Genomic DNA, 57671 nt, shown 5'->3' on the forward strand with positions numbered 1-57671 from the left:
AGCGGCAGCACGGTGCGGTCCTTGAAGAGATAGCCGTTGAAACGCTTCACCCGCTCTTCGATGGCATAGGCGAAGCCGCCGGTGTCCATCACTTCCCAGAGCTGGCCGACCAGTTCGGGGAACAAATCGGGCAGCATCCGGCAGCGCTCCAGCACCTGCTTGAAGCTGTCCTTGTGGATCAGCTCCACATCCTCGGCGAACATGGTGAACAGGCAGCGCATCAGGAAGGCGGCAATGGCGTGCCGGTCGTGGGCGAGGCGGCCATCATGCGTGGTGCGCCCCTCCAGGAATTTCGACACCGCGGCAAGCCGGGCGGCGATGTCGCGCGTCACCTTTGCGGCGCGGCGGGTGGGGTCGAGCGCGTGGGGAGCGGTCCAGACGAGACGCAGCCGCTCGCGTGCCTCGGGCGTGCGCAGATCGTCGAGAAAGATGCGGAAGCCCTGCCGGTCGGGGAACTGGGCGTAGTTCTTCCCCTGGCCTGAAAAGTCGGCATAGAGCTCGAAGCAGTGGCCGACATCGCAGACCACGAGGAAGGGCGGCCAGCCCTCCCCCGCCGGCAGGGCGCGGGCATAGTCCTCGGCCTGCCGCCGGGCGTTCATCATCAGCACGTCCCAGCGGCGGCTCTCGCGCCGGCCCTGCGGGGCCGACGGCGATGGCGGGGAGACCCTATCCAGCACGCGCGCCTTGGCACCGCTGCCCTGCCGGCTCTGCTTGGCCTCCAGCACGAAGCAGCCGCGCTTGTAGAGGTCGATGCGCCCGCGGGCGCTGGTCCCGTCCGGCTCGCGGAAGGTCACGGCGCGTTCGAACACATAGGCGTTGAGCTCGCTCGCCGGCCCGGCAGGCTCGGGCGGGTCGACGCCGATGAGCTGGCATAGCTCGGCCAGGAACAGCGCGTAATTCGCCCGTTCCTGGCCGCCCCCGCGAGCCGACCAGCGGGAGATGAAGGCTTCGGCATCGACCATGAGGCGCCCGGATGAACAGGGTGCGAAGGCCAATAACTACAATCAAAAGACGAGTGATTCTCAAAATACAATTTTCACGATTATCTTCACCACAACGCCCTGCACCTCGCGGCACAAGCCCGTGCTGAGCGGATGGCAAGAGCCGGCCCGTGGCGAAACCGGACGGCCCCGGCGGTGTGCGTGCCTGAAGCTTCAGGGCTCCGGCGTCACCGCGCCGACCGTGCTCGGCGGCAGCAGCGGGCGGGCGGCCCCGGAGCGGCGGATCATCGCCTGCGCGTCGGGCAGCAGATAGGGGCTGTCCCAACCGCCCTCGACGACGAAGGGCAGCTCGAAGGGCCCATCGTCGCCACGCGCCGCGCTCACCAGGCCGGCGGTGCCGCGCAGGTCCAGCGTGCGCTCGGCGAGGGAGACGTCGCCGGTCATGTCGATCTTCACCGTATTGCTGGCCGCGGTGAGCGTGTCGACCGCGACGATGCCCTGCCTCACCGTGCCGGCAGCATGCAGCTCGTCGAATTCCGTGGTGCCACCGCGCAGCGTCGCACCGCCCGAGAGCGGCCGGCGCTGCAGCCGGTTCAGCACCTGCCCGACATCGATGCCGAGAATGGCGCCATTCGCCGCGTCCAGCGAAACCGTGCCGCTCAGGTTGGCGAGGATGTCGGCGACGCTCATCCCCGTTCCGTTCACCGCCATGCGGAAGGAGCCCGTGCCCTCCAGCCGCTGCTGGCGGATCAGGCTGGCGAGCGCGGCGGCAAGGTCGACATCGGTGCCGGCAAGCTCCACCCGCACCTCGCTGCCGCCCTGCTGGGTGGGCGCGATATTGGCGCTGGCGCGCAGATCGCCTTTCCAGCCTTCCGCTTCGCCGATCGCGAGCGACAGCCGGCCGCCCTTGAGGAACGCGCTGGCGGCCACCCGGTCGAAGGGCGTGCCGCCGGCGATCACCTGCCCGGCCGAGACCCTGAGATCCAGGTCGAATCCGTGAAGCCGGCGCGCATCGATCGGATCGCGGTTCCAGTCACGACCCTCGGGATCGGACATGGAGAGCCGGCCATAGGGCGACAGATCCACGGTCTCGGCGGCGAAACTGCCCTGGATGACGGGACGGCCCTTGTCGATGCGCAGCGAAAGCCCGCCATCGGCGCGGTTGCCGTCGAGGTCGAGCCGCGCATTGGCGAGGGCGAGGCTGTCGCCGGCCACCATCGCCCGCCCGCGTAGGCGGAACGGGCCGAGCCCCTCCTCGGTGGGGGGGTCGATGCCGATCCAGCCCAGCATGTCGCGTAGCAGCGGGGACGCAATGTCGAGATCGCCGTCGGTGTTCATCGCGCCATCGGCGAGGCGGACATTGCCCTGATAGGCGAGAGAGAGCGGACTGCCGCTCACACTCAGCTTCCCATAGCCGGCGGCGCCCCGCGAGATGGCGGCGAGGTCGGACACCTCACCGTCATAATCCAGCGTCTCGCCACGCCACCCGGCCTGACCGGACAGCTTCAGCGAGCGGCCACCGCGCAGCACGATGTCGCCCTCCACCTCGTGCAGCAGCGGCGCGGTGATCCCGTCGCGGGTCAGCAGGACGGAGCCATCGCTGACCGTGAGATGAAGGCGCGGCGCCTGCCGGCCGAGCACCGCGGCAAGGTCGAACCAGGGCGCGAGGCTGTCGGCGATCGCGCCGCTCAGGATGATGCGCGGGCGATGGAGGTCGATGCGCGCGGCGCGCACGGCGCCCGTCAGCATGGGCAGCACGTCCAGCACCACCCGCACCGAAGGCACGTCCACTGAAGCGGAAGCCAGTCCGCCCACAGCCACATTGTCGATCTGCAGCGCCGGCCAGGGCAGGATGGAAAAGCTGGCCTCGCCGCGCACCCGGACAGGCCGGCCGATGGCCTCCTCGAGCGCCGCGACGGCCTCGTCCTTGAGCCGGTCGCCCGAGGCGAACATCGGTGCGATGACCGCGCCGCCAAGGGCGAGGAGGACCACCAGCAGAAGGAACGGGGCGAATCGCTTCATCCGAACAAGTCACGCCTTCATGCCGCCATGCGCAAGTGCCCCGCGAAACCGGCGGCTGCTCCGCTCCTCCGGCTTCGCGGGGCCCTCGCATGCCGGCCCCGTACCCCCACTCAATCGTGCGGCAAGATCACCATGCTCTGTGTCTGTTTCAAGGCCTGACAGCCGCGCGGCTCAACGCTATGAATCATGCAGTGCACAATCGGCGCGCGCGATCGCTGGCGTGCGGATTGTGGGGCGATCCGGCGGGACGGGACAAGAAAACAGCGCAAAACGCCAACCGGAAGCCTCCGGCGAGAGCGGATAACAAGGGTCCCGGAAGCCATTGGCGGGTTTGGGAGTGGACGCATGACGACGACGACCGGGACGACGACCGGGACACCGCTCTGGACCCCGAGCCCGGAGCGGGTGGCGCAAAGCGGCATCACCGCATTGATCGCCCGCGTGAATGCCGCCCACGGCACCGCCCTCTCGGATTATCGCGACCTCCACGCCTGGTCGGTCGCCGAGCCCGGAACCTTCTGGCAGGAAATCTGGCGGCTCGGCGCGGTGATCGGCGAACAGGGCAACGTGCTCCTCGCCGACGGCGAACGGATGCCCGGTGCCCGCTTCTTCCCGCAGGCCCGGCTGAACTATGCCGAGAACCTGCTGCGCCCGCGCGATCCGGCGAGCCTCGCCTTCGTGTTCCGCGGCGAGGACAAGGTGGAGCGCCACATCGCCTTCGGCGAACTCACCGCCCTCGTCTCGCGGCTCCAGCAGGCGCTGAAGGCGGCCGGCGTCGGGGTCGGCGACCGGGTCGCGGCGACCATGCCGAACCTGCCGGAGACCATCGCGGTGATGCTGGCGGCCTCATCGCTCGGCGCCGTGTTCTCCTCCTGCTCGCCGGATTTCGGCGAGCGCGGCATCCTCGACCGCTTCGGCCAGATCGAGCCCACGGTCTATGTCGCCTGCGACGGCTACTGGTACAACGGCAAGCGCGTGTCGATCGCCGACAAGCTGGCAGCCGTGGTGCCGCAGCTTGCGAGCGTCGCGAAGACCGTGATCGTCTCCTATCTCGGCGAGGCGGAGCAGGTGGCCGCCCAGCTGCCCGACGCCGTGTCGCTGGACGGCTTCATCGCGCCCTTCGCGCCGGCGCCGCTCGCCTTCGAGCCGTTGCCCTTCGATCACCCGCTCTTCATCCTGTTCTCCTCCGGCACCACCGGCGTGCCGAAATGCATCGTGCACGGGGCCGGCGGCACGCTGCTCCAGCACATCAAGGAGCATCGCCTGCATTGCGACCTCGTGCCCGGCGAGCGGCTGTTTTACTTCACCACCTGCGGCTGGATGATGTGGAACTGGCTCGTCACCGGCCTCGCCAGCGGGTTGACGCTGTGCCTGTTCGACGGCTCGCCCTTCGCGCCTTCGCCTTCCGTGCTGTTCGACTATGCGCAGACCGAGCGCTTCGCGCTGTTCGGCACCTCGGCGAAATACATCGATTCCGTGCACAAGGAGGGCCTGCGCCCGATCGAGACGCACGACCTCTCCGCGCTGAAGGCGATCACCTCCACCGGCTCGCCACTTGCCCCGGAGAGCTTTTCCTTCGTCTATGAGGGCATCAAGGCCGACGTGCACCTCGCCTCCATCTCGGGCGGCACCGACATCGTGTCCTGCTTCGTGCTCGGCGACCCGACCGCGCCGGTCTACAAGGGCGAGATCCAGTGCGCCGGCCTCGGTATGGCGGTGGATGTGTGGTCGGATGACGGCGTCCCGCTCGCCGAAGGACGCGGCGAGCTGGTCTGCACCCGGCCCTTCCCCTGCATGCCGGTGATGTTCTGGAACGACCCGGACGGCGCCCGCTACCGCGCGGCCTATTTCGACCGCTTTCCCGGCATCTGGTGCCATGGCGATTTCGCCGAATGGACATGCCATGGCGGGCTCATCATCCATGGCCGCTCCGACGCCACGCTGAACCCGCAGGGCGTGCGCATCGGCACGGCGGAGATCTACGCCCAGGCCGAGCAGGTGCCGGAGATCGTCGAGGCCCTCGCCATCGACCAGGACTGGGACAATGACGTGCGCGTGGTGCTGTTCGTGCGGCTGAGGGAGGGCGTCGCGCTCGACGACGCGCTGGAAAAGCGCATCCGCACCCAGATCCGCACCGGCGCCTCCCCGCGGCATGTGCCGGCGAAGATCCTCGCGGTGAACGACATTCCCCGCACCCGCTCCGGCAAGATCACCGAGCTTGCGGTGCGCGACGTGGTGCATGGGCGGCCGGTGAAGAACACCGAGGCGCTGGCCAACCCGGAATCGCTCGAACTGTTCCGCAACCGGCCAGAACTGGCGAACTGAACGTCGAGAGCACGTTCTCGGCGATCAGGCGATTCCACCTGATCGGAAGGGCTCTGGCGGCGTGCGACGACATCGCTCGCGGCGCGGGAGAACCACGCCAGCCGGTCTTGCGCGCGCCCTGCATCCAAGAGAGCCCTCCCCGCACAACAAAAAGGGGCGGCCCGACGGCCGCCCCTTGCAGACACGAGGATATGCCGCCTCAATCGTCGAGGCTGCCGATGTGGTGCTGGGCGTAGAGCTGGACGCCGAGCTGGCCGATCAGGTCGAGCTGGGTCTCGAGGAAGTCGATGTGGCCTTCCTCGTCGGCCATCAGCTCCTTGAAGAGATCGCGGCTCGGATAGTCGCGGACCTCGGCGCAATAGGCGGCGGCTTCCTGATAGAGCGCGCGGGCGTCGATTTCCGCGGCGAGATCGCACTCGATCACTTCCTTCACGTTCTGGCCGATCCGCAGCGGATCGAGAACCTGAAGGTTGGGGAAGCCGTGGAGGAACAGGATGCGATCGACGAAGCGATCCGCATGCTGCATTTCCTCGATCGATTCGGCGCGCCACTTCTTGCCGAGATTCTTGTAGCCCCAGTTGTCCAGCATGCGGAAATGCAGCCAGTACTGGTTGATGGCCGTCAGCTCCGAACGCAGACCGCGGTTGAGATAGTCGATGACCTTCGGATCGCCCTTCATGGTGGCGGCCTCCCTCGCAGGTGAATCTCTGTGGCCACTCTTTAGAACGATTAAAAGAAGTGAGCAAGCCACAAAAACACGATCCTACCTGCCAGGATCGAAGCATCCCAATCTGATGACGTGAAGACGGCCCCTATTCGGCCGGAAGCGCATGGGCGTGCAGGGTCGGCGGGACGTGCGCATGCTCATGATGCGTGAGATCGCGATGGGCCCGGGCGTGGTGCGCGTGGGCGGAACGACCATGATGCCCATGGTCGTGCCCTTCCGCCAGCACAGCCTCACGATCATGGGCATGGCCGTGCGGGTGCGCGTGGTCGTGCGAGTGCGGATGCTGGTGGTCGTGATTGTGATCGTGCGCCGCATGGGCGGCGGGGCATTCCAGCGGACAGGCGCCGCAGGCGGTGCTGCCGAGGGCGGTGTCTATGATCGAGCGAATGGTGCGCGCGCAGCGCCCGCATTGCGGGCTACAGCCGAGGCAGCGATAGACCTGCCCCGCCGTGCGGGGCGTCGCCTCATGTTCGGCCACGGCATCACGAATTTGCCGGTCCGACAGCACATTGCAAGAACACACGATCATCGCGCGAGCGGAGCCTGAAACATCTCACTCATTAGAATTATTCTAAAAAGTGCCTTGATCTTCATTTCTCGCGCTAAAGGGCGGAGGCGTCAACTGGCAAAAGGTGATCTGGCGATAGCGTGAGCGAATAATGACTGTGCAGACCGCACTCCTTCATTTTAGTTCTTCTAGAGTAAAGCAGCGAATCCACATCCCGACACTAGCGCGGCCGGTTTTCTGTCTCGCCGGGGTGGCCGATCGGATCGCTGCCGAGCCGCGCGAACAGCAAATGGTCCTGCCACACGCCGTTGATGCAGAGGAACTCGCGGCCATAACCCTCGCGGCGGAAGCCGACGCCCTGCAGCAGGCGGATCGAAGGTTCGTTGTGCGGCAGGCACGCCGCCTCCACCCGGCGCAGGCCGAGGCTTCCATGGGCGAAGGGCAACAGCGCCCGCACCGCCGCGCTCATATACCCCTTGCCGGCATGCGGAGCGCCCATCCAGTAGCCGAGGCTCGCGGTCTGGGCGACGCCGCGCCGCACATTCGACAGCGTCACCCCACCCAGCAGCGAAAGATCGCCCTGCCGGAACACCAGAAAGGGATAGGCCTGGTCCTCCCGCACGTCGCGTGCATAACGCCGCATCCGCCGGCGGAAGGCGCCGCGCGTCAGGTCGTAGGCCGGCCAGAGCGGTTCCCAGGGCGTGAGGAAGGCCCGGCTCTGCTCGCGCAACGCCGCCCATGCGGCGAAGTCCGCCATGACCGGCGCCCGCAGCAGCACTCCCCTTCCCTCGATGATGGGAGGGGAATCCGGCCATGCGACGACGCGGAAGAGAGCCATGAGTGCCGCCCGGGGGTGCAGGCCGACGCTCGCGCGTCAGGCTGCCTTCACATCCAGACGTTCGGCGATACGGGCGGCGCTTTCAAGTGTCTTGCCCGGCCCCAACGCGACGAAGGTGGGCCGGCCGCGCCCCATCAACGCCCGGCCCGCCGCCTTGGCGTCGGCCAGCGTCACCGCCTCGAGCCGGGCGACGATTTCCTCCAGCGGGATCGGTCGACCGAAGGCGAGCATCTGCCGGGCAAGCTGGTCGGCCCGCGCACCGGAGCTCTCCAGCGCCGCGAGCAGCCCGACCTTGGCCTGCGCCTTGGAGCGGGCCAGCTCGGCTTCGGTCATGGTCTCACTGCACTCATTGATCTGATCGATCACCACACTGGTCAGATCGGTCACGTCACCGGCATCGGTTCCGGCGTAGATTCCGAACAGCCCGGTGTCGCTATAGGCCCAGTGGAAGGAATAGACCGCGTAGCATAGCCCCCGCGCCTCCCGTACCTCCTGGAACAGCCGTGACGACATGCCTCCGCCCAGCACGTTGGTGAAGACCTGCAGGGCGTGGAAACCCGGATCCCGATAAGACAGACCCGGCAGGCCCAGCAGAAGATGAGCCTGCTCGAGATCGCGCCCGCCGCCCAGCTTCACCCCGCCCTCATAGCGGGCCGCGGCCGGCGCCTCCTTGGCGTCCGCTCCGAAGGGCGCGAGCCGCGCGGCGACATCCGCCACCACCGAATCATGGTCTACCGCCCCGGCAACCGCCACGATGGCGCGGGGGCCGCGGTAGTTGCGCGAAAGGTAGCCTTCCAGTTGCGAAGGTCCGAAGGACCGCACCGTCTCGGGCGTTCCGAGAATGGACCGGCCGATCGACTGGTCGGGAAAAGCCTGCTCCTGGAACAGATCGAAGACGAGGTCGTCCGGCGTGTCGAGCGCCGCGCCGATCTCCTGGATGATGACATTGTGCTCGCGCCCCAGTTCCTCTGGGTCGAACATCGGCTCGGTGAGAATGTCCGACAGCACGTCGATCGCGAGCGGCACATCCTCGCCCAACACCCGCGCATGGTAGGCGGTGTGCTCGACGCTGGTCGCCGCATTGATATCGCCGCCGACCGCCTCGATCTCCTCGGCGATGGCGCGGGCGCTGCGCCGGCGCGTGCCCTTGAAGGCCATGTGCTCCAGGAGATGCGAGATTCCGTGCTCATCCGCCCGCTCGTCGCGCGCACCCGCTCCGATCCAGATGCCCAGCGAGGTCGTGGCGAGATGAGGCATCGCGTCGGTGACGACGGTCGCGCCGTTATCGAGCCGGGTGATGCGCGGGGACGCCTTGTCAGCCGCAGTCATGCCGCGTTCTCCGTGCCGGCGCGGGCATGGCGCGCGATATAGGCCTCGATCGCCGCCAGATCGTTCGGCAGGCTCGGCGTGCGCTCCGGTCGTTCGTAGAGGTCGGCGAGATGCGCAGGAAGTTCCGGACGCTCCCCGCAGGCCTTCTCGACGGCATCTGGAAACTTCGCCGGATGGGCGGTGGAGAGCACGACCTGCGGCACATGCGGGTCGTGCTTCACCCGCTCCGCCACGCTCACGGCGACGGCGGTGTGCGGATCGATCAGATAACCGGTCTCGCGCCGTATGCGCGCAATGGTCGCCGCGGTCTCGGCTTCATCGGTGCGGAGGGCGTCGAACTCGGCCCGGATTGCCGCCATTGCCTCATTGGGCGGGGCAAAGGCACCGGATTGTGTGAGCGAGGCCATCAGACCGCGAATCGCCCCGGCATCGCGGTCCACCGCCTCGAACAGCAGCCGTTCGAAATTGGAGGAGACCTGAATGTCCATCGAGGGCGAGGACGAGGGCACCACGCCCGTGACGTCATAGCGGCCGGTGGCGAGGGTGCGTGCCAGGATGTCGTTCACATTGGTCGCGATGACCAGCCGCTCGACCGGCAAGCCCATGCATTTGGCGACGTAGCCCGCGAAAATATCGCCGAAATTCCCCGTCGGCACCACGAAGGAGACCGACCGATGCGGAGCGCCGAGCGCAACGCCGGCAACGAAGTAATAGACCACCTGCGCGACGATGCGCGCCCAGTTGATGGAATTGACGCCCGCCAGCCGCAGCCGGTCGCGGAAGGCGTGGTGATTGAACATCGCCTTCACATGGGCCTGACAGTCGTCGAACGTGCCCTCGACCGCGATGGCATGGACATTGGGGCTGTCCACCGTCGTCATCTGGCGGCGCTGGACCTCCGAGACGCGGCCGGCCGGATATAGGATGAAGACATCTGCGCGGGCGCTGGTGCGGAACGCCTCGATCGCCGCGCTGCCGGTGTCGCCGGAGGTTGCGCCGACGATGGTGGCGCGCTCGTCCTTCGCGGCGAGAGCATGATCCATCATGCGCCCGAGCAACTGCATCGCCACGTCCTTGAAGGCGAGCGTGGGGCCGTGGAACAGTTCAAGCACGAAGCGGTTCGGCGCGATCTGGACGAGGGGTGTCACCGCCGGGTGCCGGAAGCTGGCATACGCTTCCGCGAGCATTGGACGCAGCACATCGGCCGGGAAAAGCGGATCGCTGAAGGGCGCGATCACCCGGTCCGCTGCCGCCGCATAGTCAAGACCGGCGAGCTTGCCGATCTGCAGGGGCGTCAGCGCCGGAAACGCCTCCGGGACATAAAGGCCGCCATCGCGGGCGAGGCCCGCCAGAAGAGCATCGGAAAAAGGAAGAACGGGAGCTTCGCCCCGGGTGGAAACGTAACGCACGGGCGCCTCCGAGAAATGCGCGCGCAAACTAGTGGCGGGCCGGGCGCGGCGCAAGTCAGCCAAAATGCACCTCAGGCACCATGCGCCCTCACGACCGCTCGCGCAGTCGCATCATCGCGAAGACGGCGAAGAAGACGAGCAGCGTCGCGGCCAGTCCGAACCAGGTCAGAGCGTATTCCATGTGCCGGTTCGGAAAGGTGATGCGTGTCAGACCGCCGACCGGCAGGCCGCCGGGATTCGGCGTAGCGTCGGCATCGATGAGAAACGGCGCGACCCGGGAAAGCCCGCGCACAGCCGCGATCGCTTTGGGATCGCGCGTGTACCAGGCATCCCGCGCGGGGTCGTTGTCCGGGGTGAACAGGGTCGCGGTCTCCGGCATCCGCAGCAGGCCGGTGACGGCGACCGGCCCTTCGACGTCGCCCTGCGGCCGACTGGATGCGGCCTTGCGCTCGAGCGGGACGAAGCCACGATTGACGAGGATCGCCGTACCGTCGGACATCACCAGCGGCGTCACCACCCAGTAGCCGGGACCGCCGCCGCCATCCGGCGTTTCGTCAACCAGAGCATAAGCCTGCACTTCGAGATCATTGCGGAAGTGGCCGGTGGCAGTGACGCGACGATATTCGTCGTTCTGGAAAGTCACGCCGCCCCAAGCGCTTTCCGCCGGCACCGGCACCGCGGGCTCGTGGATCCGCGCTTCCACCTTGGCGATGAGATCTTCTTTCCAGCGCAACCGGTCGAGCTGCCACCAGCCGAGGCCTACGAGGATGGGAAAGAGCAGGAGCGTCGCGATGCCGGGACCAAGCAGCGAGCGCAGCAACGATCTGCGCCGGTGGGATGACGCTGAATCCGCCGGCGCCAATCCCGCCTTTTCCTGAAGCGTCACGAAGGGCCTCGGTCGATCCGCCCTTCGGACGCACGCTTCGCATATTGCTGCGCCACGAGCAGAGCCTTGAGAGGGCGCATCAGCCCGATCGTGGAGATGAGGACCAGCGGCGTCCATAGCAAGGCGTGCACCCAGAGCGGCGGCGACCAGGTGAGCTCGACCCAGAGCGCCAGCCCGACCACCAGCGTGCCTGCCAGCAGGATGATGAAGACGACCGGGCCATCGCCGGAATCGGCAAAATCATAGCTCAGCCCGCATTGGTCGCAGGCCGGTGCGATCTCGAGAAAGCCCTTGAAGAGGCGTCCTCGGCCACAGCGCGGACAGCGGCAGGCAAGGCCGGCGGCAAGGGGGGAAACGTCACTATGGAAGGGCTGGAGATCCATGCCGCTGTTCTACTCTCCTCGCCCGGGCCCCGCAAAATGCAAAAAGGGGCGGCCAATGGCCGCCCCCGAAAATCTGCAACACATCGAGCCTCAATGAGGCGCACCTGAGCCGCCCCACACATAGATGAAGGTGAAGAGGAACAACCAAACCACGTCGACGAAGTGCCAGTACCAGGCCGCAGCCTCGAAGCCGAAATGGTGGGTCGGGGTGAAGTGACCGGCATACAGCCGGCCGAGGCACACGGCGAGGAAGATGGTGCCGACGATCACATGGAAGCCATGGAACCCAGTCGCCATGAAGAAGGTGGCGCCGTAGATGTTGCCCGAGAAAGCGAACTCGGCATGGCTGTATTCGAAGCCCTGGCAGAGCGAGAAGATCACCCCCAGGATGACGGTGAGCCAAAGGCCCCACTTGGCGGACTGACGGTCGCCATGGACAAGAGCGTGGTGCGCCCAGGTCAGCGTCGTGCCGGAGGTTAGCAGGATCAGCGTGTTCAACAACGGCAGATGCCAGGGATTGAAGGTCTCGATCCCCTTGGGCGGCCACTGACCGCCCGTAAACTCACTCCGGGTGAAGTTGATGGCCTCGCCGGCATAGAGGGAGGCATCGAAGAAGGCCCAGAACCACGCCACGAAGAACATCACCTCGGAGGCGATGAACAGGATCATGCCGTAGCGCAGGTGAAGCTGGACGACCTGTGTGTGGAGGTGCTGGTGCTCGGCCTCTCGGATGATGTCGCGCCACCAGACGACCATCGTGTAGATGACGCCGAGGAGGCCCGCGATCATGACGAGCATGGTCAGTTGGCCGTGCATCCAGAACACGGCGCCGACGGCGAGGATGAACGCGGACACCGAGATGACGAACGGCCACGGACTCGGTTCGACGAGGTGGTAGTCGTGATGCTTGACGTGTGCCTCGGCCATTGGCGCGCCCTCCGTTCGTTTCTTTCCTAGCGGGCCGTTATTGTGGCCGCAATATTCCTAGCGCTGCGTCACAACGGCGCTTTAGTCGCCGATTGACCGCTCGCAACCGTCGGTGCCTTGCTCGGTGCCTTCGGGAAGAAGGTATAGGACAAGGTGATCGTCTTGATCTGCGCGGCGTCCTCGTCCTTCAGCATGTCGGGATCGACGAAGAACACCACCGGCATCTCCATCATCTCGCCCGGCTGCAGGGTCTGGTCGGAAAAGCAGAAGCACTGAATCTTGCTGAAATGACTGCCCGCCGAGCCGGGCGTGACGTTATAGGTCGCCGCCGCGGTGGTGGGCGTCTTGGCGTGGCTGGTCACCCGGTAATGAATGAGCTTCGTCTCGCCGAGCTTGACGGTGACCGAGCGCACGTCAGGCTCAAAGCTCCAGGCGAGCCCCGGCGCCACGTTCGAATCGAACCGCACCTCGACCGTCTGGCTGGAAACGTGGTCCGGGGCGACTTCGGCCACGCGGGTGGACCCGGCGAAACCCGTGACTTGGCAGAACAGCCGGTAGAGCGGCACCGCGGCATAGGCCGCACCGACCATCGCGACGACAAAGACCGCACAGGCGATCGCCACCACCGCGTGGCGCTGGCCGGAACCCTTCGGTGCGGAAGACGGCATGCGGTCGCTCATCGCTACCTCACAGGGGTCGGTTCAGAACGTTCGGACCCAGCTTCACGATCGTCACGATGTAGAAAAGTAGGCACAGCCCGCCCAGTACCAGCGCGATCGCTACGGAGCGCGACCGGCGTCGGCGCTTCTGCTCCGGCGTCAGCACGATTCCCGTGGGCTCTCGGCCCTTCTCGCTTTCCTTGTCCGGCATAGTCCTGCCCTCGCTCACAAGCCGAGCCATGTCGGGCTCTGCACGGTTTCGATCAGCAGGACAGCGAACAGCAGGAAAAGATAAAGGATGGAGAAGGCGAAGAGGCGCTTCGCTGCGGCATCCGCCATCGCCCCCTCGCGCCGGCGATAGACCTGGACGGCCAGCGCCAGCATGATGCTGCCGCTGAGTATCGACACGGTGCCGTAGGCAAGACCGGCCATGCCCAGCGCAAAGGGCGAAATCGCGAGCGGGACGAGGATCAGCGTGTAAAGCAGGATCTGCCGGCGCGTCTCCGACGCACCCGCAACGACCGGCAGCATCGGCACACCGGCCCGCGCATAATCGCCGGACTTGTAGAGCGCGAGCGCCCAGAAATGCGGCGGCGTCCAGAAGAAGATGATGAGGAAGAGCAGCACGCTTTCCAGCCCGATGCCGCCAGAGGCCGCGGCCCAGCCGACCATGGGAGGGAAAGCACCCGCCGCGCCGCCGATCACGATGTTCTGCGGCGTCGAGCGCTTCAGCCACATCGTATAGACGACCGCATAGAAAAAGATGGTGAAGGCAAGCAACGCCGCCGCCAGCACGTTGACCAGAAGGCCGAGCACGATCACCGAGCCGACCGAGAGCGTCATGCCGAAGGCGAGCGCCTCGCGCGGGGTGACGCGGCCGGCCGGCACGGGCCGGGCACGCGTGCGCGTCATGAGCGCGTCGATATCGGCGTCCCACCACATGTTGAGGGCACCCGATGCCCCCGCCCCGATCGCGATGCAAAGCAGCGCGGTGAAGGCGATGACCGGATGCACGTCCGCGGGCGCGCGCACGATGCCTACCAGCGCGGTGAAGACGACAAGCGACATCACCCGGGGCTTCAAAAGGGCAATGTAGTCCGAGACCGAGGCGAAGGACACCGCCTCGGCGGCACCGGTCTCGGCACCCGTCAATTCATACTCGCGCGAGGCGACGTCACTCATCATGCGCTCCGGTCTCGCACATCCCGTCCCGCGCCGGCGCTGAGGGCATGGATGTGCGGCGTGTTCGGGCAGCAGCGGCGCGCCGTGGCGCGCCGGTCACTTTCATGGCTCCGGCAATGCCGGAGGCGAAGCTCATCACTTGATGCGCGGCAGCGTGTCGAAGTGATGGAAGGGCGGCGGCGAAGACAGCGTCCACTCCAGCGTTGTGGCACCCACGCCCCAGGGATTGTCGCCGGCCGGCACCTTGGCGGCGAACATGCGGTAGACGCCGAACAGGAACACCAAAACCGCGACGCCCGAAATATACGAACCGATCGAGGAGATGAAGTTCCAGTGTGCAAAGGCGTCCGGATAGTCCGCATAACGGCGCGGCATGCCAGCGAGGCCGAGGAAGTGCTGCGGAAAGAAGACCAGGTTCACGCCGACGAAGGTCAGCCAGAAATGGATCTTACCGATCGTCTCGGAATACATGTAGCCGAACATCTTGGGCGACCAGTAGTACCAGCCGGCGAAGATGGCGAACACGGCACCCAACGAGAGCACGTAGTGGAAGTGAGCCACCACATAGTAGGTGTCGTGCAGCGAGCGGTCGATGCCCGCATTGGAGAGCACGACGCCGGTGACGCCGCCCACCGTGAACAGGAAGATGAAGCCGATCGACCACAGCATCGGCACGCGGAAGGAGATGGAGCCGCCCCACATGGTGGCGATCCACGAGAAGATCTTAACGCCCGTCGGCACCGCGATGATCATGGTGGCGGCCACGAAATAGGCCTGCGTCGAAGCGGAGAGGCCGACCGTGTACATGTGGTGCGCCCACACCACGAAACCCACCACGCCGATCGCCACCATCGCATAGGCCATGCCGAGATAGCCGAAGATCGGCTTCTTCGAGAAGGTGGAGACGATGTGGCTCACAATGCCGAAGCCCGGCAGGATGAGGATGTACACCTCCGGATGACCGAAGAACCAGAACAGGTGCTGGAACAGGATCGGATCGCCGCCACCGGCCGGATCGAAGAAGGTGGTGCCGAAGTTGCGGTCCGTCAGCAGCATGGTGATGGCACCGGCGAGGACCGGCAGCGACAGCAGCAGCAGGAACGCGGTGACCAGCTGCGCCCAGGCGAACAGCGGCATCTTGTGCAGCGTCATGCCGGGGGCGCGCATGTTCAGGATGGTGGTGATCAGGTTGATCGCGCCGAGGATCGAGGACGCGCCCGCAATGTGCAGCGAGAGGATCAACAGGTCCATCGCCGGGCCGGGATGGCCGAGCTTGGTGGAAAGCGGCGGATAGATCGTCCAGCCGCCGCCGAACCCCTTCGAACCCGCGGCACCCTCGACGAAAAGCGAGAGGATGGCGAGGGCGAAGGATGGCGGCAGCAGCCAGAACGCCACGTTGTTGATGCGCGGGAACGCGGTATCCGGCGCACCGATCATCAGGGGGATGAAGTAATTGCCGTAGCCGCCGATCATCGCCGGCATGACCATGAAGAAGATCATGATCAGGCCGTGACCGGTCGTGAACACGTTGAAGGTCTGCGGATCGGAGAAGATCTGCAGGCCCGGCTGCTGCAATTCGGCACGGATGCCGATCGACAGGATGCCGCCCACGACCCCCGCCACGATGGCGAAGATCAGGTACATCACGCCGATGTCCTTGTTGTTGGTCGAATAGACCCAGCGCTTCCAACCCGTCGGGTCGCCCGCATGACTGGCTGCATTCGTGGCCATGAACTCAGTCCCTCATCCGCGCTTGCGCGCTTCACACCCTGATGGAGCGGCGGCGCTCAGCGCGTCGCCGACAGCGCGATACCAGCCCCGGCCACCGCATCGTTCACGGCATAGGTCGGGCGCGGAGCCTCGTTCGCGGCAAATTTCTTCTTCGCTTCCTCGATCCACGACGCAAAATCCTGCTCGCTCACCACCCGGATGGCGATCGGCATGAAGGCGTGGTCCTTGCCGCAGAGCTCGGAGCACTGGCCGTAGAACATGCCTTCTCTGGTCGCCTGGAACCAGCTTTCGTTGAGGCGGCCCGGCAGGGCGTCGATCTTCACGCCGAAGGACGGCATGGCGAAGGAGTGGATCACATCGCCCGACGTGACCTGGATACGCACCACCTTGCCGACCGGCACGACGACCTCATTGTCGACCGCCAGCAGACGCGGCTGGTCCGGCTTGCGCTCCTCGTCCGTCAGCATCAGGCTGTCGAAGGTGAAGGCACCATTATCCGGATACTCATACGACCAGTACCATTGGTGACCGGTAATCTTCACCGTCAGGTCCGCCTTGGGAATGTTCAGCTCGAGGAACAACAGGCGGAAGGACGGGATCGCGATGGCGACGAGGATGAGGACCGGAACCACCGTCCACAGCACCTCGATCAAGGTGTGATGGGTGGTCTTGGAGGGAACCGGATTGGCCTTCTCGTTGAACCGCACCATCACGACGATGAGCAGGACAAGCACCAGCAGCACGACGCTGATGATGATGACGAGCAGGAAATTGTGGAAGGAATGGATGCTCTCCGCTACCGGAGAGGCTGCCCCCTGGAAATTCACCTGCCAGTCCGAAGGCTGGCCCATGCCGGCAAAGGCAGCGCCTGCCGCCCCCAGCAGCAGAACGATGCCCGCGGCGAGGCTCCCGGCATATCGTGCACAAGAGCGCGCGATGTTGCTGATCCACGACTGCATCGCGATCGTCACTCCCTACTACTTAGCTGCATGCCGTTACCGTTGCGTCACGCGAGTGAGGGAACCGTCGGCAATTGGTATCCATCAAACACAAATCTGGAAGGCGAGCAACGCGACAGGGACGCCTGCCTGTGCGACATGACGTCGGGTGTCTGGGAGATTTCAAAAAAACGCTTTGGCTACCATTCCGCCAGCGAAGCCCCTTCGGGCCGCGCCGCATTCTTGACATAGCGCGCGTGCGCTGTAGGGCTCCCACCCACGGGCGGCTGCGACCGACCGAAGCAGCCGATTCGGCGCCGTGCCCGCCGGCGCGCGCCGTCCAGAGACACGATCCTCGGGAGAGCAGACGATGCGCGGGTTTTTCTCGCTCCATATGGTGGCGGCCCTTTTTCTCGGCCTTGCCACGCTTGTTGCCGGTGCGGGAGGCGCCAGCGCACAGGGCGTCGTACGCTCGGTACATGGCGACTGGCAGATTCGTTGCGACACGCCCCCCGGCGCACAGTCCGAGCAGTGCGTCCTGCTGCAGAGCGTGCAGGCCGACGACCGCCCGAATGTCGGGCTCACCGTCATCATCCTGAAGACCGCCGACCAGCAGAGTCGTCTGCTGCGCGTGCTGGCGCCGCTCGGCGTGCTGCTGCCCTCCGGCCTCGGGCTGAAGATCGACCAGACCGATGTGGGTCGCGCCGGTTTCGTGCGCTGCGTGCCCAATGGCTGCGTGGCCGAGGTGGTGCTGGACGACAAGCTGGTGGGCCAGCTCCGCACCGGGCAGAACGCCACCTTCATCATCTTCCAGACACCTGAGGAGGGTATCGGCATCCCCCTCAGCCTGAAGGGCTTCGGCGAGGGCTACGACGCCCTTCCCTGAGGAGTTCCACCGTGAGCCTGCCAGCCGACGACGCCTCCGCTTTCGAGCCGACCGGACCCGAGTCCCCTCCCCGTCTCGTGATCTTCGATATGGACGACGTGTTGGTGGACTACGACGTCGGAGCCCGGCAGGCGGCGATGGGCGCGCTCGCAGGCCTCTACGCCGCCGAGGTCGACCGGCGGATCTGGCAGAGCGGGATCGAGGATGCCGGCGACATGGGAGCGCTGGACGCCGATCGCTATCTGGAGGCCGTGGGCGAGGCGCTCGGCATTCGCTTCGACCGCGCGGAATGGCTGGCGACACGCGCGCTCGCTACCCGGCCGCGCCCGAAGATGACCGCGCTGGCGCAGCGGGTCGGCCAGCGCGCCACGCTGGCGCTGCTCACCAATAACGGGCTGGTCATGAAGGAGCATTTCGACCGGCTCGTGCCGCATCTGCGTCCGCTCTTCGGAGAGCGGATGCATGCGGCGGCCGAATTCCGGACCAAGAAACCGGACCCGACCATCTTTGCGCGCCTCGCCGCGCTCCATGGCTTCGCGCCGGGTGAAGCCATGATGATCGACGACAAGGCCGGACACATTGCCGGCGCCCGTCGCGCCGGGCTGCGGGGCCACCACTTCACCGGCATCGACGGACTCGCACAGGCGCTGGCGCGGCTTCACCTTATATAAGGTGTGCGCCGAGACACCGATCCAGCCTGCGAGACGATTGCTATGCCCGAATTGCCCGAGGTCGAAACCGTGCGCCGCGGCCTGGCGCCGGCCATGGAGGGCGCGCGTCTCACGATGGTCCAGGCGCGGCGTCCCGATCTGCGCTGGCCCTTTCCCGAGCGTTTCGCCGAGCGACTGACCGGCCGGCGCATCGTCGGTCTGGGGCGCCGGGCGAAATATCTGCTGGCCGATATCGAGCCCGGAGACGGCAACCCGGAAGCCGATGTCCTCGTCATGCATCTCGGCATGTCGGGCTCCTTTCGTATCGAGCCGCCGGACAGCGATCCCGGCCTGCCCGGCGCCTTCGCCCATCCGCGCTCCCGGGCCGAGGTGCATGACCACGTCGTCTTCACGCTCGAGAGCGGCACTCGGGTCATCTATAATGACCCACGCCGTTTCGGGGCGATGCTGCTGGTGCCGCGCTCCGGCCTTGAGGCCCACCCCCTGTTCCGCGATCTGGGTCCGGAGCCGCTCGGCAACAGCTTCGACGCCGGCTACCTCGCTCGCGCCTGCGCCCGCCGCTTCACTTCGCTGAAGGCCGCGCTGCTCGACCAGAAGATCGTTGCCGGGCTTGGCAACATCTATGTGAGCGAAGCCCTGCATCGGGCCGGCCTTTCGCCCCACGGCGAGGCGGCGTCCCTCGCCACCGCCACCGGCCGGCCGAACGCGGGAGCGCGACGTCTGGTCGAGGCGATCCGCACCGTTCTCAGCGAGGCGATCGCCGCCGGCGGGTCCACGCTGCGCGACCATGCGCAGGTCGACGGCACGCTCGGCTATTTCCAGCACACCTTTCGCGTCTATGACCGAGAAGGCGAGGCTTGCCCCTCTCCCGGCTGCCGGGGCACGGTGAGCCGGACCGTGCAGAACGGACGCGCCACCTTCTTCTGTGCGGCGTGCCAGACATAGCGAGGCTTCCGATGTCGTACGAGACGCTGCTCGTCGAAACCAATGGCCGGGTGGGCGTCGTCACGCTCCATAGGCCCAAGGCGCTGAATGCGCTCAACAGTCAGTTGATCGAAGAGCTGAATCGGGCGCTCGATGCGCTCGAAGCCGATCCCGGCATCGGCTGCATCGTGCTCGCCGGCTCGGAGCGCGCCTTCGCCGCCGGGGCCGACGTAAAGGAGATGCAGTTCCTGACCTTTCCGGCGACCTATCGCGACGACTTCATCACGAGCTGGGAGCGGCTGTCGCGCTGCCGCAAGCCGGTGATCGCCGCGGTCGCCGGCTATGCTCTGGGCGGAGGCTGCGAGATGGCGATGATGTGCGACATCATCCTCGCAGCCGACACGGCCCGTTTCGGCCAGCCGGAAATCCAGCTCGGCATCATGCCCGGCGCCGGCGGCTCGCAGCGCCTGACGCGCGCGGTGGGCAAGGCCAAGGCGATGGAGATGTGCCTCACGGGCCGCACGATGGACGCCGCGGAGGCGGAACGCGCGGGCCTCGTCGCGCGGGTCGTGCCTGCGGCCGACCTCATGGCGGAGGCTATGAAGACCGCTGATCGAATCGCCGACATGCCGCTGGCGGCCGCCATGATGGTGAAGGAGAGCGTCAACCGCGCCTTCGAGACCACCCTCGCCGAAGGGATTCGATTCGAGCGCCGACTGTTCCAGGCGCTCTTTGCCACGGCCGACCAGAAGGAAGGGATGGGCGCCTTCGTGGAGAAGCGACAGCCGGGCTTTGCGCGGGAATGAGCCGTGCCGGAGGAGGTTCGGCCGCCGCACTGGTTGACGCCCCGCTCATCCGCGACTATAAGGCCGCCCACTCGCGTTGGCCTCCTCACGGAGCGCCTCGCACCCTCATTGCCACACGATAGCGACAACGGGCAGGCTAGTCCTGACCCTTGCGACGATGAAAAGGACGGCCGATGGCCAATACGCCTTCCGCCAAGAAGGCGGCGCGCAAGATCGAGCGCCGCACTGCGATCAACAAGGACCGCCGCTCGCGCATGCGCACCTTCGTGCGCAAGGTCGAGGAGGCCCTCGACTCCGGTGACCGCGACGCTGCGAGCGTTGCGTTTAAGGCCGCCGAGCCCGAGATCATGCGCGCTGCCCAGAAGGGCGTGATCCACAAGAGCACCGCCTCGCGGAAGGTGTCTCGCCTGGCGCATCGCCTCGCCAAGCTGGCGTGATCCTCCCCCTGTCCGCAAGGACAGCGACGGATCGACCTGATCGATTGCAGAACCCGGCCTCGCGGCCGGGTTTTGTCATTTCAGACAACTGGCGGCTGCTCTTGGCAGAACGGCAAAACCTGAACCAGCATGCCGCGCTCCGCGTTGCAAATTCGTCACAATCTGGTCGACCACGCCACAATTGACCACGCTTTAGGCTTGACACGCCGCCCTGGGTTCTTCCTCGAAATCACCCATGCAACGGAGTTGGGCAGCCCACGGGCTGTCAGAAAATCCTTTTTTTATTCATGTACTTATGACCCATGGCTGAGAAAACCGAACGAATCTGTGATGCGATCGCCGAAACCCTCGACAGCATCAAAAATCACGTCGGGGAAGGATGATTCTGGTGAGCCGGGGAATCTCGCAAAGGAGTCAGAGATTTGCCGACTGAGAGTCCTGTCGCCTCGCTCTTTCGCGGGCCAGCGATGCGCGTCGCGGGCGCCAAGAGCGTTGCACCGCGGGGGGGCGCTGTGTATGGTCACCCCATCTTCGGCGCGACCGAAGATGGCTCAGCGGAAAGTTGAGACGTCATTCACCACTCATACGCGTGAGGGGGTTCGGACTTGTTTTGTCTCTGTAGAACCCGCCCTGCGCGGAAATCGATCCTGATGCGTTTCAAGATGTCCGGGACTTATTCACCTGGCACCGGCGTTTGACGTTTGTTGCGTTGTCGTAAGTGTACTCCAGAACAATGAAGAATCTTTGGGCAAGCAGACATCTCTTGTCTGCGAAGGGGTATGTATGACTGTTCGAGCCTGTGACGCATCCATTGTGCATCGCGGTGTCGGTGCCACCTCGCCGCCTTCCGGTCTGCGGAGGCCCCGAGGCTCAGGAATGGACGGCGTTCGGACCGTGTGATGGTCCGCCAGTTGCGCATAGGCCCCTAGTAGAAGGCGCATAAGCGCCGCGTCACACCAATTCACGAACGAAGCCAGATCCGACGACATAGCGCTCCTCGGCGCGCCGTTGCTGCGTGCAACCGGTGCCCCGGTTCGAGTCCATGACGCGTGCCGGAACGGCTTCGTTTCTCACAACAAGACTTCATTCAAGGCGGAGCCCCATCATGTTCAAGGCAGAAGATCAAGACCTCTCGGATCGCGTTGCGGTCATGAAGGCCGATGGTCGTACCGCGGGTGCCGTGAACATGAACGACAACCGCCAGGTCTGGGAGCGCGTGCGCGCCTGCCTGCGCGCCAAGATTGGCGAGGAGGTCTATTCGAGCTGGTTCACCCGGATCGAACTCGACGGTATCGATGGGGACGTCGTCTATCTTTCCGTTCCGACGCTGTTCCTCAAGAACTGGATTCAGCAGCATTATGCGGAGCGCATCGCGGAACTCTGGCGCGACGATCTCCCCAATGCCCGCGTCGAGCTGATGGTGCGTTCCGCCGCGGTGCGCGGCGTCCATTCCGCCGCCGTCGCCGCGCGCCGGATCGTGCGGACTGTCGAGCCGCGCCGCGAGGAGCCGGCCCCCCTGCGCGACAGCCACGCCCCGATGCCGCCGGCGACCACGCCCGAAATCCGCGCCGTCGCCAGCGACATGGCCGGCGCCTCCCCGCTCGATCCGCGCTTCACTTTCGAGAGCTATCGCCTCGGCAGCTCCAACCGTCTCGCCCACGCCGCTGCCCTCAAGGTAGCCGAGGCTCCGGCGGGCTCGACCTCCGTCTTCAACCCGCTCTATCTCCATGCCGATGTCGGCCTCGGCAAGACCCACCTCCTGCAGGCGATCGCCGCCGCCGGTGCGGTGCGTGGGCGCAAGGTGGTCTATCTCACCGCCGAGCGATTCATGTATGGCTTCGTGAACGCGCTGAAGACCCAGTCCGCTCTCGCCTTCAAGGAACAACTGCGCGGCATCGACGTGCTGGTGATCGACGACCTGCAGTTTCTGCAGGGCAAAAGCGTGCAGCAGGAGTTCTGCCACACCCTGAACGCGCTGATGGATGCGGGCCGCCAGGTGGTGATCGCGGCCGATCGCGCGCCCGCCGAGCTCGACGCGCTCGAGGAGCGCGTACGCTCGCGTCTCGCCGGCGGTCTCGTGGTCGAGATCGCCCCGCTCGACGAGGAACTGCGGATGCAGATCCTGACCGCGCGGGTCAGCACGCTCGCCCAGCAGCATGTCGGCTTCAAGGTGCCCGACGACGTGCTGAGCTTCATTGCCCGCAATTGCGGACAGAATGGCCGCGATCTCGACGGTGCGCTCAACCGGCTGCTGGCCCACAACCAGTTCAACAGCAGCACCATCTCGCTGGAGATGGCCGAGACCGTGGTGCGCGACCTGGTGCGTTCGTCCGAGCCCAAGCGGGTCAAGATCGACGACATCCTGCGCATCGTCGCCAAGCACTACAACGTCACCCGTGCGGACATCCTCTCCCAGCGCCGCACCGCCAATGTGGTGAAGCCGCGCCAGGTGGCGATGTATCTCGCCAAGATGCTCACCCTGCGTTCCCTGCCCGATATCGGCCGTCGCTTCGGTGGCCGCGATCACACCACGGTGCTTCACGCCGTGCGCAAGATCGAGGGTCTTGCCGGCACCGACCGCGCGCTGGCCGACGAACTTGAGACGTTGAAGCGCCTCGTCAACGAGTGAGCGAAGCGGCGCCGGTGATCCTCGGCCTATTTTTCTCCACAATCCGGCGCTCCGTTCCGCGCCGCGGCCTTGCGCTGCGGTGAAACGGGCGGCAATGTCGTCGGCCCGGCGGCGCACCCCGCGCCGCCTGCCGGGGCGAAGCGGGGCAGCGTCCGGTGCTTGGCGCCTCCCGTGCGTCCTCCCTGTCCCGAGTTGGAAGTCGCGGCCATGAAGGTCACCGTCGAGCGGGCCGAACTGCTCAAGTCTCTCGCCCATGTCCATCGCGTCGTCGAGCGACGCAACACCATTCCGATCCTCGCCAATGTGCTGATGCGCACCGATGCGCGCGGTTTGGCGCTGAAGGCGACCGACCTCGACATCGAGATCGTCGAGGTGATTCCGGCCGAGGTGGGCGAAGAGGGCGCGACCACGGTACCGGCGCACACGATCTACGACATCGTGCGCAAGCTACCCGACGGCTCGCAGGTGCAGATCGAGACCTCGGGTGATCGCGGCACGCTCACCGTCCGCGCCGGCCGCTCGCGTTTCCAGCTCCAGACCCTCCCGGAAACCGATTTCCCGGACCTTGCCGCCGGCGAGATGAGCCATCGCTTCACCCTCAATGCGGGCGAACTGAAGCGGCTGGTGGACAAGACCCAGTTTGCGATCTCGACCGAAGAGACCCGCTATTATCTCAACGGCATCTATCTCCACGTCACAGAGGCCGCCGGCCAGCCTGTGCTGCGCGCGGTAGCTACCGACGGACACCGCCTCGCCCAGGCCCAGACCGCGGCACCGGCCGGGGCCTCCGGCATGCCAGGCGTGATCGTGCCGCGCAAGGCGGTCACCGAGATCCAGCGCCTCGTCGAAAATGGGGAAAGCGAACTCACGGTCGAACTCTCCACTGCCAAGATCCGCGTCCTGCTCGATCGGGTCGTGCTCACCTCCAAGCTGATCGACGGCACCTTCCCCGATTACGGCCGCGTCATTCCGCTCGGCAACGACAAGACGCTCGTTGTCCGCAAGGCCGAATTCGCGGCGGCCGTCGACCGTGTCTCGACCGTCGCCTCCGAGCGCGGCCGCGCCGTCAAGCTCTCGCTCGCCGATGGTCACCTCACGCTCACCGTCACCAATCCGGATTCTGGCAGCGCGGTAGAAGAGATCGAGGTCGAATATGCCGCGGAACCGCTCGATATCGGCTTCAACAGCCGTTACCTGCTCGACATCACCGCGCAGATCGAGGGCGATGAAGCCGAGCTGAAGCTGGCCGATCCCGGCTCGCCGACGCTGGTTCAGGAGCCGAACGCCACCAGTTCGCTCTATGTCCTGATGCCGATGCGCGTGTGATCCCCGCAGCTCGCATCATCCGCCTGCGCCTTACCGCCTTTCGCAGCTACGCCGGCGCGGACATCGCCGCCGGTGCAGGGCCGGTCGTGCTGACCGGGCCGAACGGGGCGGGCAAGACCAATCTCCTCGAGGCCATTTCCCTCCTCTCGCCCGGCCGTGGCCTGCGCCGGGCGGCGCTGGACACCGTGGGACGACGCTCGCCCGAAGGCGTCGCGGCGACGTCATGGTCCGTTGCCGCGACGGTGGAAGGGGCCTATGGCGAGGTGCAACTCGGCACGGGCATCGAAACGGCAGGTGCGGACGCTGGCGGCCGCCAGCGCCGCTCGCGGATCGATCGCGAGCCGGTCGGCTCGGTCGGCGCGTTTTCCGATCATCTGCGTGTCGTCTGGCTGACGCCGGAGATGGACGGCCTGTTCCTCGGCCCGCCCGGCGAGCGCCGCCGCTTTCTCGATCGCCTCGTCCTCGCTGTCGATGCCGAGCACGGCACGCGGGTCGGCGCACTGGAACGAGCCCTGCGCTCGCGAAACCGGCTGCTGGAAGAAACCTCCACCGATCCGCGCTATCTCGATGCCGTTGAACATGAACTCGCCGCGCTCGCCGTCGCGGTCGCTGCGGCGCGGGTCGAAACCGTGCGGCGGCTCGCTGCCGGGATCGCTGCCAGCCGGGACGATGCTTCGCCGTTTCCCTGGGCCAGCGTCGCGCTTGAGGGCGCGCTGGAGCAGGCGCTAGCCAACGAGCCCGCGGTGAATGTCGAGGACCGCTACCGCGCGGCGCTGCGCAACGGCCGAGCTCGCGATCGCGCCGCCGGCCGCACGCTCGAGGGCCCGCACCTCACCGACCTCGTCGTCGGCCATGGCCCGAAGGCGATCCCCGCCGCGCAGGGCTCGACCGGCGAACAGAAATCGCTGCTGATCGGCCTGTCGCTCGCCCATGCCCGTCTTGTCGGCGAAATGGCGGGCATTGCGCCGGTGATGCTGCTGGACGATGTGGTGGCCTATCTCGATCCCGATCGCCGTGCCGCGCTGTTCCGCGCGCTGGCGCAGATCGGGGGACAAGTGTGGATGACGGGCGCCGACCCCTCCGCCTTCGAAGCGCTGGCCGACAAGGCCGAGCGCTTCAGCGTAAGCCCAGGCCGTGTCGCGGCAGACCGGGACGGCTGACCATGCTCGACCATGTTTCCATTACCGTCACGGACCCGGCCCGCGCTCTTCCATTCTGGGATGCGGTGATGCAGACGCTCGGCGTGCCCCGCGTCTGGCGGCGGGACGATGGGGCAGGCTATGGCCTGCGCAACGGTCCGGACGAGGACGAGCGCTCTTATCTCACCGTTCTCGCCAGCCGCGGCGCCTTCGCCGCCGACAACCGGCATTGGTGCTTCCGCGCCGCAAGCCGCGATGCCGTGGATGCCTTCCATGCCGCCGCGCTGGCCCATGGCGGGACATGCGACGGGCCACCCGGGCTGCGCCCTCACTACCACATCGCCTATTATGCCGCCTTCGTCCGCGATCCGGACGGCAACCGCATCGAGGCCGTGCATCACCGCGCGCCGGCAATGGAGCAAGCCTGACCGGCCGCGTGGTCATTTAGGGGTTGACCTCACGCGTACGCGCGCGCACGAAGAACCCATGGACATTCTCGCCCTGCTCGTCTTCGCTGCGGCGCTTGCTCTGGCTGCGGCATCGCCGGGACCGAGCGTGATCGCGCTCGTTGCCCGGACCCTGGTGCACGGGCGCGACGGCGCGGCGCCGCTTGTCGCCGGCATCATTCTCGGCGACATGGTGTGGCTGACGGGAGCGGCGCTCGGCCTGGCGGCTCTCGCGGCCATGCTCGGCTCCTTCTTCCTCGTCATCCGGCTGGCCGCCGCCTGCTATCTCGTCTTCCTCGCGTGGAAGCTGTGGACCAGCAGTTCGAAGACGGTCGATGCCGCGCAGATCCGCGAGAGCGACAATCCATTTGGCCTGTTCCTCACCGGCCTTGGCATGACGCTCGGCAACCCAAAGGCCATGGCCTTCTACCTCGCCCTGCTGCCCAGCATCGTCGACCTGAACCATCTCAGCCTGCTTGGTTTTGCGGAATTGTGCGGCATCATCGTCTGCGTGCTGGCGGGGGTGCTCACCGCCTATGTCACGCTTGCCCACCGGGCCCGGCATCTCGTCGGCCGGCCGCGGGCGGTCCGTCTCATCAACCGGACCTGCGGCGCCGCCATGGCCGGCGCCGCCCTACTCGTCGCCACGAAATAAACGCGCGAATGCGCTACGTTTTCGCCTTCTGCCTCAACGATTCGAAGAGTTCCGCACATGGCCGATTCCGCGCCCGCCCCCTCCTCGCAGGAATATGGGGCCCAGTCGATCCAGGTCCTCAAGGGCCTCGACGCGGTGCGCAAGCGCCCGGGCATGTATATCGGCGATACCGATGATGGTTCCGGCCTCCACCACATGGTCTATGAGGTGGTGGACAACGCCATCGACGAGGCGCTCGCCGGTTATGCCGACGAGGTGACGGTGACGCTGAACGCCGAGGGTTCCTGCACCGTGACCGACAATGGCCGCGGCATTCCGACCGATATGCACCTGGAAGAAGGCGTCTCCGCTGCTCAGGTCATCATGACCCAGCTGCACGCCGGCGGAAAGTTCAACCAGAATTCCTACAAGGTTTCCGGCGGCCTTCATGGCGTCGGCGTGTCGGTGGTGAACGCGCTCTCCACCTTTCTCGACCTCACCATCTGGCGCAACGGATATGAATACTTCATGCGCTTCGAGCATGGAGACGCAAAGGAAGACCTCGTCAGAAAGGGCCCGGCGCCCGAAGGGCGTCGCGGCACCAAGGTGACCTTCCTGCCCTCGCCTCTGACCTTCACCAAGGTCGAATTCGACTATCACACGCTCGAGCACCGGTTGCGCGAGCTGGCGTTCCTGAATTCCGGCGTCCGCATCGTGCTCACCGACGCGCGCTCCTCCGAGGTGAAGCGCGAGGAGATGATGTATGAGGGCGGCGTCGAGGCTTTCGTGAAGTATCTCGATCGCTCGAAGCAGGCCCTTCTGCCGAAGCCTATCGTGATCCGCGCTGAACGCGACGACATTTCCGTCGAATGCGCGCTGTCGTGGAACGACAGCTATTACGAGAACGTGCTTTGCTTCACCAACAACATTCCGCAGCGTGATCGAGGCACCCATTTCACCGGCTTTGCGGCGGCACTGACCCGCCAGATCATCGGCTACTCGGAAAGCTCCGGCATCGCCAAGAAGGAGAAGGTCGCGCCCACCGGCGAGGATTGCCGCGAAGGCCTGACCGCCGTGTTGTCGGTTAAGGTGCCGGACCCGAAATTCTCCTCCCAGACCAAGGACAAGCTGGTTTCCTCCGAGGTCCGCCCGGTGGTCGAGGCGCTGGTCAACGAGGCCCTCGGCTCGTGGCTGGAAGAAAACCCGGCGGAGGCAAAATCCGTTGTGGGCAAAGTGGTTGAGGCGGCCGCGGCCCGCGAGGCGGCACGCAAGGCGCGCGAACTCACCCGCCGCAAGAACCCGCTCGACGTCGCCTCCCTGCCCGGCAAGCTGGCGGATTGCCAGGAGCGCGACCCCGCGAAGTCCGAACTCTTCATCGTCGAGGGCGACTCGGCCGGCGGCTCCGCCAAGATGGGCCGCAACCGCGCCTTCCAGGCGATCCTGCCGCTACGCGGTAAAATCCTGAACGTGGAGCGCGCACGCTTCGACAAGATGCTGTCGTCCGAGATGATCGGCACATTGATCACCGCACTCGGCACCGGCATCGGGCGCGACGACTTCAATGTCGACAAGCTGCGCTACCACAAGATCATCATCATGACGGACGCCGATGTCGACGGCGCGCATATTCGTACACTTTTGCTTACGTTTTTCTTCCGCCAGATGCCCGAACTCATCGACCGCGGCCATATCTTCATCGCGCAGCCGCCGCTCTACAAGGTGACACGCGGCAAGTCCGAGCAATATCTGAAGGACGAGCGCTCGCTGGAAGACTATCTCGTCACCCAGGGGCTCGACGATGCCAGCCTGATCCTCACCTCCGGCGAGGTGCGGCGCGGCGCGGACCTTCATGCGGTGCTGGAAGCAGCACGTTCATTCCGTACGGTGATGCATGCGCTGCATCCGCGCTACAACCGCGCCGTGGTCGAGCAGGCCGCCCTGGGGGGAGCGCTGACGCCCGGCCTCTGGCAGGAGAATGAAGATCAAGCCATTGCGATCGTTAAGAAAGTCGCGGGTCGTCTCGACCTCGTGGCGGAGGAGACGGAGCGCGGCTGGCTTGGCGAGGCTGATGCTGCGGGCTACCGTTTCACCCGTGTTGTGCGCGGGGTGAGGGAAGTCGCCACGCTCGATGCGGTCTTCCTGCAATCGGCGGAAGCACGGCGCCTTGCGGCGCTGGCGCAGGATCTCGCCGAGGTGCATGACCGTCCGGCAACCCTGCGCAGGGGCAGCATCGACACCGTCGTCTTCGGTCCGCTCGACCTGTTCGACGCCGTCACCGACGCCGGCCGGAAGGGCGTGAAACTTCAGCGTTACAAAGGACTTGGCGAGATGAACGCCGAACAGTTGTGGGAAACCACGCTGGACGTCAACGCCCGTTCGCTGCTGCAGGTGACGGTGAAGGAGAATGTGGAGGCGGCCGAGCTGTTCGAGCGCCTGATGGGCGACGTGGTGGAGCCGCGCCGCGAGTTCATCCAGGAAAACGCGCTCAAGGCGACGGTCGATATCTGACGGTCCGATCCGTGCAGTCAGGTGGACGATGAGTCCAGAATGACCGAAGCCGGCACCCCGAAGTGCCGGCTTTTTCGTGCCCGGCGAGAGCCGCGCCTCCCACCAGCCCTGTCCATTACCTTATTACCTACAAGTCGACACGATTTCCCCCGCCCTTGATCCGGGTCGCTTCCCTTGTCCGCCGGCTCGTGGCACTGCTTTGGCACCTTGCCCGCGGGAGTCTGCGTCCGCCATGTGCCCCACCACGACCCATCCCACTGAAACCTCCACTCGCCTGCCCGACGCATCGGCGCCGCGTCCGCGCACCGGTGCCCACATTCTGGTCGATGCGCTCATTGGGCAGGGCGTGACCCGGGCATTCGGCGTTCCGGGCGAGAGCTATCTCGACGTGCTGGACGCGCTGGCCGACACCGATGTCGATTTCGTCGTCTGCCGGCAGGAAAGCGGGGCGGCGATGATGGCGGAGGCGTGCGGCAAGCTCACCGGCCGGCCGGGCATCTGCTTCGTCACGCGCGGGCCGGGCGCGACCAATGCGAGCGCGGGCATCCACATCGCGCAGCAGGATTCCACCCCGATGATCCTGTTCGTCGGGCAGATCGGCCGTTCCATGCGCGGGCGCGAGGCGTTCCAGGAGGTGGATTACCGTGCCGCCTTCGGACCGATCGCCAAATGGGCGGTCGAGATCGACGAAGCCGCCCGCATCCCGGAGATCGTCGCCCGCGCCTTCCGCGTCGCGACGCAGGGCCGGCCCGGCCCGGTGGTGATCGCGCTGCCGGAGGACATGCTGAGCGAGATCGCCACGGTTCCTGACGCACCCGCCATCGAGCCTGCCGAGACCTGGCCCGGCCTCACCGACATGATGCGGCTGCAGAAGATGCTCTGGGCGGCGGAGCGCCCCGTCGTCATCCTCGGCGGCAGCCGCTGGAACGCGAAGGCGGTCGCCTCGGTGGTGCGCTTCGCCGAGCGATTCGACCTGCCGGTCGCGGCCTCCTTCCGCCGGCAGATGCTCTTTCCGGCGGATCACCCCTGCTATGCGGGCGATGTCGGGCTCGGCATCAATCCTGAGCTCGTCGCGCGCCTGAAGGCGGCGGACCTCGTCATCGTCGCCGGCGGGCGGCTCGGCGAGGTGCCCTCGCAGGGCTACAGCCTCTACGGCATCCCCGACCCCGGCGTTCCCCTCGTCCATGTCCATGCCGACCCGGAGGAACTGGGCCGGGTGTATCAGCCCACGCTCGCCATCAACGCCTCGTCGGGCGCCTTCGCTGCGGCGCTGGAGGGCGTGCAGCCGCCGAACGTCATCCCATGGGCCGGCTGGCGGGAAGCGGCGCGCGCCGATTATCTCGGCTGGAGCGAACAGCCTCCGGCCAATCCCGGCCCGGTGCAGATGGCGACGCTGGTGCACTGGCTGCGCGCTTTGCCGCCGGAGACGGTGGTGTGCAACGGCGCCGGCAATTTCGCCACCTGGGTGCATCGCTTCCACCGTTTCCGCGCCTTCGGCAGCCAGCTGGCGCCGACCTCGGGCTCGATGGGCTACGGCTTTCCCGCCGCCATCGCCGCCAAGCGCAGCCGGCCCGGCACGCCCGTGGTCGCGGTGTGCGGCGACGGCGATTTCCTGATGACGGGACAGGAACTGGCGACCGCCGTGCAGCACGACATCCCGGTCGTCGCCGTCATCGTCGACAACGGCATGTACGGTACGATCCGCATGCACCAGGAGCGCGAATTCCCCACCCGCGTCTATGCCACCACGCTTACCAACCCGGATTTCGCCGCCTATGCGCGCGCCTTTGGGGCGTTTGGGAGCACCGTGGAACGGGATGAGGACTTCGTGCCGGCCCTCGACGCGGCTCTCGCTTCCGGCCGGCCGGCCATCGTGCATGTGAAGCTCGACCCGGAAGCGATCACGCCGGTGACAACGCTGACCAAGCTCCGCGAAGCCTCGCTGGCCAAGCGCTCGGTGGGGTGAGCGCGCCTGCGGGGTGAGCGCGAGCTCCGTTCCGCGACGTGGCGGCGATACCGCAGACGGGGCGTGTCAATCGCCCTGCCCGGCGGGTCGCCGGCAAGCAGCGCCACGATCTCGCGCACCCGCTCCGGCGGCGGCACATCCTGGTTGTGGAAGATGAGGAAACGCCACTCGCGTCCTTCCCGAACGGCGACGGCGTTGAACAGCCCGTGGCGCTCCAGCCATGGCTCGCCGCGCGCATCGCGGGCCCCGCTCATGCGCCACCTGACGTCCACCGCCACCAGCTCCGGTCCCAGCCGGCGCAGGACCGGCGGCGCCAATGTCAGCTCGCTGTCGCGGAACATGCCGCCGAAGATGACGGTGTGGCCTCGCTCTATGGGCTCGCGGCCATGGACCGTGAGCCCAAACACATTGGTGAAATCGGCATCCGCCGCGAACAGCCCGGCATAAGCGAGCGCGTCATGGGCATTCCACGCCGCCTCCATGGCGGCGAGAAGCACGCCGATCGCGGCATCCGTTTCCGTGTCGTTCATCCCCGCCCCCGCTCGCGCGCCCCGATGCCGGGCGATCTCAGCCCGATGCGGCGACGGCGCGGATCATGAAGCGGATGATGCCACGGCCGGACCGGAAAGTACCGTAACGGAAGCAGCGGCAAGCCGACGGCAGAGCCTGCGTTCGGCGGCCAGCGGCCACCATTCGAAGAGGAAGATCTCCATCGGGTGCCAGTTGGCCACCCAGCCGAAGATCACCAGGCCTTCCATCATCACATTGGCGAGGCGGGAGTTGGGAAACAGGTTCACCAGCGCCTGACCGACCAGCAGCGACAGGCCGAGCACCACGAGGCCGATGACCAGCGCCCTCAGCCCGGTCGCCAGCAGGCGCGACAGGTCGCGCGACACGCGCTCGGCCCGCCGGGTGAAATGGGCTGTGAAGACGGCCGGCAGCGAGGCGATGACGGTCGGGCTCGCACGCTCGGCCGGCAAATGGACGGTGATGGCGATCGGTGCGGCGGCCGGCAGGTCGAGCGCGCGATCGTGGATGTAGTCCTCGACCTCGCCGTCGAGCCCGCGCTCGCGGAACGGGTGCGGGTCGAGCATGTCGAGAAGTTGCTTGGGATCGTCGACATTCAGCGCGATCCGCCCGTCGGCATGGCCCGACATGCTGCCCCCACCCGTTCGCCGTTGTTCGTTCAGGCCGGCTGGCCGTTGCCGGCGAGTTCACCCGACAGCGCGCGGGCAATGAGCGCGCGGGTTTCGGGAATGCCGTAGGCCGCGACGAAGGTGCCGAAGCGCGGCCCCTCCTTCTCGCCGAGCAGCAGTTCGTAGAGCGCGCTGAACCAGGCGAAGGACACGCCCGGGCCGCCATCGGGGCCCTTGCGCTTGGTGTCCTGGTAGCGCGGCACCGGCCGGGCGACGTCCAGCACCGCGTTCTGGATCGCCTCCCGGTCGCTTCCGTCGAGCGCGGACAGCGCCACGTCGAGCCGCGCCAGCGCATCGGCCTCCACCTCGTCGGGCAGGCGGAATTCCCGGTGCGGCTTCACCCGATCGATGAAATAGCGCACCGCATAGCCGGCCAGCCGGTCGAGCTCGGGGTGGGTTTCCACCGTGACGCCGGGCGCGTAGCGGCCGATGAAGCGCCACAGGACGTCCTTGTGCTCGGCGTTGGAGGCCGAGGCGAGTTTCAGCAGCAGGCCGAAGTTGATCGGCAGCTCGATCGCCGGCGGGTTGCCGGAATGGATGTGCCACACCGGATTGCCGAGCCGGTTCTTCCAGTCCTGGGTCGGATAGCGGGCGAGGAAGGAATAATATTCGTCCACCGCCTTCGGGATCACCCCGAAATGGAGCTTCTTGGCCGAGCGTGGTGACTGGAACATGTAGAGCGCGAGGCTCTCCGGGCTGGCATAGGTCAGCCACTCGTCGATGGTGAGGCCGTTGCCCTTCGACTTCGAGATCTTCTGGCCCTGCTCGTCCAGGAACAGCTCATAGACGAAGTGTTCCGGCGCGGTAGCACCGAGGATCTCGCTGATCCGGTCATAGATCGGCGCATTGGTCTGGTGATCCTTGCCGAACATCTCGAAATCGACGTCGAGTGCAGCCCAGCGGGCGCCGAAATCCGGCTTCCACTGCAGCTTCACATTCCCGCCGGTTACGGGAACGGTCTTGTCCACCCCGTCCTCGTCGGTGAAGGTGATGGTACCGGCTTCCGCATCCACCGCCTTCAGCGGCACGTAGAGCACGCGGCCCGAGGTCGGCGAGATGGGCAGGAAGGGCGAATAGGTCGCCTGCCGCTCCTCGCCGAGGGTCGGCAGCATCACCTCCATGATGGCCTCGTATTTCCGCGCCGCCTCCAGCAACACGGCGTCGAGCTTGCCGGAGAAATAATAATCCGTCGCGCTGGCGAATTCGTAGTCGAAGCCGAAGGTGTCGAGGAAGCGGCGGAGCATCGCGTTGTTGTGGTGCCCGAAGCTCTCATAGCCGCCACCGAACGGGTTCGGCACCCGGGTCAGCGGCATCTGCAGATAAGGGCGCAGCGCGACCGGATCCGGCACGTTCTCCGGGATCTTGCGCATGCCGTCCATGTCGTCGGAGAAGCAGAGCAGGCGCGTGGGGATCTTGTCTTCCGTGAGCACCCGGAAGGCATGGCGCACCATGGTGGTGCGCGCCACCTCGCCGAAGGTGCCGATATGGGGCAGGCCCGAGGGGCCGTAGCCGGTCTCGAACAGCACCTCGCTCTTCGGTTTCCGCTTCAGACGCTCGACGATCTTGCGCGCTTCCTCGAACGGCCAGGCGCCGGCCGTCTCGGCCGCCGCGCGCAGTTCGGCTGCAAAATCCTCGACCGTGGCGGTCGCCGTCATGATGCTCGCTCCTCGGGGCGTTTTGAATGGGCGCGGACACTAGAGCAATTCCTGCAGGAGTGCCTAGCGGTTTTGCGCGAAGGCGGCGCTGCGCACAGAAAGCCGGCACCGGAGCCGGCGCGCGGACGGAACCACGGGCCAGCGCGGGCCTTATGTCCCGCAGACGGGACCAACAGGAGACGCACATGATCCGGCTGTATTGGGCGCCGCAGAGCCGCTCGCTTCGCGCACTCTGGGTTCTGGAGGAATCCGGATTGCCTTATGTGCGCGAACTCATCGACATCCGCTCCGGCGTTCAGCAGAGCCCGGCCTACCGGCGCATCAACCCGATGATGAAGGTGCCGGCGCTGACGGAAGGCGCGGCGCGGGTGACCGAGTCCGGGGCGATCTGCGCCTATGTCGCCGAGCGCGCACCGGAGGCCGGCCTTGCCCCGCCGCTGGGCGATCCGCGGCGCGGGGACTACCTGCGCTGGCTGTTCTTCTCGCCCGCCTGCATGGAGGGCGCGCTGACCGAAAAGTTCTCCGGCGCCCATATGCCAAGCGCGAGCGTGGGCTGGGGCAGCTTCGAGCGGGTGTTCGACGTGCTGGACGCGGCGCTCGCCAAGGGGCCCTGGCTGCTGGGGGCCGACTTCTCGGCGGCGGACGTGATGATCGGCGCCGACCTCTATTACAGCATGGAGGTGTTCAAGGTGGTGGAGCCGCGCCCAAGCTTCACCGCCTATCTCGATCGCTGCAAGGCGCGCCCGGCGCTGCAGCGGGCGTGGGAAATCGACGCCGCGGGCTAAAGGCCGCTCAATAGACGCTGATCGGGAACCAGCGCAGGTAAAGGTCGGTGTAGAGCCCCTTCTCCCAAAGCTGGCTCAGCGCGTAGTTGATCGACTGCCGCACCAGATCGTTGCCGCTCTTCACCGCGATGGCGAGGCCCTCGCCGAAATAGCGGCTCTCGGTGAAGGGCCCGCCGACAAAGGCGCAGCAGCCTTGCGCCGCCGCGCTGTTCATCCACAGGGCGGATTGCACGCCGTCGGCGAAGACCAGCTCCACCTCGCCGCGCAGCAAAGCGGCGCGCAGCGCGTCCATGTTCGGATAAGGCCGCAACGCCGCATTGGGGAAGAAGCTCTTCAGATAGGCCTCATGCGCCGTGCCCGCGACCACGCCGACCGCGAGGGGGCCGATGGTCTCCGGTGTGATGGCGCCGATGCCGCGTTCGCGCCTGGCGAGGAAACGGGCGGGAGAGCGGAAATAGCGATCGGAAAAGTCGAGCTTCGCCCGGCTCGCCGGGGTCATGGCGATGCCCGCCACCGCTGCATCCGCCTGCCCGTCCTCCAAGGCGGGGATGAGGGCGTCGAAGGGCTTCACCTCAAGCGTGCACTGCACCGCGAGTTCCTGGCAGATGGCGCGGGCGAGATCCACGTCGAATCCCATGACCTGCCCGTCCGCGCCGCGAAACGAGAAGGGCGGAAAATCGTCGGTGGCAATGAAGCGGATCTGGATCAGCGCGCGGCTGGGATCGGGTCGGTCCGGACGGCGCCTCGGATCGAAGAAGCCCGGCAAGGTAATGCGGGTGGCGCCCGGCTTGGCAGCGGTTTCCGCTCCGCGGGACGGCGGGACGGCGAAGGCGAGGAGAAACAGAACGGCCGTTGCGGCAAAAGCGCCACATTGTTTCGAAAACCGACCCGAATACCGCATGCGCACCTCAAAGCCCGGCCGGCGCTTCTTGCCGCGGCCAGTTCCCCTTGTAGCCTCGGAGCGGAACGGGCGCGAGGGTTGTGTGGGCGCATGAGCGTACCGGGGACGGCGGCGATGGCCTTTGGTGGCGAGCGTGCGGACGGCGGGCAGCCCGGCGCGGCGATCCCGCGAACGCGCTGTGTCGAACGTTCCGCGCCCGCGCATGGTTGGGCCCCCGAGCCGTCCCTGCCCGCCGAGATTGCCGGCCTCGCCGGGCGGTTGCCGGCGCAGGAGATCGCCGCCGCGATCGAGCGTGCCGGCCGGCTCAAGGTGGGGGCTGACGAGGTTCTGCTTGCCGCCGGGCGCCTCGCGCCAAACGACATGCTCCATCTCCACGCCCGCCATCTCGGCCTTGCCGTCGCCGATCTCGACGCCATCGGTCCGGAGATCGCGCCGCCCTCCTGGCGCGGGATACGGGCCGCGCTGGCCACGGGGCATCTGCGGCTGGCGAATGGCGACCTCCTCGTCGCCCCGCGCGGCCATGGCGTGCGCCGGCTCGCCGCTGAACTCGCCCGCCTGCCCGGCCTGCGCCGGCGCATCCGCCTGACCAGCCCGGAGCGGCTGCGCGCGCATCTTTTGGCCGCGCGGGCCGACCACTTGGCCGGCTGCGCGGCCTACCGGCTGCACGTCACTCGCCCGGAGCTGTCTGCCGCGGGGCTCGACATCAGCAGGCCGATGCTGGCCGCGGGCGCGCTCCTGCTGGCCGCCCTGCCCTTCCTGATGGGCGCGCTGCCGGACGGACTGCGCCTTGCGCTCGCCGGGCTGATGGCGCTCTTGGTGCTCGGCTGGTCGTCGCTGCGCATCACCGCCTGCGCGACCGAACTGTCGGAACGACCCGCGCCTGCGCTCACCGATGCGGACCTGCCGGTGGTGAGCGTTCTCGCGCCGCTCTACCGCGAGGCGGAGGTCCTGCCGAAGCTCTGCGCTATGCTGGCGCGGCTCGACTACCCTGCGGAGAAACTGGAAATCCTGCTGGTGGTGGAGGCCGACGATCCGCGGACCGCAGCCGCTGCCCGTGCCGCCTGCCGCGACCCGCGCTTTCGCGTTGTGGTGGCGCCGGAGCGCGGGCCCCGCACCAAGCCCAAGGCGCTGAACGCCGCGCTGCCCCATGCCCGCGGCAGCCTGATCAGCATCTATGATGCCGAAGACGAGCCCGAGCCCGACCAGTTGTGCCGCGCCGCGGCGCTGTTCGCCGGGCCGGCCGGGGCGAGCGTCGCCTGCGTGCAGGCGCGGCTCGCCATCGACAACGGCGCGGATAGCTGGATCGCCGACCAATTCGCCGCCGAATATGCCGGCCATTTCCGGCTGATGCTGCCTCTGCTCGCCGATACCGGCCTGCCGGTGCCGCTGGGCGGCACCTCCAACCATTTCCGCCGCGAGGCGCTGGAAGCGGTGGGGGCGTGGGACCCGTTCAACGTCACGGAAGATGCCGATCTCGGCATCCGCCTCGCGCGCGCCGGCTGGCAGACCCGTACCCTCTCATCCACCACCCATGAGGAAGCGACCAGCACGCGGGCCGCCTGGATGCGCCAGCGTACCCGCTGGTACAAGGGCTGGCTGCAGACCGCGCTGGTGCATGGCCGCGATCCGCGTGCGCTGGCGCGCGATCTGGGGGCCGGCGCGGCACTCGGCATCGGCGTGCTGCTGGCGGGCAATTTGCTCGCCGCGCTGATCCATCCCTTCTTCCTCGTCGCGCTGCTCATGGATATCGTCGCGCCGGAGGCGGCGCTGTCACTGAGCGGGGCCATCGCGCGCGCGCTCGGCATCGCGGTGATGGTGGCCGGCTATGGCGCGAGCGCGCTGCTGACGGTCGCGGGGCTGGCCGACCGTGCCGCGGGCCCGGCAAACAGCGGAACCCTTCGCCTGCTCGGTACGCTCGCGCTCACGCCGCTCTACTGGCTGCTGCTGTCGGGGGCGGCATGGCGGGCGGTGTGGCAGCTCGTCTTCTCGCCCTCGACCTGGGAGAAGACCACCCACGGCCTCGCCCGTACCTCGGCGCGGACGAAAAGGCACGGCGCGCCCGTGGACGGGCTAGAGGTAACGACGCAGCTCGGCGGCGCTCTGCTCGACGGGACGCTTGAGATTGAACGGCGCGACGAAATTGCCGTCCTTGTCCATGAGATAGACCACCGCCGTGTGATCCATCGTGTAGTCGCCGCCCTCCGTCGGCACCTTGCGCGCATAGCCCCGATAGGCCTTGAGCGCCGCCGCCGTCTGCTGGGGCGTGCCCGAAAGGCCGAAGATCGACGGATGGAAGCTCGAAATATAGCTCTTCATCACGTCCGGGGTATCCCGTTCCGGGTCAACCGTGATGAACAGCGCCGCGACCTTGCGCGAATCGGGACCGAGCGCGTCGAAGAGCTGGGAGATGTCGGCAAGCGTCGTCGGGCAGATGTCGGGGCAGTGGGTGAAGCCGAAGAACACCAGCATCGGCGTGCCGTGGAAGGTCGTGTCGTTCACCATCCGGCCGTCCTGATCGACAAGCTCGAACGGTCCGCCCACCTGCGTGGCCTGCGCGACCTGTGAGCCGCGATCGGGCAGCAGCGCCAGCGTGGCGGCGAGAATGGCCGCCGCGCCGAGCACGAACAGGGCAAAGACCAGGATGATCCGGCGTTGCGGCATCGGAAGCTCTCCACGCGAAGCGGCGGTGCGGTGTGCGCGGGGGGTTTTGCGTCAGGACACGCGCCGACACAATGGCCGCCGTTGCCTCACCCCCTCACGCTCGCGTCAGCGGCGCTGTCGGGCGGCGCAGGATCGCTAGAAACAGGCCGCCATGCCCGCGGCCAGCAGGTCGAAGAAGACCGCTTCGCCGTGGCGCGCCCACAAGCCGATGGCTGCCGCGACCAGCACGAAGGCGAGCCCGGCCGCCAGCCAGACGACCACCCCCGCCCGCAGCCCGGCCCGTTCGCGCACCACGCCTTCGCTGCGAACGCGCGGCGGAAACTGGGCGGCGGACGGCGTTGCCGTCTCGATTTCGTGGGACACCATAGGCATTCAGCCTCGACAGCGGCGGATCACGGGGGAAAGCATCCGGAAAAAGCAGTTATCCCCAGAACCGGACACGGCGATATGTTAGACGGAAACTTGTAACGTCGCATCATGGGCTTCACTATCGCACCTTCAGGGGCGATCTGCGGAAGGAAGGCATACCGCAGGCACGGGCAGGGGATAAACGCGGCATGAGCGGGTCTGACGCGATCAGCACTCCGCGCAGCGAAAAGAGCGGCTCGGACCGCTCCCGTTCGCCGGCACATCCGTTGAGCCTGGGCGCAGGAGATGCGCGCCGGCGGCTCGACCTTGCGCTCGATTCAATGAGCGAGGCCTTCTGCCTGTTCGACGCCGACGACCGGCTGGTCCTGTATAATCGCCGCTACCTCGAGATGTTTCCCTTCATGAAGGAGTTGGGCGACCTTCACGGCATGCCGTTCCGAAAGATGGTCGCCTTCGCCAGTGAGGAGCCGAGCGTGGTGGCCGAGCCGGAAGGCTTCGTCGAGCTGCGGATGCAGCGCCACAACGAGGCCGACGGCACGCCCCACGATATCGCGTTGTTCAACGGCCGCTGGGCGCGCGTGCGCGAACGTCGCACTCCCGATGGCGGCATCGTCTCCACCTTCACCGACGTCACCGGGCTCAAGCAATCCGAAACCCGGCTCAGCGGCGCCATCGCCGGGCTCGGCGAGGGTTTCGTGCTGATGGATGCCGATCGCACCATCCGCATGACCAACCCCGCCTTCCGGCAGATGATGTCCGCGGCCGGGATGACCGACCCCGATGAGGCAACGCTGGATGACGTGGTGCGTCGCGCCGCGATCGCGGGGGCCTTCGATCTCGCGGACATGTCGGCCGACGAACTGGTCGCCAGCATCCGCGAAGCCGGCGGGCCGGAAGGCGGGCGCCTGGAGCTTCCGCTGGCCGATGGCGGATGCCTGCTGGTCAATCTCCAGCCGGTGGCCGATGGCGGCACGGTGGGCATCTGGACCGATGTGAGCGAGCAGAAGCAGCGCGAGCGTGCGCTGATCGCCGCCGAACGGCAGCTCCAGCAGCAATCGGACGCGCTGAGCGAATTCGCCCAGCTTCTCGCACGGCAGGCCCGCAGCGACAGCCTCACCGGCCTGCCGAACCGCTTTGCGCTGGAAGAGAAACTGGACGCCGCACTGCAGGAGGAACTCTCCGGCATCTGGGTCCTGTTCCTCGACTGCGACCAGTTCCGCACCATCAATGATGTCGCCGGCCACGCGACGGGCGATGGCGTGCTGCGGGAATTCGCCCACTTCCTGCGCGGGCACATCCATCCAGAGGATCTGCTGGTGCGGCTCGGCGGCGATGAATTCGCGGTGCTGATCACCGAGGTGGACGAGGCGGAAGCGCTCCAGATCGCGACCGGCCTGATCGCGGACACCCGCAGCCACCGCTTCACCTTCGCCGCGCGCAGCTTCACGCTCGGGCTCAGCATCGGCATGGTGACGCCCGGACCCGGTGTTTCCACCGTCTCGGATCTGCTCGCGGCGGCGGATACCTCCTGCTACCTCGCCAAGGAAGCCGGGCGCGGACGCATCCACATGTACCGCCGGGATGCGCCGGAATCCGATCGCGAGACCCTGGACTGGGCCGAGAAGATCCGCCTCGCGCTGGAGGAGGACCGCTTCGCGCTGCAGTTGCAGGCGATCGGCGACGGCGAGGCGGTCGTCGGCTACGAGGCGCTGATCCGGCTGGTGGACGAGCAGGGCCGCATCCGCAGCCCGGCCAATTTCCTGCCCGCAGCCCGGCGCGTGGGACTGATGGACCGGATCGACGAGTGGGTCTGCAAGAAGGCCGTGTTCTATGCCGGCATTCTCGCCGCGCGGCCGGGACCCCAGCCCTACATCTCGATGAATTTCGGCTCCCGCGCCCTCACCGACCCGCTGTTTCAGGCCTTCATGATCGCCGAGATCGATGCGCATCCCGGTGTCGGGCGCACGCTCAGGGTCGAGATCACCGAGACCGACGAGATCAACGACGCCGCCGCGCTGGACGCCTTCCTCGGGCGGCTGCGGACGCGCGGCATCCGGCTGTATCTCGACGATTTCGGCAGCGGCTACAATTCCTTCGACCTGCTCAAGCAGCTCAGCGTCGACGGCATCAAGATCGACTGGACCGTGACGCACGATCTGCTCAAGGACCCGATCGACGAGGCACTGATCCGTGCCGCGGTCTCGATCGCCGACTCCCTCGGTCTCGAATTCGTGGCCGAGGGCGTGGAGGCCGAGCCGGAGCTTGCCCGCCTCAAGATTCTGGGGGTGAAGCTGTTCCAGGGTCACTACTTCCACCGCGCCGAGCCCGCTCCCGACGTTCTGGGAATTCCTGCCCACCTCGCCGAGGGCTGATCCGGCCTTCTCGCGCTTGCCAACTTTTTCGCGCCTGCCGCGTTGTCCCCGGCGAGCCCAGGAGGACGAACCGGCGTGCTGGACCGAACCCGTGACCTTTCCGACCCGCGCCGCGGCGCATCCGGCGCCTCCTCCATGCCGTCGACCGATCTTCGTTCCGATGCGCCTTTCCTTCTCGAACCCGGCCGCAATGTCTGGCGCGCTGCCATGGCGCGGCGGGCGGCGGCCCTCATTGATGGCGGCTCCTATTTCGGCGCGCTGCGTGCGGCCATGCTCAAGGTCGAGCACTCGATCCATATCGTGGGCTGGGATCTCGACAGCCGTACCCGGCTGGTCGGCTGTTCCGGCAGCGCCGAGGACGGGTTGCCGGAAACCCTCGGCGCCTTCCTGAGCGCGCTCGTGAAGCGCCGGCCGAAGCTGCGCATCCGGCTGCTGCTGTGGGACTATTCCATGGTGTTCGCCCTGCAGCGCGAATTGGCGCCGGTCTATTCGTTTCTCTGGCGCACGCCCGAGCAGATCGAGATCTGCCTCGACGACGTGCTGCCGGTCGGCGCCTCGCATCACCAGAAAATGGTGATCATCGACGAGCGCCTCGCCTTTACCGGCGGGCTCGACCTCACCTCGCGCCGCTGGGACCGTTGCGAGCACCGTGTGAACGACCCGCGCCGCGCCGACCCCGCGGGCGCGCTCTACCCGCCCTTCCACGACGTGCAGGCGGTGGTGGACGGCGAGGCGGCGGCCGCGCTCGGGGAGATCGTGCGCCTGCGCTGGCGTCGCGCCGCCTGCGAAACCCTGCCGGTGCGCACGCCCGCGCGTCGTGGCCCGGCCGTGGACCTCTGGCCGGACGGCGTCGAGCCCGATCTCACCGATGTCGCCGTGGGCATCGCCCGCACCATGCCGCGCTTCGCGGGCGAGGCGGCGGTGGACGAGGTGCACCACCTGTTCGCCGACATGGTCGGTGCGGCGGAGCGGCTGGTCTATATCGAGAACCAGTTCGTCACCCATGCCGCCACCGCCGAGCGCCTTGCCGCCCGGATGCGCGAGCGGGCGGCGCTCGAGGCGCTCATCGTATGCCCACGCTCTTATGATGGCTGGCTGGAGCGCCGGGTGATGGTGGCGGGGCGCCTGCGCTTCATGAACATTCTCGAAGACGCCGGCGTGGCGGAGCGGGTGCGCCTGCTCTACCCGCAATCGCGCGCCGACGACGCCGCCGTGCCGGTCATGGTCCACGCCAAGGTGCTGGCGGTGGACGACGCGCTGCTGCGCATCGGCTCGGCCAATCTGTGCAATCGTTCCATGGGCCTCGACAGCGAATGCGACATCGTGTTCGCCGCGCCTGACGGTCCGGCCGGGGACGTGTCGCGCGCGGGCATCGCCGCGATCCGCGACCGGCTGATCGGCGAGCACAGTGGCATCGATCCCGCGCGGATCGGCGCGCATCTTTCGAGCGGCCGTCCCCTGCTGCCGCTGATCGATGCCGAGCCGGGCGAGCGCCGCCGCCTGCTTGCCGTGGAGGACGCCATCTCCGGCATCGCGCCGACCGAAGCCGCGCTGGACGCCGTGGCCGACCCTATCGAGCCGTTCGACGAGGACGAGGCCCAGGCCGACGCCCGAAACGCCCCACGCTCGCGCCGGATCGGTCTGGGCGCCGTGCTGAAGGCGGTGGTGCTGCTCTGCGCGATCCTCATCGTCAGCTATGTGTGGCAGATGTCGCCGCTCGGAAATACCGACCAGATCATGAACGCCATCGACGCCATTTCCGACCGGCCCTGGGCCCCGCTCGCGGTGGTGGCGCTCTTTCTGGTGGCGGAATGCGTGATCTTCCCGGTCACGCTGCTGATCTTCGCCACCATAGCAGTGTTCGGCGGCTGGCAGGGCTTCCTCTTCGCGCTGATGGGCGCGCTGGCGAGCGCAGCCGTCTCCTATGGCGTCGGACGGCGGCTCGGCTCGCGGCCGCTGCGACGGGTCATCGGTCCGCGCATCAACCGCATCCGCCGGGCGCTGGGGCGCAGTGGCATCGTGACGATGGCATCCGTCCGGCTGGTGCCGCTGGCACCCTTCACCTTCGTCAATCTCGTCGCCGGGGCGATAGGGCTGCGTTTCATCGATTTCATCGCCGGCACCGCGCTCGGCCTGATGCCGGGCCTCATCGTCATGTCGGCGCTGGGCAACCAGATCTCGGCACTGTTCCACGACCCCAGCCTCGGGGGCATCCTCGCGCTGGCCGGCTTCGTGCTGCTGTGGGTGGGCCTCGGCGTCGGGCTGCAACTCCTCATCACCCGCTACCGGACGGTGGACGGATGACGGCGCCCGGCGACGCGCCGCTCGGGCCCGCGCCCGGAGCGCTGCGGGTGATGAGCTGGAACCTGCATGGCGGCATCGGCCCCGACCGGCGCTTCGACCTCGAGCGTATCTGCCGGCTGATCGCCCGGCATCGGCCGGACATCCTCGCCCTGCAGGAGCTCGATACCCGCGGCCGCCCGGCCGAATGCCTCGCCCCGCTCGCCTGCCTTACCGGACCCGGCCGTCACCAGGCGCAGGCGCGTACCATCATCACCGGGGATGGCGATTACGGCCACGCCCTGTTCAGCCGCTGGCCGTTTCGCCGCATTGAGCTGCACGACCTCTCGCACCGCAGGCACGAGCCTCGCGCGGCAATCGAGGCGGAAATCGTGGTCGGCGGGGTCGCCGTGCATCTCGTGGCCGCCCATCTCGGCCTCGACATTGGCGAGCGTTGGCGGCAAGCGCGCCGGCTGGCCTCGCTGGCCGCGGCACCCTGGGCCGACAGCACGCTGATGCTGGGCGATTTCAACGACTGGTTCCCCTTCGGCTCGGTGCGCCGGACGCTGGCCGCGAGCCTGCCGGTGCGAACCCGTCTGCGCACCTTCCCCGCCCCGCTGCCGCTCATGAAGCTCGACCGGGTCTATGCCAACACCCCGATCCTCGCCGCCTGGACCGACCCGGCCGCGCGCCGCTGCTCCGACCACCTGCCGGTGATCGCGGACATCGCCCTGCGCGTAACCGTGCCGGTGGAGGAGCTGGAGGATACCGTCGCGCCCGCTATGCTGACCGATGGACTGATGCCCGCCGCTCCGGCCGTGCCGGCCGGGTAAGGAGGACCGATGAGCGAGCCCGCATCCGCCCGCCCGCTGCCGCGCACCGAGGTGCGCCGAGAGATACGCGCCGAGATACGTGCCGAAATACGTGCGATGTGCGCCATCGGCCGGCGCGGCCAGCTCGGGCTCGACGGGCAATTGCCGTGGGAAGGCCGGCCGGAGCCGATCTTCATCGCCGATCCGGCACGCTTCTTCGATCTCACCCGCGGGCATGTGCTGATCGCCGGCCCCGCCACCCGCGCCTCCTTCCCCGCTTTCGCATGGGATCACCGCGAGATCGTGGAGATCCGCTCGCACGAGGATCCCGCCGCGGTGCTGGCGCGGTTTCCCGGCCGGGTCGTCTATGTATGCGGTGGCCCCGCGGTGTGGCGTGCCTATGCGCCCTTCATCGAATATTGGGACATCACCCGCCTGCCCTATGACGGCGAGGCCGACCGCTGGTTCGACCCGGCCTGGCTGGTCGCCGGGCCGCCTGCGCGAAGCTGAACCTTCCCCATCGCGACATCGTGATACCGCCCGCGGCACCGGCCCGGCGAGCGCGCGCGAGCGGTCGCAATCCCTTGCACCGCGTCGCGTGCGTACGCGCCGAGAGCGTCCCGCATTCGCCCTCTTGCGCTCGTGATCGCCGATGAGGGGGTGATGGGGTGACCGCTCCTTAACCGGACGTTAAAACCCGCCGCACAGTTTCCGCAAGGACTGCAATTGAGGAGAGCCATTCCACGATGATCCGCACGATATCCGTCACCCTTGTCACAATGATTCTCGGTGCAGGCGCCGCCTCCGCCGCAGGCGTTGCCACCATGGGCCAGTTCAAGAACTGGGGAACCTATTCCTACAAGGATGGCAACGTCGTGCGCTGCTTCACCAATAGCCTGCCCATCGCGACAAAACCGGACCAGCTCGATCACGGCGATGTGCTCTTCTTCCTCAAGGCTGGAAAGAAGGGCGAGCCGCGCACCGAGGCGAGCTTCAAGGCCGGCTACCAGTTCGCCGCCGGCTCAAAGGTGATGGTGAGCATCGGCGAGAATTCCTTCGTCATGATCACCGACGGCAATGCGGCCTGGCTGCGCCGCACCGAGCGCGAGCCCGAACTGCTCGCCGCCATGCAGGGCGGCAGCACCATGGCGGTGAGCGCGACCTCGGCCCGCGGCAACGACACCAGCTACGTCTTCTCGCTCGACGGGATAACGGCGGCGAGCACGCAGATCCTCAGCCAATGCCGCTGACCTCGCGGGCGCGCGGCACCGCCCGAGGCTGGACGGCGCTCGGCCTAGCCGGGCTGTTGACGCTGGCGCCGCAGGCGATGGGAACCACGCAGGCGCGGACCAATGATCCCGCGCCCCTGCCCTATTTCGCCTCGCTGAAGCGCACCACCACCAATGTGAGGGTCGGGCCGGGGCTCGATTATCCGATCGTGTGGGTCTTCACCCGACCGGCCCTGCCGGTCGAGGTGATGAACCGCTACGGCAACTGGCGCCGTATCCGCGACAGCGGCGGCGAGCTCGGCTGGGTGCACGGTGCCATGCTCTCCAGCCGCCGCACCGCACTGGTGCAGGCCCGTGGCGGCCGCAACGTCGCCCTGCGAACCGGCCCCGACGCCGCCGCACCGATCCGCGCCTTGCTGGAACCCGAGGTGCTGGTGACCCCGCTCGCCTGCCGCACCTCATGGTGCCGTGTCGAGGTGAAGGGCCATGGCGTCGCCGGCTACATGCCGCAGGCGCGGCTCTGGGGCGTCTATCCCGACGAGATCCTTTAGGGCCTCCCACCGAGCAAGTTCTATCCATTCAAATAAGGGGCGGGGTTGAGCGGGGAAGACCGGAGGTCGGCAGGACCGTGTCGTGCGTCCCGCGAACAGCGTCGAAACGATCCAGCAGCCGGCTCGCATCGCTCCGGCTCCAGGCCGCCGTGTCGGTGCTCAACAGAACGCCTTGAAGCGAGCCGATCTCAGCGTCGGCGGCAGGGCGCTTGGTGGCCGGCAGCAACGTCCTCCGCACGGAAAACGCCCGGCACCCGCTTCAGCCACAGCGCACGCCAGGTGAGGAGGCGCGGTGCGGGAACACCCCGCCCGCCATCTCCATGCTCGGGCGGGACGGCCACCTTGCGCGCATCACCTGCGAGAAATGGCGGCCACACGCCGGATGATGAGCTTCTCGAGTTCGACGACCAGGAAGAAAACGACACCGCCGCCGATGAGCCACGGCCAGATCCAGAGCGGCAGCGACTCGTTACCGAAGATCGCGTGGAAGGGAGCGGTGTAGGTGAAGAGAAGCTGGAGCACGACCACGGCCCCGATGCCGTAGAGGAGGTAGGGGTTGCCGGCATGGGCGCGAAGCGATAGCGACGAGTCGACCAGGAAGCGGCTGTTGAGCAGATAGAAGATCTGGCCGATGGCGATGGTGTTGACGGCAGCGGTGCGCGCCATGCCGTCCGAGGCACCCTGGGCCTTCCTGAGGGCGAAGGCGGCAAGCGTGTAGATGACGAGGGCCGCGCCTACGAACAGGATGCGCCAGAGCCCGAAGCCGGTGACGATCGGCTGGGCGGTGGGGCGCGGGGGGCGCAGCATTACGTCGCGCTCATGCGGCTCGAAGGCGATGACGAGGCCAAGCGCCACCGAGGTCACCATGTTGATCCACAGCACCTGGGGCGCCGTGATCGGCAGAGTGAAGGCGAACAGGATGGCGATGGCGATGACCGCTCCCTGCGCGACATTGGTCGGCAGCATGAACAGCAGCGCCTTCTCGATATTGTTGTAGACGGTGCGGCCTTCCTTCACCGCGGCCGAGATCGAGGCGAAATTGTCGTCCGCCAGGATCATGCCGGCCGCCTCCTTCGTCACCTCCGTGCCCTTGATGCCCATCGCGACCCCGATATCGGCCTTCTTCAAAGCCGGCGCGTCATTGACGCCGTCGCCGGTCATGGCGACGATCTGCCCGTTGTTCTGGATCGCCTTGACCAGCCGGAGCTTGTGTTCGGGGCTGGCGCGGGCGAAGACGTCGACGTCGCGCACGCAGTCCTGCAGCTCGGCGTCGTTCATCGCCTCGATTTCCGTACCGGCCACGGCCGTCGTGCCGTCGCCGATGCCGAGCATCCGGGCAATGGCCGCGGCGGTGATCTTGTGGTCGCCGGTGATCATGGTGACCCGGATTCCGCCGGCGTGACATTCGCTGACGGCCTCGATCGCCTCGGCACGCGGCGGATCCATGAGGCCGACCAATCCCAGGGCGACGAGATTTTTCGGCAGGTCAGCCGCGCTCAGATGTCCCGCCTGGAGCCCGGGCGAGGGAAGCCACGCCAGCCCCAGAACGCGCTCGCCCCGGGCGGCGAGCCGGTCGCCGGCCTGCGCGAAATGCGCGCGATCGATGGGCACGGTGTCGCCGCTCTCCATTTGCTGACGGTCGCAATGCTCGAGCACGACCTCGGGGGCACCCTTGACCAGCAATATCTCCTTGCCGTCTGTCAGGCGGTGCAGGGTCGCCATGAACTTGTGCTCGGATTCGAACGGAATGGCGTCGATGCGGGGGGTGGCGGCGCTTTCCGCGGCACGGTCCATGCCGAGCTTCGCGGCGAAGGGAAAGAGGGCTCCCTCGGTCGGGTCGCCCTCGACCTTCCACCTGCCGTCCACCCCGAACAGTTCCGCGTCGTTGCAGAGCAGCGACACGAGGCCCATCCGCTCGAGCGTCGGATCCCTGCCGGCCTTGCTGCCGTTCCGCGTCACCTCGCCCTCGGGCGCGTAGCCGTTGCCGCTGACCTCATAATCCGCATCGGACGTGACCACGGAGGTCACCATCATTTCCATCAGCGTCAGCGTGCCGGTCTTGTCCGAGCAGATGCGCGAAACTGACCCGAGCGTCTCGACCGCGGGCAAGCGGCGGATGATGGCGTTGCGCTGGGCCATGCGCTGCACGCCGATCGCCAGCGTGATGGTGATCAAGGCGGGCAGGCCCTCGGGGATCAGCGACACCGCGATCCCGACCACGGCCTGGAACAGCTCGATGAAGCTCATATGGCCGAGCCAGCGGCCCCACATGAACAGGAGCACGCTGATCACGCCGATGGCCGCGGTGATGACGTAGCCGAACGCCTTGATCTGCCGCAGCAGCGGCGTCTCCAGCACGCTCACCTCGGCCAGCATCCGGTTGATCCGGCCGAGTTCCGTCGCGGCGCCGGTCGCGACGACCATACCGGTGGCGCGGCCGGAAACCACCATTGTGCCCGAGAAGCCCATATTGTGGCGATCACCGATCGTCGCCTTGGCCGGAACCGGGTCCGCGGTCTTCTCGGATGGAACCGACTCGCCGGTCAGCGCCGCCTCTTCGGTGCGCAGGTTTTTCGCCTCGACCAGGCGGATATCGGCGGGAATCCGGTCGCCCGATTCGAGCAGCACGATGTCGCCGGGCACAAGGGCCTCGGCGGGCAGCATGCGTGTCTCGCCGCCGCGCAGCACACGCGCTTCCGACGACAGCATGTTGCGGATCGAATCGAGCGCCTTTTCCGCCTTGCCTTCCTGGATGAAGCCGAGCACCGCGTTGAGGATCACGACAGCGAAGATGATGGAGGCGTCGAGCCAGAGACCGAGCATCAGCTTGACGAAGCCGGCGGCGAGGAGAACGTAGATCAGGATGTTGTTGAACTGCGACAGCAATCGCAGGAACGGCCCCTGCCGCTTGCCGGCCGGCAGGCGATTGGGGCCGAATGTCTGAAGTCGGGCGTCTGCCTCGGAGGGAGAGAGGCCGCTTCGGAAATCGCTGGCAAGATCGTTCAGCGCGTCTTCCGCCGACACGGCGTGCCAGATCGGGGTGGCATCCTGCGGCGCCGCAGCCTTGCCGGTACTCATGTCCTGTCTCCTCCCGCTTGTCTTGCTGCCACGCGCCAGCCGCCACAGCCGTCGCGCCGAAGCCTTGGCGCCGCGACGACCGCTGCCCTTGGTGGGCGTGCTTTCCGCTCTATTCGCCGCGGCCCGTGAGATGAACGGCGGAGCGCCAACCGTGATGCGCCATCGCGCTCAGCCGGCGGACCGTGTCGACGCGGGCGAAGGCTTCGACAGCCGTGAGCCGCCCGGCCGCGACGCCAGCGAGCGTCTCGGCGCGATGCGCCCCCTGAAGCACGGCCAGAGCCTTCGTCGCGGTCTCGAGGTCGGCAAGCCGCGCTTCGGCCTGCGGGGAGACCTCCCATCCGATCGACGCCGCCCGATCACTCAGAGCCGTTTCGTCGGCGATTTCGCGCATCACCGTGGCGAGGTCGGCCATGGCCGAGGCATGAAGCTCGGCAGCGCGCAGATCCTCGCCGCTTCCGGGCGCGGCCTTCCGTTCCCCGCCCTCGCCGGCGAGTTCCGCGAGGCGCGCGGCGTGATCGAGCGCGTGCACGGTGCCCGTCAGCCGCCTGTGCTCCGCCGCCTCGACAGGAGGCGATTTCAGTTCGGACAGGAACGTTTCCACGTCCTTCAGCACCTCCACGCTGTCCGCGACGCGACCGGCATCAGACGGGCCGCCGGCGGCAGCCAAGCCCTCCCGCGGACGGCCAAAACGGAGAAGGACCGCGGCGATGACGCTGCGTGCCGCTTCGATCGCCACGACGGGATTGGCGAGCGCCGCCGGATCGAGGCTGCGCTGGAGGGACGGTGTCCGATCCGGAAGCAGCCGCTCGACAAACCGCGTGAACCAGCCGATCGCCGGCAGCAGCACGCCGACGCCAACGACATTGTAAAGCGTGTGGTAGGCGGCGAGCAGCGTGAGCCCGTCCACCGCGCCCATCAAGCGCTGCATGAACGGCATGGTGAAGGGGAAAGCCACGATGGCGATCGCCGCCGCGATCAGCTTGAACAGCACATAGGCGGCCGCGAGCCGTTTCGCCGTCACGCTTGCCCCGATCGCGGCCAGCGCCGAACTCGTCGCCGTGCCGATATTCTGGCCGATGATGAGCGCGCAGCCCTGGTCCAGCGAGATGGCCCCGGCGGCGAAGGCGGCCAGAGTCACCGCTATCGCGGCAGTCGAGGACTGCATGACGGCGGTCATGGCGAGACCGACGCCGACGAGGGTCAGGAGGCCGATCCAGCCGGCCGCCACGCCGACGCCCAGCGCGCCGACGACGGCCGGCAGGTCCGACGGATGCAGTTGTTCGGCGAGGCCGCCCATTCCCTGCTGGAGTGTGCCGAGCCCATAAAGCACGAGCGCGAAGCCCGCCAGCGCCCCGCCGGCCGCGGCGAGGCGTCCGCTGCCGAGCAGCTTTGCCAGCGCCCCGACGAAGATCATCGGCAGCGCATATGCGCTGAGCGAGACGCGCAGCCCGATCAACGCGACGAGCCAGCCGGTTCCGGTGGTGCCTATATTCGCGCCGAAGACGAGGCTCAGGCCCTGCGGGAAGGTGAGGAGCTTCGCGCTGACGAGGCCGATTGTCGTCATCGTGGTCGCGCTCGACGACTGCACGATGAGAGTGATGATCGCGCCCCAGAACACGCCCGAGAGCGGCGTCGCGGCCGCCTTGCCGAGCACGGTGCGCAGGGCCGAGCCGGCCATGGCCTTGAGCCCGTCGGTCATGACGCTCATGCCGAGCAGAAACAGTCCGACGCCGCCGAGAACCGCTATCGCCGTCGACATGAATCAGACTCCGAATGACGATTGGAGGGCGTTCACGATTGCGCCTCCAGTTCCGACCGCGCCAAAGCGAGCTCGCTCATCTCCGCCTTCGAAAGGGTCGGATAGGCGAGGTCCAGTTTTTCGACGGCCTCCACGATCGCCGCAGCGACCACGAGACGCGTGAACCACTTGTTGTCGGCCGGCACGACATACCAGGGCGCGGCCTTGGTGGCTGTCGCCCGGATCGCCTCCTCATAGGCGTGCATGTAGGCGTCCCAGTGCCGCCGCTCGCGAATATCGGCCGCCGAGAACTTCCAGTTCTTGTCCGGATTGTCGAGACGCTCCATGAAGCGCCTCTTCTGCTCCTCGGGGGACAGGTTCAGGAAGAACTTGAGGACGATGACGCCCTGCCGCGTCCAATAGTCCTCGAAATGGGCGATGTCGCTGAGACGCTGGTCCCAGATGCGCTTGCCGACGCGCTCCGGCGGCAGCTTCTGCTTCTCCAGAAGCGCCTCGTGCACCCGCACCACGAGAACCTCTTCATAGTAGGAGCGATTGAAGATTCCGATCCGCCCGCGTGCCGGCACATGGGCCGCGTAGCGCCACATGAAGTCATGCGCCAGTTCTTCGGCCGAGGGCTGCTTGAACGAAAAGACGCCGCATCCCTGCGGGTTCACCCGTGCCATGACATGCTTGATCGTGCCGTCCTTGCCGGCCGCGTCCATGGCCTGGAAGAGGATCAGCACGGAGTAGCGATCCTGCGCGTAGAGAATCTCCTGCTCCTTGGCGAGCCACTCCGCTCCCTTCTCCAGCAGTTCCCTGGCTTCGGCCTTGTCCAGCTTGAGCCCGAGGGTATCCCCGGGATTCTGGTCTTTCAGGCGGAAATTCGCACCGTTGGTGACACGAAACGGATCCACATATGCCGAGATACTGTCGATGATCTTGTTGCCGATGATCTTGTTGCGTGGCATTGGCGCGCCTCTTCCCGTTCTTCTTGCTCGATGCCCGCCGGACGATAGCCGGCAGCTCCGCACCCTGGAGCGGGCTATGGAAAACGAGCTTTGTGATGAGCATATCGGAAAAATCATCCGGGCGCGTCGGTTCGGCTCGAGCGCTCGGCGCCGGGAACTGCGGCGGCGGTCAGGACGGTAGGCCACCGGAACCGTATGCCTGACGTGCGCGGCGATGGCCTAAAAGGATACCGATCCTCTATGCGCGCCCTCGCGGGTGATCTCGCCGATCGGCTTGTCGCTCACTACCTCGACTCGCCGCCGAGCACGGCCTTCTCGACCGCCTGCGGCGTGCGGATGTCGGCAATGGCCTCGCTTCGCTCGTGGAGTTCCTGCCACCTGGCCTCGGCGGCGGCTCGGCCGCCGGACGGTAGCCGAAACCGAGGGCCGCCGCGTGGCGCGAGGCGGCGGCATGGCGCTTCACGGCGGCTTCGATATCGTCGCCTGCCAGCAGCGCCGCCCAAAGATCGTGATCGGCCTTTCCAGGCATCGCGATGGCCCGGGCCATCGCGAGATCGTTAGCGCGCAGGGCCAGCCGGATTCGGGCGCCCCGCGGATCTGCACCGGCGACATTGGCCGGGACGCGGTGGACATAGCACCAGCGTTCGCCACGGCGGATGCACATTCAGAAAAACTGGAGCGGGCGAAGGGAATCGAACCCTCGTATGCAGCTTGGGAAGCTGCCGTTCTACCATTGAACTACGCCCGCTCAGAGAAGCCGCACCTTATGTGGCCGGCGTTCCCGCTTCAAGCCCCTTCCTATCGCTGCGAACAGGGGATTTTGGGGTGGCAGGAAGGCAGCGAGCTTCGACGTTCCGTCGCTCGCGAACGCCTCAGGCGAAGCTCCTGACCCGCTCGGAACTGACACGCTCAAGCTCCGGCTCGGCCCGCAGACGGCTGGTCCGGCGCTCGCGCTGCATGTCGGCCTCGAGCATGATGGCACAGAGTTCCTGCATCGACGTCGTGTGACGCCAGCCGAGCACGCGCTCGGCCTTCGAGGCGTCGCCGAGCAGCATGTCGACCTCGGCGGGCCGGATGAAGGCCGGGTCGATGCGCACGAGGACCCGGCCGGTCTTGCGGCAGAGGCCGCGCTCGTCGAGGCCGCTGCCCACCCATTCCAGAGGCAGACCGGCCAGGTCGAAGGCGAGGCTGGCGAATTCCCGCACGCTGGCGGTCTTCGAGGTCGCGATGACGAAGGTGTCGGGCTCGTCCGCCTGCAGGATCGACCAGATGCCGCGCACATAATCGGCAGCGTAGCCCCAGTCGCGGCGGGCATCGAGATTGCCCAGCGCGAGCGTTGCAGGCGCACCCTGCGCGATGGCGGCGACCGTTTTCGTGATCTTGCGCGTCACGAACTCCTCGCCGCGCAAGGGCGATTCATGATTGAAGAGAATGCCGATGCCACCGAAGATTCCATAGGATTCCCGATAGTTGATCGTCATCCAATGCGCGAACAGCTTGGAGACACCATAAGGACTCCGCGGGTAGAAGGATGTGGTCTCGTCCTGCGGGGTCGCCTGAACCTTCCCGAACATCTCAGCGGAGGAAGCCTGGTAAAAGCGGATCTTCGGATTGATGGTGCGGATCGCCTCCAGCATATGGAGCGGCCCGATGCCGGTGATCTCCGCGGTCTGCGTCGGCTGGTCGAAGGAGGAGCCGACGAAGGTTTGCGCGGCCAGATTATACACTTCGTCCGGCTCGCAACGCGCCAGCAATCGCATTGCACCGCCGGAGTCGATCAGGTCGTGATTGAGAAGGTGTAGCCTCTCATGATCCAGAAGACCGAGATATTCCAGTCGCCAGAAGCTGAGAATGCTCGAACGACGGTAAGTTCCGTAGACACGATATCCTTTCTCGATGAGCAATTTGGCGAGATAAGGACCATCCTGCCCGGTGATTCCGGTAATGAGAGCCGTTTTCACGATATGAATTCCATGTTCGAACTGAAACCGCTACACGAAATCGTCGATCTTGCTCTACCCGCCGGACATCACGACTGAAGATCATAGACATTGCCGCCGGCCGATCGAACGCTCGCTCGACCGGCGGCCCTGTGGTCGCGGGCCGGCTCGATCTTTTCCGCGATCGGCATCGGCTGGCCCAATCCATGCGGGCGCGACCTGCCGGGTGCGAGTTTCAGACAATGGGCCGCCCACGCGTCCTCCACGAAAGTGCGGAACTGATCGCGGAACATCGCGGTGGAGAAGCTGCGGGCATGCTCGCGCAATTCCTCCTCGTCGAAATGGCCGGGCGGCAATTCTTCGAAGCGCGCCACCGCATCGCAGATCGCCTCGGGGGTCTGCTCGTGAAAATAGACGCCGGTGACACCGTCGATCACCGTTTCGCTGGCACCGCCCCTGGCGAAGGCGATGACCGGCGTGCCGCAGGCCTGCGCCTCCAGCGGCGCGATGCCGAAATCCTCTTCCGCCGCGAACAGAAAGGCGCGGGCGCGCTGCAGATGATCCAGCAGAACGGGAAATTCCTGGAAGCCGAGGACCGAGATGTTCGGCGTCGCCAGCGCCTTGATGCGCTTGAACTGGGGACCGTCGCCGATGACCACGAGCTTGCGGTGCGGCATACGGGCGAAGGCTTCGACGATGAGGTGGATCTTCTTGTAGGGGACCATGCGCGAGGACGTGACATAAAAATCATCCCGCTCATTTCCGGGAACGAAGCTATCTACGTCGACATTCGGATAGATCACCGTCGAGTCGCGCCGATAGGACTTCAGTATTCGACGTGAAATATAGCGCGAACAGGCGATGAAATGATCGACCCCGGCGGCGGTACGGGTGTCCCATATGCGCATGAAATGCAGCATAAGCCGGGCAAAAGCGCCACGAAATCCGACGATCCCCGATTCGGAAAGATACTGGTTCTGCAGATCCCACGCATAACGCATCGGGCTGTAGCAGTAGCAGATATGAAGCTGATCGGGGCCAACGATGATGCCCTTCGCCACCGAATGGCTATTCGAGACGATGACGTCATAACCAGACAGATCATGCTGCTCGACAGCCAGCGGCATGAGAGGGAAATAATAACGGTAGTTTTTCTTTGCGAAAGGCAGTTTCTGGATGAAGCTTGTCTTTGCATGCCGGCCGCCTATGTGGGCGCGGTCTTCATCTGAAAGGAAGTCGACCTGGGAGAAGATATCGGCCTGAGGAAACTCTTCCAGCATCGCTGCAAGCACTTTTTCAGATCCGGCATAGGTCGTAAACCACTCATGCACAATCGCGATCTTCATGAAACGACCCCTTAATCGCGCAGCAGGCAAGGATATTCGGAGGACATTTGTCGACGCCAACGCATGGCGGCGGCGGGCGCATGAAATAATGCGCGATCAGGCTTCCCCCGCGAAAACGGGATCTTCCAGAGCAATGGAACACCGCGACGAATATCTTAGAGAGAGGTAGTATATTAAGCTTCGCCGCCTCTGCATGAGACTACGTCGCCATGATACAATTTTTACTGTTAATTTGGAAATATCTTATCGCAACTCGAATATTTCGTGAAAAACACACTAGCCAGGCGGATGCCAGACCACCGTATGTGCTTTCGCGGCATCCGAAGGAGATTCTTGACAAGACGAAAGGATCAGCGGCGCGCGTTGACACGTCGGTCGATGGCACGTCGACGATTGGTACAATGACAGGCCGTAACCGCTACCGAGGCCCGCGAGCACCTTGAAAGACCGAGAGAGCGGACCGGCGCCGGCCGGACGCACGGCGCACCCGCGGAATATGGCGCCGCCAAAAAAAGGCGGCGCTGATAAAAAGGCGGCGCCGGAGCGGCGCCCTTATCCGGTGCAGACATGACTGCTAGTTCGCGGTCCGGCGGCCGGCGGTCTGGCGCCCTTCCACAAAAGGAGGACGGGCGCCGTCCTTCGTCAGCGAGCCGTCAGCGCCTCGATGTAGAGCTCGCGGAGCTGGAGGGCGAGGCGGCCGGGGCGGCCATCGCCGATCGGCGTGCCGTCGATGGAGACAACCGGCATCACGATGGTGGAGGCGCTGGTGAAGAAGGCTTCCTTCGCCGCCTTCGCTTCCTCCACGGTGAAGGTGCGCTCCACGAAGGTGAGGCCGTTCCCGGCCACCAGCCGCAGCACCGCGCCGCGGGTGATGCCGGGAAGCACCGCATGGGAGAGCGGGCGGGTGATGAGCTCGCCGGCCTCGGTCACGATGAAGGCCGTGGAGGAAGCGCCTTCGGTCACGACGCCGTCCTGCACCATCCATGCCTCGTTGGCGCCCGCGTTCACGGCGGCCTGCTTGGCCAGGACCTGTGCGAGAAGGGCGACCGACTTGATGTCGCGCCGCGCCCAACGCAGATCCGGCACGGTGATCACGCTCGCGCCCTTGGCGAGGCCGGCATTGGCCCGCACCGGCTTCGCCTGGGTGAACATCACAACCGTCGGGGCGAGATTCGCCGGATAGGCGAAGTCGCGCTCCTGCACGCCGCGGGTGACCTCGATATAGATGAGCCCTTCGGTGAGGTTGTTGCGCGCCACCAGCTCGTTCTGGATCGCGGTCCATTCCGCGACGGTGTGCGGGTTGGGAATGCCGATCTCGCCGAGCGAGCGGTCCAGCCGGCGCAGATGCGCCTCATTGTCGGCGAAGCGGCCGTCGAGCACCGCGGTCACCTCGTAGATCCCGTCGCCGAACAGGAAGCCGCGATCCATGACCGGGATGCGCGCCTCCTCGATCGGGAGAAACGTGCCGTTCAGATAGACGATGCGGGGCGAGGTGGTGGCGGTCATGACATGCACTCACAGACGGTTTGAAGGAGCGGTCCTCAATGGGCCAGGATCTTGGAGAGGAAGGTCTGGGCACGGGCGGAATGGGGCGAGCCGAAGAAGGCCTCGGTCGGCCGGTCCTCGATGATCTCGCCGCCATCCATGAAAACCACGCGATCGGCGACCTTGCGGGCGAAGCCCATTTCGTGGGTCACCACCATCATCGTCATGCCCTCGCCGGCGAGTTCCACCATGACGTCCAGCACCTCGTTGATCATTTCGGGATCGAGCGCGGAGGTCGGCTCGTCGAACAGCATGGCGATGGGGTCCATCGCCAGCGCCCGCGCGATGGCGACGCGCTGCTGCTGGCCGCCGGAAAGCTGGCCGGGAAACTTGTGGGCGTGCGCGGTCAGGCCGACGCGCTCCAGCAGCATCATCGCCTTGGCCATCGCCTCCTCATGGCCGCGCCGCAGGACCTTCTCTTGCGCGAGGCAGAGATTCTGGGTGATCGAGAGGTGCGGGAACAGCTCGAAATGCTGGAACACCATGCCGATGCGGGACCGCAGCTTCGGCAGGTTGGTCTTCGGGTCGGGCAGTTTCGCGCCGTCAATCACGATCGAGCCCGCCTGAAACGGCTCCAACGCATTGATGCACTTGATGAGCGTCGACTTGCCGGAGCCCGACGGGCCGCAGACCACCAGCACTTCGCCCTTCGCAACGCTCAGGGTGCAGTCCTTCAGCACCTGAAACTGGGGCGTGTACCATTTGGACACCCCTTCCAGACGGATCATGGCCATGGGAACGTTCCTTCCGACGATCAGCGGATGATGGCCATGCGGGCCTGAAGGCGGCGCACCACCAGCGATGCGCCGAAGGAAATCACGAAATAGATCAGCGCGGCGAAGACATACATCTCGACGAGCCGCCCATCGCGGTTCGCCACCGTGGCCGCGGCGCCGAGCAGGTCGGTCAGCGAGATGACGTAGACCAGCGAAGTGTCCTGAAACAGCACGATGGTCTGCGTCAGCATCACCGGAAGCATGTTGCGCACCGCCTGCGGCAGGATCACGTATTGCATGAGCTGGCGATAGGTGAGGCCGAGCGCCGAACCTGCCGCCGCCTGGCCGC

Annotated in this window: 48 protein-coding genes, 1 tRNA gene and 2 pseudogenes (2 of these 51 running past the window's edge); 21 read left to right on the forward strand and 30 right to left on the reverse strand. The window is 66.6% G+C overall.

The genetic code is table 11. The annotated features are described in order from the left end of the window. Together MWN34_RS05825 and MWN34_RS05830 are read right to left on the reverse strand one after the other, a co-directional pair. On the reverse strand, window positions 1-962 hold the 5' portion of the coding sequence (locus MWN34_RS05825) for a class I SAM-dependent DNA methyltransferase (RefSeq protein WP_247027487.1). It extends 2524 nt beyond the left edge of the window; only the first 962 of its 3486 coding nucleotides appear in the window; it begins with the start codon at window positions 960-962; its stop codon lies off the left edge, out of view. A 192-nt stretch (window positions 963-1154) separates the two neighbouring features. Next, window positions 1155-2963: an AsmA family protein gene (locus MWN34_RS05830; protein WP_247027489.1), complete on the reverse strand. Its 1809-nt coding sequence runs from the start codon at window positions 2961-2963 to the stop codon at window positions 1155-1157. A gap of 345 nt (window positions 2964-3308) precedes the next feature. On the opposite strand from MWN34_RS05830, the gene MWN34_RS05835 reads away from it, so the two are divergent. Continuing rightward, entirely contained in the window at window positions 3309-5288 is a 1980-nt protein-coding gene (locus tag MWN34_RS05835; RefSeq protein WP_247027491.1) for an acetoacetate--CoA ligase, read from the forward strand. 199 nt (window positions 5289-5487) lie between these two features. Here MWN34_RS05835 and bfr read toward each other — a convergent pair whose 3' ends face one another. From bfr to coxB, 13 genes are all read right to left on the reverse strand, one after another. Then, window positions 5488-5967: a bacterioferritin gene (gene bfr, locus MWN34_RS05840; RefSeq protein WP_247027493.1), complete on the reverse strand. Its 480-nt coding sequence runs from the start codon at window positions 5965-5967 to the stop codon at window positions 5488-5490. 133 nt (window positions 5968-6100) lie between these two features. Further along, window positions 6101-6544 (reverse strand): (2Fe-2S)-binding protein, encoded by a 444-nt coding sequence (locus MWN34_RS05845; RefSeq protein ID WP_247027495.1) that lies wholly within the window; start codon window positions 6542-6544, stop codon window positions 6101-6103. 199 nt (window positions 6545-6743) lie between these two features. Next, window positions 6744-7361, reverse strand: coding sequence for a GNAT family N-acetyltransferase (locus tag MWN34_RS05850; RefSeq protein WP_247027498.1), 618 nt, complete (start codon window positions 7359-7361; stop codon window positions 6744-6746). Between the two features lie 36 nt (window positions 7362-7397). After that, window positions 7398-8690 carry a M16 family metallopeptidase gene (locus MWN34_RS05855; protein ID WP_247027500.1) on the reverse strand — a complete coding sequence of 431 codons (1293 nt, stop codon included), beginning with the start codon at window positions 8688-8690 and terminating at the stop codon, window positions 7398-7400. Continuing rightward, window positions 8687-10099: a threonine synthase gene (gene thrC, locus MWN34_RS05860; protein ID WP_247027502.1), complete on the reverse strand. Its 1413-nt coding sequence runs from the start codon at window positions 10097-10099 to the stop codon at window positions 8687-8689. The genes MWN34_RS05855 and thrC overlap by 4 nt, the downstream gene beginning before the upstream one ends. Before the next feature lie 88 nt (window positions 10100-10187). Next, window positions 10188-10919, reverse strand: a complete 732-nt coding sequence (locus tag MWN34_RS05865; RefSeq protein WP_247027504.1) for an SURF1 family protein — start codon at window positions 10917-10919, stop codon at window positions 10188-10190. A gap of 62 nt (window positions 10920-10981) precedes the next feature. Then, complete coding sequence (locus MWN34_RS05870) at window positions 10982-11368, reverse strand: DUF983 domain-containing protein (protein WP_247027506.1); 387 nt, start codon at window positions 11366-11368, stop codon at window positions 10982-10984. 90 nt (window positions 11369-11458) lie between these two features. Continuing rightward, window positions 11459-12295, reverse strand: a complete 837-nt coding sequence (locus MWN34_RS05875; protein WP_247027508.1) for a cytochrome c oxidase subunit 3 — start codon at window positions 12293-12295, stop codon at window positions 11459-11461. Window positions 12296-12363: 68 nt separating this feature from the next. Further along, the gene (locus MWN34_RS05880) at window positions 12364-12975 is read right to left on the reverse strand and encodes a cytochrome c oxidase assembly protein (protein ID WP_247027510.1); all 612 of its coding nucleotides are present in this window, start codon (window positions 12973-12975) and stop codon (window positions 12364-12366) included. A 7-nt stretch (window positions 12976-12982) separates the two neighbouring features. Beyond that, window positions 12983-13165, reverse strand: coding sequence for a hypothetical protein (locus MWN34_RS05885; RefSeq protein ID WP_247027646.1), 183 nt, complete (start codon window positions 13163-13165; stop codon window positions 12983-12985). Window positions 13166-13179: 14 nt separating this feature from the next. Then, on the reverse strand, window positions 13180-14136 hold the full coding sequence (locus MWN34_RS05890; protein WP_247027512.1) for a heme o synthase: 957 nt from the start codon (window positions 14134-14136) through the stop codon (window positions 13180-13182). A 135-nt stretch (window positions 14137-14271) separates the two neighbouring features. After that, complete coding sequence (gene ctaD / locus MWN34_RS05895) at window positions 14272-15867, reverse strand: cytochrome c oxidase subunit I (RefSeq protein WP_247027514.1); 1596 nt, start codon at window positions 15865-15867, stop codon at window positions 14272-14274. Window positions 15868-15923: 56 nt separating this feature from the next. Beyond that, window positions 15924-16826: a cytochrome c oxidase subunit II gene (coxB, locus tag MWN34_RS05900; protein ID WP_247027516.1), complete on the reverse strand. Its 903-nt coding sequence runs from the start codon at window positions 16824-16826 to the stop codon at window positions 15924-15926. Between the two features lie 373 nt (window positions 16827-17199). Between coxB and MWN34_RS05905 the strand changes: the two genes are divergently transcribed. From MWN34_RS05905 to MWN34_RS05960, 12 genes are all read left to right on the forward strand, one after another. Next, window positions 17200-17691: an invasion associated locus B family protein gene (locus MWN34_RS05905; protein ID WP_247027648.1), complete on the forward strand. Its 492-nt coding sequence runs from the start codon at window positions 17200-17202 to the stop codon at window positions 17689-17691. Between the two features lie 11 nt (window positions 17692-17702). After that, complete coding sequence (locus tag MWN34_RS05910; protein WP_247027518.1) at window positions 17703-18362, forward strand: HAD-IA family hydrolase; 660 nt, start codon at window positions 17703-17705, stop codon at window positions 18360-18362. 42 nt (window positions 18363-18404) lie between these two features. Continuing rightward, window positions 18405-19307, forward strand: coding sequence for a bifunctional DNA-formamidopyrimidine glycosylase/DNA-(apurinic or apyrimidinic site) lyase (gene mutM / locus MWN34_RS05915; protein ID WP_247027520.1), 903 nt, complete (start codon window positions 18405-18407; stop codon window positions 19305-19307). Between the two features lie 11 nt (window positions 19308-19318). After that, entirely contained in the window at window positions 19319-20092 is a 774-nt protein-coding gene (locus tag MWN34_RS05920; RefSeq protein WP_247027522.1) for an enoyl-CoA hydratase, read from the forward strand. A gap of 173 nt (window positions 20093-20265) precedes the next feature. Beyond that, the gene (gene rpsT / locus MWN34_RS05925; protein ID WP_247027524.1) at window positions 20266-20529 is read left to right on the forward strand and encodes a 30S ribosomal protein S20; all 264 of its coding nucleotides are present in this window, start codon (window positions 20266-20268) and stop codon (window positions 20527-20529) included. 1186 nt (window positions 20530-21715) lie between these two features. After that, on the forward strand, window positions 21716-23158 hold the full coding sequence (dnaA, locus tag MWN34_RS05930) for a chromosomal replication initiator protein DnaA (protein ID WP_247027650.1): 1443 nt from the start codon (window positions 21716-21718) through the stop codon (window positions 23156-23158). Between the two features lie 207 nt (window positions 23159-23365). Then, window positions 23366-24484, forward strand: coding sequence for a DNA polymerase III subunit beta (dnaN, locus tag MWN34_RS05935; RefSeq protein WP_247027526.1), 1119 nt, complete (start codon window positions 23366-23368; stop codon window positions 24482-24484). Next, window positions 24484-25644: a DNA replication/repair protein RecF gene (recF, locus tag MWN34_RS05940; RefSeq protein WP_247027652.1), complete on the forward strand. Its 1161-nt coding sequence runs from the start codon at window positions 24484-24486 to the stop codon at window positions 25642-25644. Before dnaN ends, recF begins: the two co-directional genes overlap by 1 nt. A gap of 2 nt (window positions 25645-25646) precedes the next feature. Then, window positions 25647-26051 (forward strand): VOC family protein, encoded by a 405-nt coding sequence (locus MWN34_RS05945; RefSeq protein WP_247027528.1) that lies wholly within the window; start codon window positions 25647-25649, stop codon window positions 26049-26051. Between the two features lie 58 nt (window positions 26052-26109). Beyond that, window positions 26110-26724 (forward strand): LysE family translocator, encoded by a 615-nt coding sequence (locus tag MWN34_RS05950; RefSeq protein ID WP_247027530.1) that lies wholly within the window; start codon window positions 26110-26112, stop codon window positions 26722-26724. 57 nt (window positions 26725-26781) lie between these two features. Next, window positions 26782-29211, forward strand: a complete 2430-nt coding sequence (gene gyrB / locus MWN34_RS05955) for a DNA topoisomerase (ATP-hydrolyzing) subunit B (RefSeq protein ID WP_247027532.1) — start codon at window positions 26782-26784, stop codon at window positions 29209-29211. Between the two features lie 232 nt (window positions 29212-29443). Beyond that, entirely contained in the window at window positions 29444-31177 is a 1734-nt protein-coding gene (locus tag MWN34_RS05960; RefSeq protein ID WP_247027534.1) for a thiamine pyrophosphate-binding protein, read from the forward strand. Between the two features lie 143 nt (window positions 31178-31320). Here MWN34_RS05960 and MWN34_RS19760 read toward each other — a convergent pair. From MWN34_RS19760 to MWN34_RS05970, 3 genes and pseudogenes are all read right to left on the reverse strand, one after another. Continuing rightward, window positions 31321-31707, reverse strand: a pseudogene (locus MWN34_RS19760) (SgcJ/EcaC family oxidoreductase); the annotation flags it as partial. A gap of 63 nt (window positions 31708-31770) precedes the next feature. Next, window positions 31771-32334, reverse strand: coding sequence for a hypothetical protein (locus MWN34_RS05965; protein WP_247027536.1), 564 nt, complete (start codon window positions 32332-32334; stop codon window positions 31771-31773). A gap of 29 nt (window positions 32335-32363) precedes the next feature. Beyond that, window positions 32364-34028: a lysine--tRNA ligase gene (locus MWN34_RS05970; RefSeq protein WP_247027538.1), complete on the reverse strand. Its 1665-nt coding sequence runs from the start codon at window positions 34026-34028 to the stop codon at window positions 32364-32366. Between the two features lie 185 nt (window positions 34029-34213). Here MWN34_RS05970 and MWN34_RS05975 point away from each other — a divergent pair, with 185 nt between their 5' ends. Beyond that, entirely contained in the window at window positions 34214-34813 is a 600-nt protein-coding gene (locus MWN34_RS05975; protein WP_247027540.1) for a glutathione S-transferase family protein, read from the forward strand. A gap of 7 nt (window positions 34814-34820) precedes the next feature. Here the strand turns inward: MWN34_RS05975 and MWN34_RS05980 are convergent, their stop codons facing one another. Beyond that, on the reverse strand, window positions 34821-35714 hold the full coding sequence (locus MWN34_RS05980) for a transporter substrate-binding domain-containing protein (protein WP_247027542.1): 894 nt from the start codon (window positions 35712-35714) through the stop codon (window positions 34821-34823). 804 nt (window positions 35715-36518) lie between these two features. On the opposite strand from MWN34_RS05980, the pseudogene MWN34_RS05985 reads away from it, so the two are divergent. Further along, window positions 36519-37442, forward strand: a pseudogene (locus MWN34_RS05985) (glycosyltransferase); the annotation flags it as partial. Between the two features lie 342 nt (window positions 37443-37784). On the opposite strand, the gene MWN34_RS05990 reads toward MWN34_RS05985, so the two are convergent. Together MWN34_RS05990 and MWN34_RS05995 are read right to left on the reverse strand one after the other, a co-directional pair. Then, window positions 37785-38375, reverse strand: coding sequence for an SCO family protein (locus MWN34_RS05990; protein ID WP_247027654.1), 591 nt, complete (start codon window positions 38373-38375; stop codon window positions 37785-37787). A gap of 135 nt (window positions 38376-38510) precedes the next feature. After that, a complete protein-coding gene (locus tag MWN34_RS05995) occupies window positions 38511-38741 on the reverse strand; it encodes a hypothetical protein (RefSeq protein WP_247027543.1) in 231 nt (76 codons plus the stop codon). 191 nt (window positions 38742-38932) lie between these two features. Between MWN34_RS05995 and MWN34_RS06000 the strand changes: the two genes are divergently transcribed. From MWN34_RS06000 to MWN34_RS06025, 6 genes are all read left to right on the forward strand, one after another. Further along, window positions 38933-41116: a putative bifunctional diguanylate cyclase/phosphodiesterase gene (locus tag MWN34_RS06000; RefSeq protein WP_247027545.1), complete on the forward strand. Its 2184-nt coding sequence runs from the start codon at window positions 38933-38935 to the stop codon at window positions 41114-41116. 75 nt (window positions 41117-41191) lie between these two features. Beyond that, window positions 41192-43420: a VTT domain-containing protein gene (locus MWN34_RS06005; RefSeq protein WP_247027547.1), complete on the forward strand. Its 2229-nt coding sequence runs from the start codon at window positions 41192-41194 to the stop codon at window positions 43418-43420. Beyond that, a complete protein-coding gene (locus MWN34_RS06010; protein ID WP_247027549.1) occupies window positions 43417-44229 on the forward strand; it encodes an endonuclease/exonuclease/phosphatase family protein in 813 nt (270 codons plus the stop codon). The genes MWN34_RS06005 and MWN34_RS06010 overlap by 4 nt, the downstream gene beginning before the upstream one ends. Before the next feature lie 96 nt (window positions 44230-44325). After that, window positions 44326-44718, forward strand: coding sequence for a dihydrofolate reductase family protein (locus tag MWN34_RS06015; protein ID WP_247027656.1), 393 nt, complete (start codon window positions 44326-44328; stop codon window positions 44716-44718). A 236-nt stretch (window positions 44719-44954) separates the two neighbouring features. Beyond that, window positions 44955-45458, forward strand: coding sequence for an invasion associated locus B family protein (locus MWN34_RS06020; RefSeq protein ID WP_247027551.1), 504 nt, complete (start codon window positions 44955-44957; stop codon window positions 45456-45458). Continuing rightward, window positions 45449-45988, forward strand: coding sequence for an SH3 domain-containing protein (locus tag MWN34_RS06025; RefSeq protein WP_247027553.1), 540 nt, complete (start codon window positions 45449-45451; stop codon window positions 45986-45988). The genes MWN34_RS06020 and MWN34_RS06025 overlap by 10 nt, the downstream gene beginning before the upstream one ends. 351 nt (window positions 45989-46339) lie before the next feature. Here MWN34_RS06025 and MWN34_RS06030 read toward each other — a convergent pair whose 3' ends face one another. The 9 genes from MWN34_RS06030 to MWN34_RS06070 all read right to left on the reverse strand — a co-directional run. Continuing rightward, window positions 46340-49066 (reverse strand): cation-translocating P-type ATPase, encoded by a 2727-nt coding sequence (locus MWN34_RS06030; protein WP_247027555.1) that lies wholly within the window; start codon window positions 49064-49066, stop codon window positions 46340-46342. A gap of 109 nt (window positions 49067-49175) precedes the next feature. Further along, complete coding sequence (locus MWN34_RS06035) at window positions 49176-50825, reverse strand: Na/Pi cotransporter family protein (protein WP_247027557.1); 1650 nt, start codon at window positions 50823-50825, stop codon at window positions 49176-49178. 32 nt (window positions 50826-50857) lie between these two features. After that, the gene (locus MWN34_RS06040; protein ID WP_247027559.1) at window positions 50858-51775 is read right to left on the reverse strand and encodes a polyphosphate kinase 2 family protein; all 918 of its coding nucleotides are present in this window, start codon (window positions 51773-51775) and stop codon (window positions 50858-50860) included. Window positions 51776-52449: 674 nt separating this feature from the next. Continuing rightward, a tRNA-Gly gene (locus tag MWN34_RS06045) sits at window positions 52450-52523 on the reverse strand. A gap of 124 nt (window positions 52524-52647) precedes the next feature. After that, complete coding sequence (gene gmd / locus MWN34_RS06050) at window positions 52648-53739, reverse strand: GDP-mannose 4,6-dehydratase (protein ID WP_247027658.1); 1092 nt, start codon at window positions 53737-53739, stop codon at window positions 52648-52650. A 65-nt stretch (window positions 53740-53804) separates the two neighbouring features. Then, on the reverse strand, window positions 53805-55061 hold the full coding sequence (locus tag MWN34_RS06055; RefSeq protein ID WP_247027562.1) for a glycosyltransferase family 4 protein: 1257 nt from the start codon (window positions 55059-55061) through the stop codon (window positions 53805-53807). Window positions 55062-55703: 642 nt separating this feature from the next. Continuing rightward, complete coding sequence (locus MWN34_RS06060; protein WP_247027564.1) at window positions 55704-56567, reverse strand: D-amino-acid transaminase; 864 nt, start codon at window positions 56565-56567, stop codon at window positions 55704-55706. 35 nt (window positions 56568-56602) lie between these two features. Continuing rightward, the gene (locus tag MWN34_RS06065; protein WP_247027660.1) at window positions 56603-57334 is read right to left on the reverse strand and encodes an amino acid ABC transporter ATP-binding protein; all 732 of its coding nucleotides are present in this window, start codon (window positions 57332-57334) and stop codon (window positions 56603-56605) included. Window positions 57335-57360: 26 nt separating this feature from the next. After that, window positions 57361-57671, reverse strand: partial view of an amino acid ABC transporter permease gene (locus MWN34_RS06070; protein ID WP_247027565.1) — the 3' portion only. Its footprint extends 382 nt past the window's final position; the window shows 311 of its 693 coding nt (coding positions 383-693); its start codon lies beyond the right edge, outside the window; its stop codon occupies window positions 57361-57363.

The sequence above is a fragment of the Ancylobacter crimeensis genome (genome assembly GCF_023016805.1).
Taxonomy (GTDB): Bacteria; Pseudomonadota; Alphaproteobacteria; order Rhizobiales; family Xanthobacteraceae; genus Ancylobacter; species Ancylobacter crimeensis.

Coding starts and splice junctions, on each gene's coding strand:
- MWN34_RS05845 (WP_247027495.1), bottom strand. CDS start 6,544: ATGATCGTGTGTTCTTGCAATGTGCTGTCGGACCGGCAAATTCGTGAT.
- MWN34_RS05870 (WP_247027506.1), bottom strand. CDS start 11,368: ATGGATCTCCAGCCCTTCCATAGTGACGTTTCCCCCCTTGCCGCCGGC.
- MWN34_RS05975 (WP_247027540.1), top strand. CDS start 34,214: ATGATCCGGCTGTATTGGGCGCCGCAGAGCCGCTCGCTTCGCGCACTC.
- coxB (WP_247027516.1), bottom strand. CDS start 16,826: ATGCAGTCGTGGATCAGCAACATCGCGCGCTCTTGTGCACGATATGCC.
- MWN34_RS05880 (WP_247027510.1), bottom strand. CDS start 12,975: ATGAGCGACCGCATGCCGTCTTCCGCACCGAAGGGTTCCGGCCAGCGC.
- MWN34_RS05835 (WP_247027491.1), top strand. CDS start 3,309: ATGACGACGACGACCGGGACGACGACCGGGACACCGCTCTGGACCCCG.
- MWN34_RS05875 (WP_247027508.1), bottom strand. CDS start 12,295: ATGGCCGAGGCACACGTCAAGCATCACGACTACCACCTCGTCGAACCG.
- MWN34_RS06020 (WP_247027551.1), top strand. CDS start 44,955: ATGATCCGCACGATATCCGTCACCCTTGTCACAATGATTCTCGGTGCA.
- MWN34_RS05890 (WP_247027512.1), bottom strand. CDS start 14,136: ATGAGTGACGTCGCCTCGCGCGAGTATGAATTGACGGGTGCCGAGACC.
- MWN34_RS06010 (WP_247027549.1), top strand. CDS start 43,417: ATGACGGCGCCCGGCGACGCGCCGCTCGGGCCCGCGCCCGGAGCGCTG.
- MWN34_RS06040 (WP_247027559.1), bottom strand. CDS start 51,775: ATGCCACGCAACAAGATCATCGGCAACAAGATCATCGACAGTATCTCG.
- MWN34_RS05920 (WP_247027522.1), top strand. CDS start 19,319: ATGTCGTACGAGACGCTGCTCGTCGAAACCAATGGCCGGGTGGGCGTC.
- MWN34_RS06060 (WP_247027564.1), bottom strand. CDS start 56,567: ATGACCGCCACCACCTCGCCCCGCATCGTCTATCTGAACGGCACGTTT.
- MWN34_RS05950 (WP_247027530.1), top strand. CDS start 26,110: ATGGACATTCTCGCCCTGCTCGTCTTCGCTGCGGCGCTTGCTCTGGCT.
- MWN34_RS05905 (WP_247027648.1), top strand. CDS start 17,200: ATGGTGGCGGCCCTTTTTCTCGGCCTTGCCACGCTTGTTGCCGGTGCG.
- MWN34_RS05945 (WP_247027528.1), top strand. CDS start 25,647: ATGCTCGACCATGTTTCCATTACCGTCACGGACCCGGCCCGCGCTCTT.
- MWN34_RS06035 (WP_247027557.1), bottom strand. CDS start 50,825: ATGTCGACGGCGATAGCGGTTCTCGGCGGCGTCGGACTGTTTCTGCTC.
- rpsT (WP_247027524.1), top strand. CDS start 20,266: ATGGCCAATACGCCTTCCGCCAAGAAGGCGGCGCGCAAGATCGAGCGC.
- ctaD (WP_247027514.1), bottom strand. CDS start 15,867: ATGGCCACGAATGCAGCCAGTCATGCGGGCGACCCGACGGGTTGGAAG.
- MWN34_RS05855 (WP_247027500.1), bottom strand. CDS start 8,690: ATGACTGCGGCTGACAAGGCGTCCCCGCGCATCACCCGGCTCGATAAC.
- bfr (WP_247027493.1), bottom strand. CDS start 5,967: ATGAAGGGCGATCCGAAGGTCATCGACTATCTCAACCGCGGTCTGCGT.
- MWN34_RS05885 (WP_247027646.1), bottom strand. CDS start 13,165: ATGCCGGACAAGGAAAGCGAGAAGGGCCGAGAGCCCACGGGAATCGTG.
- dnaN (WP_247027526.1), top strand. CDS start 23,366: ATGAAGGTCACCGTCGAGCGGGCCGAACTGCTCAAGTCTCTCGCCCAT.
- MWN34_RS06025 (WP_247027553.1), top strand. CDS start 45,449: ATGCCGCTGACCTCGCGGGCGCGCGGCACCGCCCGAGGCTGGACGGCG.
- MWN34_RS06055 (WP_247027562.1), bottom strand. CDS start 55,061: ATGAAGATCGCGATTGTGCATGAGTGGTTTACGACCTATGCCGGATCT.
- MWN34_RS05970 (WP_247027538.1), bottom strand. CDS start 34,028: ATGACGGCGACCGCCACGGTCGAGGATTTTGCAGCCGAACTGCGCGCG.
- MWN34_RS06030 (WP_247027555.1), bottom strand. CDS start 49,066: ATGAGTACCGGCAAGGCTGCGGCGCCGCAGGATGCCACCCCGATCTGG.
- MWN34_RS06000 (WP_247027545.1), top strand. CDS start 38,933: ATGAGCGGGTCTGACGCGATCAGCACTCCGCGCAGCGAAAAGAGCGGC.
- MWN34_RS05850 (WP_247027498.1), bottom strand. CDS start 7,361: ATGGCTCTCTTCCGCGTCGTCGCATGGCCGGATTCCCCTCCCATCATC.
- MWN34_RS05980 (WP_247027542.1), bottom strand. CDS start 35,714: ATGCGGTATTCGGGTCGGTTTTCGAAACAATGTGGCGCTTTTGCCGCA.
- MWN34_RS05990 (WP_247027654.1), bottom strand. CDS start 38,375: ATGCCGCAACGCCGGATCATCCTGGTCTTTGCCCTGTTCGTGCTCGGC.
- gyrB (WP_247027532.1), top strand. CDS start 26,782: ATGGCCGATTCCGCGCCCGCCCCCTCCTCGCAGGAATATGGGGCCCAG.
- MWN34_RS05965 (WP_247027536.1), bottom strand. CDS start 32,334: ATGTCGGGCCATGCCGACGGGCGGATCGCGCTGAATGTCGACGATCCC.
- MWN34_RS05830 (WP_247027489.1), bottom strand. CDS start 2,963: ATGAAGCGATTCGCCCCGTTCCTTCTGCTGGTGGTCCTCCTCGCCCTT.
- MWN34_RS05960 (WP_247027534.1), top strand. CDS start 29,444: ATGTGCCCCACCACGACCCATCCCACTGAAACCTCCACTCGCCTGCCC.
- dnaA (WP_247027650.1), top strand. CDS start 21,716: ATGAACGACAACCGCCAGGTCTGGGAGCGCGTGCGCGCCTGCCTGCGC.
- MWN34_RS05995 (WP_247027543.1), bottom strand. CDS start 38,741: ATGGTGTCCCACGAAATCGAGACGGCAACGCCGTCCGCCGCCCAGTTT.
- MWN34_RS06015 (WP_247027656.1), top strand. CDS start 44,326: ATGTGCGCCATCGGCCGGCGCGGCCAGCTCGGGCTCGACGGGCAATTG.
- MWN34_RS06065 (WP_247027660.1), bottom strand. CDS start 57,334: ATGATCCGTCTGGAAGGGGTGTCCAAATGGTACACGCCCCAGTTTCAG.
- mutM (WP_247027520.1), top strand. CDS start 18,405: ATGCCCGAATTGCCCGAGGTCGAAACCGTGCGCCGCGGCCTGGCGCCG.